The 47,652-nt window shown below is 69.1% G+C and carries 38 protein-coding genes and 1 tRNA gene; 15 read left to right on the top strand and 24 right to left on the bottom strand.

Annotated elements, in window-relative coordinates:
- Positions 1-563: 563 nt before the first annotated feature.
- The 5 genes from P7A99_RS23775 to P7A99_RS23755 all read right to left on the bottom strand — a co-directional run bounded on the left by P7A99_RS23775 (position 564) and on the right by P7A99_RS23755 (position 10,796).
- Entirely contained in the window at positions 564-2,813 is a 2,250-nt protein-coding gene (locus P7A99_RS23775) for a TonB-dependent receptor (protein WP_277796189.1), read from the bottom strand.
- Between the two features lie 295 nt (positions 2,814-3,108).
- Positions 3,109-6,087, bottom strand: coding sequence for a TonB-dependent receptor (locus tag P7A99_RS23770; RefSeq protein WP_277796188.1), 2,979 nt, complete (start codon positions 6,085-6,087; stop codon positions 3,109-3,111).
- A 69-nt stretch (positions 6,088-6,156) separates the two neighbouring features.
- A complete protein-coding gene (locus tag P7A99_RS23765) occupies positions 6,157-7,152 on the bottom strand; it encodes a FecR family protein (protein WP_277796187.1) in 996 nt (331 codons plus the stop codon).
- Between the two features lie 87 nt (positions 7,153-7,239).
- Positions 7,240-7,743 carry an RNA polymerase sigma factor gene (locus tag P7A99_RS23760; protein ID WP_277796186.1) on the bottom strand — a complete coding sequence of 168 codons (504 nt, stop codon included), beginning with the start codon at positions 7,741-7,743 and terminating at the stop codon, positions 7,240-7,242.
- A gap of 266 nt (positions 7,744-8,009) precedes the next feature.
- The gene (locus P7A99_RS23755) at positions 8,010-10,796 is read right to left on the bottom strand and encodes a TonB-dependent receptor (protein WP_277796185.1); all 2,787 of its coding nucleotides are present in this window, start codon (positions 10,794-10,796) and stop codon (positions 8,010-8,012) included.
- A gap of 234 nt (positions 10,797-11,030) precedes the next feature.
- On the opposite strand from P7A99_RS23755, the gene P7A99_RS23750 reads away from it, so the two are divergent.
- From P7A99_RS23750 to P7A99_RS23735, 4 genes are all read left to right on the top strand, one after another.
- A complete protein-coding gene (locus tag P7A99_RS23750; RefSeq protein ID WP_277796184.1) occupies positions 11,031-12,287 on the top strand; it encodes a TetR family transcriptional regulator in 1,257 nt (418 codons plus the stop codon).
- A 275-nt stretch (positions 12,288-12,562) separates the two neighbouring features.
- Positions 12,563-14,776: a TonB-dependent receptor gene (locus P7A99_RS23745; RefSeq protein WP_277796183.1), complete on the top strand. Its 2,214-nt coding sequence runs from the start codon at positions 12,563-12,565 to the stop codon at positions 14,774-14,776.
- Between the two features lie 73 nt (positions 14,777-14,849).
- A complete protein-coding gene (locus tag P7A99_RS23740; RefSeq protein ID WP_277796182.1) occupies positions 14,850-16,424 on the top strand; it encodes an alkaline phosphatase D family protein in 1,575 nt (524 codons plus the stop codon).
- A 20-nt stretch (positions 16,425-16,444) separates the two neighbouring features.
- The gene (locus tag P7A99_RS23735) at positions 16,445-17,221 is read left to right on the top strand and encodes an acid phosphatase (protein ID WP_277796181.1); all 777 of its coding nucleotides are present in this window, start codon (positions 16,445-16,447) and stop codon (positions 17,219-17,221) included.
- Positions 17,222-17,244: 23 nt separating this feature from the next.
- Here the strand turns inward: P7A99_RS23735 and P7A99_RS23730 are convergent.
- The 3 genes from P7A99_RS23730 to P7A99_RS23720 form a co-directional block, all read right to left on the bottom strand.
- Positions 17,245-17,319, bottom strand: a tRNA-Thr gene (locus P7A99_RS23730).
- Between the two features lie 72 nt (positions 17,320-17,391).
- On the bottom strand, positions 17,392-18,171 hold the full coding sequence (locus tag P7A99_RS23725) for an acyl-CoA thioesterase (protein ID WP_347276707.1): 780 nt from the start codon (positions 18,169-18,171) through the stop codon (positions 17,392-17,394).
- A 65-nt stretch (positions 18,172-18,236) separates the two neighbouring features.
- Positions 18,237-18,641: a VOC family protein gene (locus tag P7A99_RS23720; protein ID WP_277796180.1), complete on the bottom strand. Its 405-nt coding sequence runs from the start codon at positions 18,639-18,641 to the stop codon at positions 18,237-18,239.
- 97 nt (positions 18,642-18,738) lie between these two features.
- Here P7A99_RS23720 and pcaF point away from each other — a divergent pair, with 97 nt between their 5' ends.
- A complete protein-coding gene (pcaF, locus tag P7A99_RS23715) occupies positions 18,739-19,935 on the top strand; it encodes a 3-oxoadipyl-CoA thiolase (RefSeq protein ID WP_277796179.1) in 1,197 nt (398 codons plus the stop codon).
- Positions 19,936-20,108: 173 nt separating this feature from the next.
- Here pcaF and P7A99_RS23710 read toward each other — a convergent pair whose 3' ends face one another.
- From P7A99_RS23710 to fliL, 5 genes are read right to left on the bottom strand one after another with little or no spacing between them, the layout of a single operon-like run.
- Entirely contained in the window at positions 20,109-22,976 is a 2,868-nt protein-coding gene (locus tag P7A99_RS23710; protein ID WP_277796178.1) for an endoglucanase, read from the bottom strand.
- 19 nt (positions 22,977-22,995) lie between these two features.
- On the bottom strand, positions 22,996-23,790 hold the full coding sequence (locus P7A99_RS23705) for a MotE family protein (RefSeq protein ID WP_277796177.1): 795 nt from the start codon (positions 23,788-23,790) through the stop codon (positions 22,996-22,998).
- A complete protein-coding gene (locus P7A99_RS23700; RefSeq protein WP_277796176.1) occupies positions 23,787-24,401 on the bottom strand; it encodes a DUF6468 domain-containing protein in 615 nt (204 codons plus the stop codon). The genes P7A99_RS23705 and P7A99_RS23700 overlap by 4 nt, the downstream gene beginning before the upstream one ends.
- Positions 24,398-25,552: a flagellar motor switch protein FliM gene (fliM, locus tag P7A99_RS23695; RefSeq protein WP_101712692.1), complete on the bottom strand. Its 1,155-nt coding sequence runs from the start codon at positions 25,550-25,552 to the stop codon at positions 24,398-24,400. The genes P7A99_RS23700 and fliM overlap by 4 nt, the downstream gene beginning before the upstream one ends.
- A gap of 27 nt (positions 25,553-25,579) precedes the next feature.
- Positions 25,580-26,191 carry a flagellar basal body-associated protein FliL gene (fliL, locus tag P7A99_RS23690; RefSeq protein ID WP_277796175.1) on the bottom strand — a complete coding sequence of 204 codons (612 nt, stop codon included), beginning with the start codon at positions 26,189-26,191 and terminating at the stop codon, positions 25,580-25,582.
- Between the two features lie 222 nt (positions 26,192-26,413).
- Between fliL and flgF the strand changes: the two genes are divergently transcribed.
- The 5 genes from flgF (at position 26,414) to P7A99_RS23665 (ending at position 30,089) form a co-directional block, all read left to right on the top strand.
- Positions 26,414-27,151: a flagellar basal-body rod protein FlgF gene (flgF, locus tag P7A99_RS23685; protein WP_277796174.1), complete on the top strand. Its 738-nt coding sequence runs from the start codon at positions 26,414-26,416 to the stop codon at positions 27,149-27,151.
- 13 nt (positions 27,152-27,164) lie between these two features.
- On the top strand, positions 27,165-27,953 hold the full coding sequence (gene flgG, locus P7A99_RS23680; protein WP_101712695.1) for a flagellar basal-body rod protein FlgG: 789 nt from the start codon (positions 27,165-27,167) through the stop codon (positions 27,951-27,953).
- Between the two features lie 4 nt (positions 27,954-27,957).
- Positions 27,958-28,719, top strand: coding sequence for a flagellar basal body P-ring formation chaperone FlgA (gene flgA, locus P7A99_RS23675; RefSeq protein ID WP_277796173.1), 762 nt, complete (start codon positions 27,958-27,960; stop codon positions 28,717-28,719).
- A gap of 15 nt (positions 28,720-28,734) precedes the next feature.
- Positions 28,735-29,466, top strand: a complete 732-nt coding sequence (gene flgH, locus P7A99_RS23670) for a flagellar basal body L-ring protein FlgH (RefSeq protein ID WP_116567427.1) — start codon at positions 28,735-28,737, stop codon at positions 29,464-29,466.
- Positions 29,467-29,615: 149 nt separating this feature from the next.
- The gene (locus tag P7A99_RS23665; RefSeq protein WP_277796172.1) at positions 29,616-30,089 is read left to right on the top strand and encodes a hypothetical protein; all 474 of its coding nucleotides are present in this window, start codon (positions 29,616-29,618) and stop codon (positions 30,087-30,089) included.
- 145 nt (positions 30,090-30,234) lie between these two features.
- On the opposite strand, the gene dxs is transcribed toward P7A99_RS23665, so the two are convergent.
- The 11 genes from dxs to P7A99_RS23610 form a co-directional block, all read right to left on the bottom strand.
- Positions 30,235-32,154, bottom strand: coding sequence for a 1-deoxy-D-xylulose-5-phosphate synthase (gene dxs / locus P7A99_RS23660; RefSeq protein WP_277796171.1), 1,920 nt, complete (start codon positions 32,152-32,154; stop codon positions 30,235-30,237).
- A gap of 17 nt (positions 32,155-32,171) precedes the next feature.
- Positions 32,172-33,053 carry a polyprenyl synthetase family protein gene (locus tag P7A99_RS23655; protein WP_058349198.1) on the bottom strand — a complete coding sequence of 294 codons (882 nt, stop codon included), beginning with the start codon at positions 33,051-33,053 and terminating at the stop codon, positions 32,172-32,174.
- Positions 33,050-33,412, bottom strand: coding sequence for a tRNA-binding protein (locus P7A99_RS23650; RefSeq protein WP_101716140.1), 363 nt, complete (start codon positions 33,410-33,412; stop codon positions 33,050-33,052). The genes P7A99_RS23655 and P7A99_RS23650 overlap by 4 nt, the downstream gene beginning before the upstream one ends.
- Positions 33,412-33,666, bottom strand: coding sequence for an exodeoxyribonuclease VII small subunit (locus P7A99_RS23645; RefSeq protein WP_058349196.1), 255 nt, complete (start codon positions 33,664-33,666; stop codon positions 33,412-33,414). The genes P7A99_RS23650 and P7A99_RS23645 overlap by 1 nt, the downstream gene beginning before the upstream one ends.
- Before the next feature lie 65 nt (positions 33,667-33,731).
- The gene (locus P7A99_RS23640) at positions 33,732-34,352 is read right to left on the bottom strand and encodes a phosphoglycerate mutase family protein (RefSeq protein ID WP_277796170.1); all 621 of its coding nucleotides are present in this window, start codon (positions 34,350-34,352) and stop codon (positions 33,732-33,734) included.
- 41 nt (positions 34,353-34,393) lie between these two features.
- Positions 34,394-35,314: a histone deacetylase family protein gene (locus P7A99_RS23635; protein ID WP_277796169.1), complete on the bottom strand. Its 921-nt coding sequence runs from the start codon at positions 35,312-35,314 to the stop codon at positions 34,394-34,396.
- 72 nt (positions 35,315-35,386) lie between these two features.
- On the bottom strand, positions 35,387-36,004 hold the full coding sequence (locus tag P7A99_RS23630; protein WP_277796168.1) for a glutathione S-transferase family protein: 618 nt from the start codon (positions 36,002-36,004) through the stop codon (positions 35,387-35,389).
- A gap of 75 nt (positions 36,005-36,079) precedes the next feature.
- A complete protein-coding gene (locus P7A99_RS23625; protein WP_277796167.1) occupies positions 36,080-36,451 on the bottom strand; it encodes an endonuclease domain-containing protein in 372 nt (123 codons plus the stop codon).
- Positions 36,452-36,518: 67 nt separating this feature from the next.
- A complete protein-coding gene (locus tag P7A99_RS23620; RefSeq protein ID WP_101711322.1) occupies positions 36,519-37,802 on the bottom strand; it encodes a NupC/NupG family nucleoside CNT transporter in 1,284 nt (427 codons plus the stop codon).
- A gap of 286 nt (positions 37,803-38,088) precedes the next feature.
- Positions 38,089-38,997, bottom strand: coding sequence for an EF-hand domain-containing protein (locus P7A99_RS23615; RefSeq protein ID WP_277796166.1), 909 nt, complete (start codon positions 38,995-38,997; stop codon positions 38,089-38,091).
- Between the two features lie 317 nt (positions 38,998-39,314).
- Positions 39,315-41,384 carry a S46 family peptidase gene (locus P7A99_RS23610; RefSeq protein ID WP_277796165.1) on the bottom strand — a complete coding sequence of 690 codons (2,070 nt, stop codon included), beginning with the start codon at positions 41,382-41,384 and terminating at the stop codon, positions 39,315-39,317.
- A gap of 223 nt (positions 41,385-41,607) precedes the next feature.
- Between P7A99_RS23610 and P7A99_RS23605 the strand changes: the two genes are divergently transcribed.
- The 5 genes from P7A99_RS23605 (at position 41,608) to P7A99_RS23585 (ending at position 47,311) form a co-directional block, all read left to right on the top strand.
- On the top strand, positions 41,608-42,750 hold the full coding sequence (locus tag P7A99_RS23605; protein ID WP_277796164.1) for an ABC transporter permease: 1,143 nt from the start codon (positions 41,608-41,610) through the stop codon (positions 42,748-42,750).
- Positions 42,747-43,511 (top strand): ABC transporter ATP-binding protein, encoded by a 765-nt coding sequence (locus P7A99_RS23600; protein ID WP_277796163.1) that lies wholly within the window; start codon positions 42,747-42,749, stop codon positions 43,509-43,511. Before P7A99_RS23605 ends, P7A99_RS23600 begins: the two co-directional genes overlap by 4 nt.
- Before the next feature lies 1 nt (position 43,512).
- Positions 43,513-44,505 carry an HlyD family secretion protein gene (locus tag P7A99_RS23595; protein WP_277796162.1) on the top strand — a complete coding sequence of 331 codons (993 nt, stop codon included), beginning with the start codon at positions 43,513-43,515 and terminating at the stop codon, positions 44,503-44,505.
- Between the two features lie 288 nt (positions 44,506-44,793).
- Entirely contained in the window at positions 44,794-45,702 is a 909-nt protein-coding gene (locus P7A99_RS23590) for an SDR family NAD(P)-dependent oxidoreductase (RefSeq protein WP_165262113.1), read from the top strand.
- 319 nt (positions 45,703-46,021) lie between these two features.
- A complete protein-coding gene (locus P7A99_RS23585) occupies positions 46,022-47,311 on the top strand; it encodes an outer membrane protein transport protein (RefSeq protein WP_277796161.1) in 1,290 nt (429 codons plus the stop codon).
- The last annotated feature ends 341 nt before the right edge of the window (positions 47,312-47,652 follow it).

The raw sequence follows: 47,652 nt of genomic DNA, 5'->3' as shown, positions 1-47,652 counted from the left end.
AGCCGAAGCTCCGAGCCGCCTCCGTAACCGGGGAGCGGCCCCACCGTTTAGCGCCCGGTGTCGGCGGAGGCGGCTATTTAAACCAGCGCCTCATTTTGTCAAACTCTATTTTCAACTTTCTTTTCCAGACCGTTCCGCCTCGGAAGGAGGCCGAACCACTCCTTGGCGCCGAAAGGACTTCAGCGCCTCGGAAAGAGAAGAAAGCTTCGAATGAGCCCCCGAAGCGGCGGGCCGCGTCGGGAGGGCGGTGTTTATGCGGGAGCCCTTTTTGAGTCAAGCGCACCGAAACGCACTTTGACGATTTTCTTCGCGAACCGCCCGAAAAGCCCGCCGCATATGGACGGAAGCGGACGGAATAAGCCCCCTCCCCTCGCCCGCGAACGGGCGTCGGGCGGGAAAACCGTCGAACAGGAGATGGAAAATCGAGTCATCCGCCGGCTTCGGCGGGAATCGGCCGTCGAAACGACGCCGCTTCGGCGCTGATCACGCGCCGGAAATCGCAGATCGGGACGAATCCCGGATCACCGGCGGCGCTTCGAAAAGCGCCGCCGGGGCCGTCAGTCTTAGAATCGCTTCGTCACCTGCACGCCGTAGGTGCGCGGTTCGTTGACGAAGGCCGTCAGGTTGTTGAAGTCGATCGCGCCGATGACGTTGGCTTCATCGGTCAGGTTACGGACATAGACCGCCGCTTCCAGACCCTTGACCGGATCACGCCAGCCGGCGCGGGCGCCGCCCTCGAAGCTGGTGTCCTGCATGAACTCGACCGACTCGTAGAGGAACAGGTTGAAGTCCTTCTGGAGGACCCAGTCCGTCGAGGCGAACAGCTCGGTGCCGTTACCCAGGCCATGCACGTAGTTCAGCGTGATGTTGGCCGTGTACTTCGGGGCCTGCGGGAACGGGTTGCCGTCGATATTGGCGCGGCGCGTCGTGCCCACGGTCACGATCGGATCGGTCACGGTGCAGTTGGCGCCGCAGAAGGCGACCAGCAGGTCCTTGTCCTTGATCTCGGTGTGATTGTAGGCGAACCCGCCGGCCAGGCTGAAGCCGGCGCCGAGATAGACGTCGCCGTCCAGCTCGAAGCCGTAGCCCACGCCCTTGTCGGCGTTGATCAGCTGGTTGAAGTTGCCCTCGCCGCCGATGGCCGTGAACTGCGGGTCGGAGACCTCGTAGTAGTAGGCCGTGGCGTTCAGGCGCGCGCGCCCTTCCCACAGGCGCGACTTCAGGCCGGCCTCGTAAGACATCACGGTTTCCGAGTTGGCGGCCGTGATCAGGTCCGACGAGGTGATGCGGCCCTGGAGCGACGGACCGCGATAGCCCTTGGCGACGCGGGCGAAGACGTTCAGGTCGCCGTTGACCTCATAGAGGGCGCTCAGGTCCCAGCTGACCTGCTCGTCGCCGACCGAACGACGCACGTCGAACAGCGGACGGGCCGTGCTGGTGCTGCCGACCGGGATGATCCGGTCGCCCGAGAAGTCGCGGCTGTCTTCGGTGTAGCGCAGGCCGCCGGTGATCTTCAGGGCGTCGGTGACCTTGTAGTTGGCCTGGCCGAACACCGACCAGGATTCCGAACGCTGGACGATGTCGCCGATCACGGTCGGGGCCAGGCCGCCGGTGCCGTTGAAGGTGCCCGAGACGAGGTTGAAGCGCTCGTCCCAGAAGAACGCGCCGACCTGCCAGCCGAAACGGCCGTCGCCGTTCGAGGCCAGGCGCACTTCGATGGTCTTCTGGTCGAGATCGCTCGACAGGGTGCCGGTCTCGGAATTGAACGGCGTCTTGTAGGGCGCGGTCGCCGCGGCCGAGGCCACGCCGCCGTCGATATCGCCGTCACCCGACGAGCGGCCCTGATAGGCGCTGACCACGCCGGTCAGGGTGACCGGGCCGAAGTCGTAGGCCGCCTGCAGGCTCTGCGAGGTGGTGTGCTGCTTCTGCGGGTTATTGCGGCCGCCGTCGTAATAGACCGTGTCGCGGTCGAAATTGCTGTTCAGCTCGTTGGAGCCCTTGGTCAGCACGTTGGCGCGGTTCAGCGTGCCGGTGCCGATGTAGTCGCGGGCTTGCAGGGTCAGCAGGGTCGACAGGCGATCGGTCGGCTTGAAGGCCACGTGCACGCGGGCGGCGACGTCGTCGAAGCCGCCCAGGTCGTCGCCGTCGCCGGCGAACGAGGGATTGTAGGCGTTGTTGACCCAGTCGTCGCGATGGTTCCACAGGCCGGCCACGCGCACCGACAGGGTGTCGCTCACCGGAATGGTCACGCCGGTCTCGGCGCGCACCGCGCCCAGGTTGCCATAGGCCAGCGAGCCGAAGCCGCCGAAGCTGTCGGTCGGCTTGACGCTGTCGATCTTGACCACGCCGGCCGGGGTGTTGCGGCCGAACAGCGTGCCCTGCGGGCCGCGCAGCACTTCCACCTGCTGGACGTCGAACAGCGGGAAGCCCTTCAGGAAGACGTTCTCGAGCACCACGTCGTCGAGCACGACCGAGACCGGCTGCGAGGCGTTGAAGTCGAAGTCCACGTTGCCGAGGCCGCGGATGTAGAAGCGCGGCGCATAGCGGCCGTTCGAGCTTTCGATCTGCAGGCTGGGCACGCGGGCCGAGAGCGACAGCACGTCGCCGCCGCCGGCGGAGACGGCGCTCAGGGTCTTGTCGCCCAGGGCGGTGACCGCGAACGGAACGTCGCGGATGTTCTCGCTGCGACGCTGGGCGGTGACGACGATCTCTTCGGTGATCGTGGCGTCGGAGGCTTGGGCCAGGGCCGGCGCCGAGGCCAGCAGCGCAAGGCCGCTTACCGACAGAGCAAGCCAGGTGTGGCGATGGTTCATAGGTCTATCCCCTGTATTTATAGGGGCGCTGCCTACGCCGCGATGTAACGGGAAGGCCACAAAAAACCCGCGCTATTGCTTGAATTTTTCACGACGACTGGCGTTACGCCAAGATGAAGCGCGACTTAGGCGCTGCATTTACTGAAGAAATCGATTTTCCGATAACGGCAATATACTGGCGTTCAACGGTCGAAAATCGCACCCATTCCGGGCGAGCACGCACTAAGTAAGTCAGACCTTACCCAAATAATCATCAGTAAACGAACAATAGATCCATTGATGTGGCGCCCAGGCCTCACCAGCGGCGGTTCACCCGGACCGAAAACCACCGCCCCGACGAGCCGATCTGCAAGAGCCGCGCCCTGGATCCCTCATAGGCCAGGTCGTGCGTATTGGTCAGGTTGGAGGCGGCGATCACCAACTGGGTCGTCTCGCTCAGGTCGTAGCTGGCCTGGGCGTCGAGATAGCCCGCCGCGCCGATGGTGAAGTTCGAGACGCCCCCGCCCTGCATGTCGGCCTCCGAGCGGAAGGCCGAGCGCCATGACCACGACAGGTTCACCGCCAGCGGGCCGCGCTCGAGATAGGGACTGACCGACCAGGCCCAGTCGGACACCCCCGTCAGCCGCGCCCCGCCCACCCGGCTGTGGGTCCAGGTCAGGTTGGCCCAGACGCCGAAGCTGTCGGTCAGGCGGCGATGCAGGCCAAGCTCCACCCCGTCGACGCGGGCGCTGCCGAGGTTGCGGGGGCGCGACATCAGCACCTGGGCCTGGATCGGCGGACCGGCCTGGGTCTCGAAAGTGAGGGTCTCGGGGGCCTCGACCGTCTGGACGAAGTCGCGGATCGTCTTGTGGAACACCGCGATACTGTAGCCGGTGCGCCGGCGGGTGACTTCGTAGGACAGGTCCAGATTGTCGGAGACATAGGGCGTCAGGGCGGGATTGCCGCCCACGCCGCTGAAGATGACGCCCGGCTCGGGATTGTCGATGGCCGCCTGCCCCCGAATGTAGATCGACGACACCAGCACGCTGGCCGGCACGGTCGAGGCGCGCAGGTCGGCCAGGGATGGCCGGGTGATGCTGCGCGAGGCGGCCATGCGCAGCACGGCGTCGCCGGAAGTTTCGAACGCCAGGTTCAGGCTGGGCAGCAGCACGTCGTGCGTTCCCTCGAACGTCACGGGCTTCACCACCCCCGCCCCTTGGACGAAGGCCAGCTTGGCGCCGTCCACCTGAGTGCGCGTGCGCACCTGGCGAAGGCCGGCGTTGCCCGAAAACGGCCAAGCGCCCGCCAGGCCGTCGAAGTCCAGGCGCGCATAGACCGCCGCCACCTGTTCGCCCACGCGGTAGGAGTTCTGGAGGTCGGCGCCGGTGGGCGCCAGGTCGTCAGGGGTGACGATGACGCCGTCGCGCTCGCCCGGCAGGAAGAAGCCGGCGCGCAGGCGATCCTGGTCGGCGACGATCCAGGGCGTGGAGCGGCTCCGCACCAGGTCGGCGAAAACGTCGTCCGGCGTCGCGCCGCGATAGAGGTCGGCCAGGCTTCCGCCGTTCGCCCGGGGCGTCGCACGGCGGTCGCGGCGCTGGTAGTCGCGCCCACGGTCGCTGAACTGACCGCCCAGCTTCAGGCCCGACAGGTGCAGCGGCCCCAGGGCGCGGTCCAGCCTCCGGCGCGCGCCGAAAAAGGCGGTGACGTCGTCGTCGCGCGACTCCACCGCCCGCAGATTCAGCTGGGCCAGGGTCAGGCGCGACGGATCCAGCAGGTCGAAATCCGTGGTCAGCCGCCCGGCCCGGCGATCCGACACCCCGCTCTCCAGGTCGAAGTCGTAGGCGACGCCCTCCGGCGACTGGGCCGAAAGCCGCAGCAGCGGCGTGTCGAGCACCGAGCGGGCGGTCGAGACGCTGATGCGCGGAGTCAGGACCCACGCCCCTGTCTTGAGCTCACCGCCCAACGATACCGCCAGGTTCAGGTGCGACTGGTCGGAGAACTCGGTGTTGTTGTCGATCCGGCCGCTTGCGACCCGCCCGGCGACGACGACGCCGTCCTTGATCCGTATGTTGCTGCCCTGCCCCGTCAGGCGCGGGCCCAGGCTGTAGACCAGCCGATCCTCGCGGATGGCGTTGTCGAAGGTCGAGACCAGGCCGTCGAAGTCGAGCCGCAGGCTTTCCGACACCCGCCAGTCGGCGCCGACAAAGGCGCTGCGACGGCGGCGGTCCTCGCTTTCGACGGTGGTGCGCAGATCGTTTGGCGCGGCGAGCTTGGCGGCTCCCGCCTCGATCTGTCCGAACCGCATGATCTGGAAGCGGTCGTAACGGACGGCGCGATCCTCCTGCGAGGCGCCGGCGACCAGGCCCATGCTCCCATCCGCGAAAACCATCCGTCCGACCACGGATAGATCGGGGCGGAAGTCACGCGTCCGCGCCTCGACCACCCCGCCGACGCGGACCGAGGCGAACGGATCGCCGTCCAGGCCGCCCGCCGTCTCGATGTCGATATTGGCCCCGATGCCGCCGTCGATCATGTCGGCCGTCGCGGTCTTGGCCAGGCGCGCGCCCGCCAGAAGGTCCACCGACAGCGCCCGGAAGCGAAACTGCCGGCCGCTCTGGGTGGAGTTGCGGATGTTCTCGTTGAAGGCCACCGGCGCGCCGTTCAGCGTCACCGACTGGAACAGCGGCCCAAGGCCCCGCACGCTGACGAACTGGCCCTCGCCGACCTCGTGCTCGATGGCGACGCCGGGCACGCGCTGAAGGGCCTCGGCCAGGTTGGCGGCGGGCAGCCCGCCGATCTGCTCGACCGACACCCCGTCGGAGATCACGTCGGCGGCGCGCTTGCGGCGCAGGGTCTCGGCGATCTGGCTGGAGGCGCGGCCGATCACCTCCACCCCCTCGACCTCGACCGTCTCGGACGGAACCGGCGGCGGGGGCGGCGCGGGCCGCGACAGCGCAGGCTCGGCCCAGATCCGCACGCCCCGCGCGCCGACGAAGCGGTAGCGCAGTCCCGTGCCCTCCAGCATCCGCGCCAGGGCTTCGCGCCAGTCCATCTCGCCGCGCACCGCCCGGGTGCGCGCCTGCTGCCCCGGACGCTGCACGAAGGACAGCTCGCAATCGGCCTGCAGACACAGCTGGACGAGGCCCGAAGAGGCCTCCTGCGAGGGGATGTCGAAGCGCAGAACCCTGGGCTCGGCTCGCGCCGGCTGCGCGACCGCCAGCGCCAGGGCCAGGGCCGCGACGCCGAACAGGCCGCGTCGCGCGCCGGCAGGCAGCGATGCAGCAAGCGGTTCCAACAATGACGACCCCGACGAGACGATCCCCGCCCCTTAGCGCGCGTGCATGACAGCTCTGCGATGCGCGTCCTATTCGGCGCGGATCAGCACCCGGCCGTCGGCCGCCCGCTCGGCGCGAACCGGCAGCAGCGCCGCCATGCGGTCGACCAGCGCCCCCTCGCCTTCCAGCGGCAGGACGGCGGTGACCCGCACGCTCGACAGGCGCGGATCGGCGGCCACCAGCGGCGCATCCGAATAGCGCGAGGCGGCGGCGACCACCTCCGACAGCGGCGCGTCCTGGAACACCAGCCGCCGGCGGCGCCAGGCCGTGGCGCTCTCGACGTCGATCAACGCCTTGTCGATGCCCGGCCGTCCGGGGCGGAAGCTCGCCCGCTCGCCGGGAACCAGCGCCAGGGCGCCATCCAGCGCCGCCTTGTCGGCGGCGTCGCGGCGGCTGACGGAAACCCGACCTTGCAGCAGCGACACCTGCGCGCCGTCGCCGGTCAGGGTGGTGGCGAAGCGCGTGCCGGTGACGATCACCCGTCGATCGCCCACCGCCACCTGGAACGGGTGGGCCTTGTCGTGCGCCACATCGAAGAAGGCCCCGCCGCGCTCCAGCGTCACGCGGCGCACGTCGCCGGAGAAGGCCACGCGCACCGCGGAGTCGGCGTCCAGCGTCAGCCGCGAGCCGTCTTCCAGCGCCACGTCGACGATGCGGCCCGGCGCGCTCTCGTAAAGCAGGCCTTCAGGCGTGGGACGCAGCGACGGCCCCACGACCACCACCGCCACGGCGGCCGCCGTTGCGGCCAGGCCGCCGGCCAGCACCATCCGGCGTCCGGCGTTGGCGGACGGCTCGCGGCGGCGCAGGCGGGCGATGTCCAGGGCGAAAGCGCCGCGCGCGCCTTCCAGCGCCGCCAGGTCGGCCTTGGCCTGCTCGTATTGGCGCAGATGGTCGTGGTCGGCTTCCAGCCAGTCCAGGAACGCGGCCTGGTCGCGCGCGCTCACGCCCGGCCGGCCCATGCGGGCCAGCCAGTCCTCGGCCGTGATCGGCCGGGTGGCGAAGATTGCGGTCAGGCGGCCGATCATGGGCGGCGGAAGTCCCTTGTTTTCCGACCGGTTCGCGCGAAGGCGCGGAAGGTCTCACAGACCACAACGATCCAGGCGCGCGACACCTCAGTCATGACGCGAGCCCTTCAGCTGGCGCAGCGCCTCGGCGATGTGCTTTTCGACCATGCTGACCGACACGCCCAGGCGGTCGGCGATCTGGCGATAGGTCTTGGCCTCGAAGCGATGCAGCAGGAAAGCGTCGCGGGTCTTGGGCGGCAGGGCCCGGATCACCGCAGCGGCCGCGGCCAGATCCTGGCGGCCGATCAGCCGCTGGTCGGCCGACGGCGCTTCGCAGGAAATCGCCCGCGGCCCCTCGTCCAGGTCGTGGATGTCGTCGGCGTCGCGGCGCGCCCGCTCGCGGCCAGCCGACTTCCAGCCGTCGAGCTGCAGGTTGCGGGCGATGACGAACAATAGCGGCCGCGCATCGGGCGCGGCCAGGTCGTGACCGGCGCGATGGAAGCGCGCGAAGGCCTCCTGCACCACGTCCTCCACCTCGCCGGCCCGGTCGCGGCGCTGGAGATAGGCGATGAGGTCGCGCCGCAACGCCGCCGCGGCGGCGTCAGTCCGCACGGCCGCCCGTCCCCGCTCCGAACGCGTAAAGACGCCCCCTCCGGCGAAGGGGGCGTCCGCGTAGCCGCCCTCGGCGACCGTCAGCACGTCCTGGGCGGAAGATGTGGGCGCCGTCCATAGTCTCGGACCTGGCACGAAGTGTCCTCTCGGCCTTGATGAGCCGCAGCCATCGCCAAAAAGTGTGACACTTTTTCACGACGCGCCGCGGCCGGTCGCAGGAATGGGGCGGCCGGCCTGCGCCGACCGTCCCGCAACCTTGCCTCGGATCAGAAGTTCATCCGCAGGCCGAGCGCGAAGCGGCGCCCCGAACGCTCGTCCATGGTCGGGAACGACGGATCCATGGTGTAGCCCTTGGTGGCCTCGTCGGTGACGTTGATCCCCTCCAGGCTCAGCTGGATGCGTTCGTTGAGGTTGTAGCTGACCGAGATGTCGGTCTGGCCGTAACCGTCGCGCCAGATCGGGTACATTTCGTAGCCGATGCCTTCGACGTACTTGTCCTTGTAGTTGTACGAGACGCGGGCCTGGAAGGCGTCGTTCTCGTAGAACAGGGTGACGTTGTAGGCCTTGTCGGCCAGGCCCACCGGCGGGGTCGGCACGCCGATGATCGACTGGCCCGTCAGCGAGCTGTCGAGGATCGTGTAGTTGGCGTTGATCCCGAAGCCCTTCAGCGGTTCGTAGAACAGGCCGAACGGCACGATGGCCACCAGTTCCACGCCGCTGACCTTGTAGGAGCCGTCGGCGTTGATCGGCTGGTAGACGTCGAAGTCGTAGACGCCGTCGATCGAGCCGTTGGCGTTGTACTTGGTGACGTTCTTGACCGTGCCGGTCAGGGCCTGGCGGACGACGCCCTCGATCTCCTTGCTGAAGTACGAGGCCGCCAGCAGGCCGCCTTCCGGCAGGTACTTCTCGACGCCCACTTCCCACTGCTTGGCGAAGGTCGGCTTGAGGTTCGGGTTGCCGTCGGTGAAGCGGAACGAGTTCCAGCTGGCCGTGCGCTTGTAGGCCAGGTCCGTCAGGGCCGGACGCATCAGGGTCTCCGACGCCGCGGCGCGCAGCATGATGCTGTCGGTCAGCTCGGCGGTGAAGTTCACGCTGGGCAGGATCTTGTCGTAGCCGCCCTCGCTCGACACCGGCGCGGGGGTGTAGCCCGTCGAGCCGTTCGGGTTCTGGATCTGGTGATAGCCCGACGAGGTGATCGAGGTGTCGACGTAGCGCGCGCCGCCGTTGATGGCGACCGGCACCGGGCCAACGTCGAAGCCGAAGTCGGCCATGGCGTAGAGGCTGGTGACCTGCTCGGACACCTCATAGTAGTCGCCCGGCGTAAACGGCGTGGTGAAGCCGGCGTAGCGGAAGGTGCGGCGGGCGTAGTCGTTGGAGATCTGGCTCCAGGTGATGTCGCGGATGCTGTAGGCGCCGCCCGGCACCAGCTGGTCGATCGGGGTCAGTTGGCTGTCGGCCAGGGTGCGGGTGTTGAGCCAGGCGGTGCTGCCCTTGCTGGGCCCCTGGATGTTGAGGGCGCCGTACTGACGCTCCTTCGACTTGTCGGTGTAGCGGGCGCCGACCTGGATCGACTTCAGCGCCGGGAAGGCGTCGAAGGCGAAGTCCTTGGTGAAGTCCAGCTGGGCCGCGTACTTGTCGTCCTTGATCTTCTCCAGCGTCGTCTCATAGGCCTCGAACAGATACTTGCTGGGCGAGTTGTACATGTCGATCGAGGCCGGGTTGGCGCTCTTGATCGTCTCGCCGCCATTGGCGGTCCAGCGGGTGCGCGACGGGGCGTAGGCCACGTGCTTCAGGTTCGAGAAGTCGATGGTCTTCTTGGCGCCCGAATAGCCGGCCAGGCCGTGCAGCTTCCAGTCGTCGCCGCGCCAGTTGAACTCGGTCCCGAACTGGGCGTAGTCGGTCTCGCTGATCCGCTCCTTGCTCAGCATCTCGTGTTGGGTGGCGGTGTAGGAGACGTCGCGCAGCACGACCATGCCGTACTTCGACAGCGTGTCCTTGTCGTAGCTGTGGATGGTCTCGAGCGTGCTGCGGCTCGAGGCCGAATAGGCCGCCGCGTCATACTCGTCCTCAGTGCCGTCGAAGCCGCCGACCATGGCGTCGAACGCCACGTCGAAATTGGCCGAGGGCTTGTACTGCAGCGACAGCGTGCCGCCCCACTGGTCCTGGGTGTTCAGATAGGCGCGGTCGCCGACCTTGTCCTGGAAGATGATCCGGCCGGTCTGGTCACGGTTGGTGTTGCTCTTGACGATGACGCCGGCGTCGCGCGCCAGCACGGCGGCGGCCTGCGAGGCGCGCGTGCCGCCCGCCTCCAGGAAGCGGAACATCGGGCGGAAGTTGATGCCCGAGTTGGAGTCGGTGCGGTTGGTGCGGCGGGCGGTCGAGAACGACACCAGCGCGCCGAAGTCGCCCCAGGTGTCGCTGGCCAGGAACGAGACCTTCGGGTCGCTCTTCTCGGAGATCGAGTTGTAGGCGCCCTCGGCCGAGGCCACCAGCTTGCGGCCGCTGTAGTCGAACGGACGGGCCGTCGAGATGGTCACGGCGCCGGCGATGCCGCCTTCCTCGTCCGAGGCGCGCGGCGACTTCTGGACGGTGACCTGCTGGATCACTTCCGAGGCGAAGATGTCGAACTCGACGTCACGGCCGCCGCTGCCCGAGGCCGTGGCCAGGTTGTTGATGGTGACGAAGGTGAACTCGCTGGGCAGGCCGCGAACGCTGACCCGGCCGCCCAGGCCCTTGTTGCGCTCGATGGTCACGCCGGGAATGCGCTGCAGCGCCTCGGCCAGGTTCTGCTCGGGGAAGTTGGCGACGTCGGTGGCGACGATCGAGTCCGAGAAGCCGATGGTGTTGCGCTTGATATCGACGGCCTCTTCGAGGCTGCGGCGATAGCTGCCGGTGACGACGATTTCCTCGACCGCGTTCTGTTCGGCGGCCGCCGGGACCGGCGCGGTCTGGGCGGCGGCGCCAGACGCGGCGAACAGGCCGATGGCCGCGCAGCTGCTCATCAGCCAGGCGGTGTGGCGCGCGCGGCGGCCGGTGTTGTTCAGTTCGATCACGTGCTGATCTCCGCAGGTCGTTTGTTGCGACGGCGGGAAGCCGGACGCCTTCGCCCGACCCATGCCCCCTGACGCCCTCAACGACACCGCCCAGCGACGCCTCAGCGCGGAACTGCTGATTTCATCAAAACTTCACGGCCGGGCCGCGCGCGGCCACGGGGCCGGATCGTCCGGGTCCGGCGCGCCTCCAGGTTGGGCCTCGACATCCAACCTGGGGTGGGTCAACAGGTCTGCATGGCGCCCCGCTCCGAAACCGCTCCCTCGTCCCGGTCCGTCGATCCCGAGCGGGTCCTCGACGCCGCCGCCGCCATCGTCGCCGAGGTCGGCCTTCGGGGCCTGACCTTGCGCGACCTGGCCCAGGCGCTGGGCAAGAGCACCACCGTCATCGTCAACCTGTTCGGGTCCCGCGCCGGCCTGACCGCAGCCCTCGCCGCCGCCGCCCTCGAGCAGGACCGGGACTTCCACCATCGCTTCTTCGCCGACCTGGGCGAACTGGAGCCCAGCCGCGACGCCCTGCTGGCGGTGCTGGGCCGCTACCTTCGCCGCCGCGCCCTGCCCTGCGCGACCTTCGTGCGCATCTGGGAAGAACTGGTGGTAGGCGGCGAGCCGGAGACGGCGCCCACCCTGCGAGCCTGGGAGGCCATGCGGCTGGACGCCTGGAAAAGCTTCCTCTCCCGCGATCCGAAGCTCGCGCCCATGGCCGAGGTGGTGACCACCTACCTCGTCATCGAGCAGTTCTACGCCGGCGCCCTGGCCGACCGGGCCGATTACGAGGCGATCGCCGCCGAGGGCCTGGGGGGGCTGGTCGACCGCGCCTTCGGGCTGGAGGACGCGCCGGCGACCACCACCGAGGCCTATGTGGCCCGGATGACCATCCCCGAGGCTCCGGCCGGCGACGGCCCCAACGGCGCCATCCGGCTCAAGCTGCTCGACGTGGCCGCCGACCAGATCCTTGCAGGCGGCCTGCCGGCGATGACCAACCGCTCGGTCTGCCAGGCGGCCGGCGTGTCGACCTCGACCATCGCCTATCACTGGAACGACATGCGCCGCTTCCAGGTCGACGCCATCTGGCGCTGCGTGTTCCGCGACATGCCCCAGCAGCTCGACTACCGCCGCCCCGCTCCGTCGGCATCGCCGACTCTGGAAAGCTGGAGCGCACTGATGGCGACCACCGCGCGCAGCGGCGACTCGCCAGGCGAGGGCTTCTACGTTCGCTACGCCCGCCTGATCGCCCACATCTGCCTGGAGGCTCGCCGCGATCCGCAGTTGCAGGCCCTGGCCATGATCCTGCGCGGCCCCGAGGGCGGCGGCACCTACACGGGCCGCGCCGAGGTTTGGCCGCCGAGGTTCGACCTCAGCCGCCGGGCAGCCACGCGTTTCGCCTTGTGGATCAAGGGCCGCGCCCTGATCGGCGCTGCCCTAGGGGAAGCCCCGACCCCGGTCCAGATGATCGAAAGCGCCGAACAACTGGTCCAACGCCGACTTCCTTGAGTCGAACAACCGTTATTTCGAATAACGAAGATCGCTCTCAGACATTGAAAAATATGGGCTAATTCCGTCACGAAACCATCACGACGACACATTAGACGGGCCATCGTTGTCGAGCGGTTGTTATTTTGACGACAGCAGGCAGCCACCGGAGCAATCCCCCGGCTCACGGCGGCGCCTGCATTCTTCGTCCTCTCGATCGCTCGACGACGCCCGTCTTGAACCCCAGTCGGCGCCCGCGGGAGGGGCTCGCGCGCACCGGCCCGATGGATCGACCCATGCAACGTCTCCTCGTCGGCGCCTCCAGCGCCATACTGGCCTTCGCCATCGCCCAGACGGCTGCGGCCGAAACGCCCGTCGCGGCCGACACCACCGTGCTCGAAGACATCGTCGTCACCGCCCAGCGCCGCGCGCAGTCCAGCCAGGACGTCGGCGTCGCGCTCAGCGTGATCGGCGGCGAGGCGCTGCAGGAAAAGGGCGTCAACGTCGTCAACGACATCGAGAATGTCGTGCCCAACATGGAAGTCGACAGTCAGTTCGGCAGCGGCCAGCCGCAGTTCCGCATCCGCGGCATCGGCGCCCGCGAGTACTCGAGCAACAACGCCTCGACGGTCGGCATCTATGTCGACGAAGTGGCCCACCCCTACACGATCACCACCCAGGGCGCGATGTTCGACGTCTCGCGCATCGAGGTGCTGCGCGGCCCGCAGGGCACGCTGTACGGCCGCAACACCACCGGCGGCGCGGTGAACATCATCACCAACGCCCCCACGGCCGAGCGCCACGCGGGCTTCAGCGCCGAATACGGCTCCTACGACCGCCACCGCCTGGAAGGCTACGTCTCGGGCGAGATCAACCCGGTCCTGCTGGGGCGCCTCGCTGCCGTCACCGAGCAGGGCGGCGCCTGGCAATACCACCGCGACACCGGCCAGAGCCTGGGCGACGCCGACAAGACCGCCATCCGTGGCCGCCTGACCTGGCTGGCCACGCCCGACGTGACCGTCGACCTGTCGGCCACCTACATGCGCGACAAGTCCGACGGCCTGGGCATGCGTCTGCGCGGTCCCTACACCTCGTTCGACGGCAGGGTGACCTATCCCACCGACACCTCGCGCCGGATCACCGGCTGGCAGCTGTCGCCGCAGATGGCCGCCGTCTCGGGCCGCTCGCTCGGCTCCAAACCGGGCCGCGACAACGACGGCTTCGACCTCAATGTCCGCGTCCAGGCCGACCTCGGCTGGGCGCAGCTGAACTCGATCACCGCCCACCAGACCTTCAGCCGCTCGGAATACAACGACTGGGACGGCACCCGCTTCCACGAGTCCGACGTCTATTTCTACAACGACCTGAAGGTGTTCTCGCAGGAGCTGCGCCTGTCGTCGAAGGACGAGGGCCGGCTGAACTGGATGGTCGGCGGCCACTATGCCGACGAAAGCCTCGACGGCGGTTTCTACACCGAGTTCCGCGGCGCCAACACCAACCTGATCAACACCCCCTACGACCAGAACGTCGAGGCCGTCGGCGTCTTCACGCACAACAGCTTCGAGCTGACCGACAAGTTCAGCCTGATCGCCGGCCTGCGCTACGAGCACGAGGACCGCAGCCTGACCACCTCGGGCACCCGCCGCCTCAACGTGCCGGAAGGCCCGTCGGTCACCTACGAGACCAGCCTGTCGGAAGTCAGCGGCCGCTTCGGCGCCGAGTATCGCCTCAACCCCGACGCCCTGCTCTACGCCAGCGTCGCTCGCGGCGTGAAGTCGGGCGGCTTCACCACCTACAACGGCACCTCGGCCACGCCCTTCAAGCCCGAGATCGTCATCTCCTACGAGGCCGGCTTCAAGAGCGATCTGTTCGACCGCCGCCTGCGCCTGAACGGCGCGGTGTTCTTCTACGACTACCAGGACCAGCAGATCCAAGGCCTCGAGTACGACCGCGAGAGCGGCCGTCGCGGCAAGATCACCAACGTCCCCAAGTCCGAGATCTACGGCGGCGAGCTGGAGATGACCTGGACGCCGTTCTCCGGCCTGACCATCAGCCAGAACGTCGGCTACAAGAAGGGCAAGTACACCGAGTACTTCGCCATCGACGGCGCGGCGACCGACGCCGCAAACCCCGTCGACGGCCCCTGGGACATCATCATCGCCAACGACCGCTCGGGCGAGCCCCTGCAGTTCCCCGAGCTGAACTACGGCGGTTCGGTCAGCTACGACTGGCGGATCGGCGGCTACGCCTTCCGCGCCGAGACCAACTACAACTACCGCGACGCGATCTACAACGCCTCGTCGGATTCGGTGCTGCCCAGCTACTGGCTGGTCAACGCCAACCTCAGCATGGGCCCGGCCGACAGCGACTGGCGCGTGGGCCTGTGGGCCCGCAACCTGCTCGACAAGGACTACGAGGAGACCCGCAACGGCTTCAACGGTTCGGCCCGCCCGACCGCCTCGCCGAGCATCGGACGCACCGTCGGCGTGCGCCTGACCGCGGAGTTCTGATCCCCGCGCCACCCGCCCGGGCCGGCCGCGCCGGCCCGGGCGTCATTGTCTCCAAGCTGCCCGGAAGTTCCCGATGTCACGTTCCAACGCCGGCCTGATCGGCCGCCGCGCCCTGCTGGGCGGCCTGGTCGCCGCCCCCGTCGTCCTGCAGTTCGGCCTCGCCAGGGCGGCGGACGCCTATCTCTTCCCGCTCGGCGTCGCCAGCGGCGATCCCGCGCCCGACGGCTTCGTGATCTGGACGCGCCTAGCGGCGGATCCCTTCGCCGCCGACGGCCTGGGCGGACTGTCGGGAACCATCGAGACGCGCTGGGAGGTCGCCGCGGACGAGGGCTTCCGGCGCATCGTCGCGGCCGGCCAGGTCCAGGCCGATCCCCGCGCCGCCCACGCGGTGCATGTCGAGGTCACGGGCCTCGCGCCCGGCCGCCCCTATTGGTACCGCTTCACCGCCGGCGGCCAGCAGAGCCCCGCAGGCCTGTCGCGCACCACCCCGGCCCCGGGCGCCCATGTCGACCGCCTGCGCCTGGCCGTCGCCTCCTGCTCCAACTGGGAGGCCGGCTACTTCAGCGCCTACGGCCACATGGCCGACGAGACGCCCGACCTGACCCTGTTCCTGGGCGACTACATCTACGAGTACTCGGCCAGCGGCGAGCGCGCGGCCAAGGCCGTCCGGCGCTACGGCCTGGAGGAAGCCACCACCCTGGCCGGCTACCGCAACCGCTACGCCCTGCACCGCACCGACGCCGACCTCCAGCGCCTGCACGCGGCCGCCCCGTGCCTGGCCGTCTGGGACGACCACGAGGTGCTCAATAACTATTCGGGCGTCTGGCCCGACAAGGGCGGCGATCCGCGTCCGTTCCTGCAACGCCGCGCCGCCGGCTACCAGGCTTTCTACGAGGCCATGCCGATCCGCCGCACCAGCCTCGACGCCCGGATGCAGATGCAGATCCACAAGCACATCCGGTACGGCCGCCTGGCCGAGTTCCACATGCTCGACGGCCGCCAGTACCGCTCGCGCGGCGCCTGCGTCGACGAAGGCGGCGCGCGCGGCCAGATCGTCACCGACGCCGCCTGCGCCGATCGCCTGGATCCGGCGCGCACCTTCCTCGGCTTCGAGCAGGAGCGCTGGCTGTATGAGGGCCTGGCCCGCTCCGACGCGGCCTGGAACATCCTTGGCCAGGATCTCGTCATGGCCGGCCTGCGGTTCGAGAACCGGGGCGAGGACATCCGCTACTGGACCGACACCTGGGACGGCTATCCCGCCGCCCGCGACCGCATGACCGAGGCCCTGGCCACGCTGAAGCCGCGCAACCCCGTGGTGCTCAGCGGCGACTACCACTCGTTCTGGACCAACGACGTCAAGCGCGACAGCCGCGACGAGCGCTCGGCGACCGTGGCCACGGAGTTCGTCGGCACCTCGATCACCTCGGGCGGACCGCCCTACGAGGGGCTGATGTCGGCCATGCCGGCCAACCCGCACATCAAGTTCTTCGACAGCCGGGTGCGCGGCTACATGTCGATCGACGTCACACCCAAGCGGATGATCACTCGCTACCAGACGATCAGCGGCGTGCGCGACCCCAAGGCTACGCTCGCCACGCTCAACACCTGGGCCGTCGAGGACGGCCGTCCCGGCGCCCTCGCCGCCTGATCCGCCGAAGAGTCCCGACCTTGACCAGCCAACCGACCGCGCGCGGCCTCGCCGCCGCGCTGATCGCTCTCGCCTCCGCCGGCTGCGCCACCGCCGCCGACGTCGCTCCCTCCCATCGGTGGACGGGCTTCGCCGACCATCCCCACGGCTATCTCTCGGCCGAGGAAGCGCCGAACGCGGCGCTGTTCCTGCCGCCGCCGCCCACCCCGGGCTCGCTGCGCGACCAGGACGACGTCGCCGTCTATCGCCAGACCCGCGCCCTGCAGGGCACGCCCCGCTGGGCGATGGCACGGGCCGACAACGAGATCGAGACGCCGGTCGCGCCACGCGCCTTCGACGAGGCCCTCGGCATGGCCTTCGATCCGGAAAGAACGCCGACGCTGGCCCTGCTGCTGGGCCGAATGCTGGGCGACCTGGAGACGATCCAGACCCCGGCCAAGAAGCGCTTCTCGCGTCCTCGCCCATTCGTCGCCGAGCCGTCGGTCACCTGTATCGACCCCGCGCCGGCCCTCGCCGCCAGCGGCTCCTATCCGTCGGGACACGCGGCCCTCGGCTGGGCCTGGGCCCTGGTGCTGGCCGAGATGGCGCCCGACCGCGCCGACGCCCTGCTGGCGCGCGGCGTAGCCTACGGGGAAAGCCGGGTCGTCTGCGGCCTGCACTATCCCAGCGACGTAGAGGCCGGACGGCTGGTGGGCGCGGCGCTGGTCTCGCGCCTCAAGGCCGATCCGGTGTTCCAGGCCGACTTCGCCCGCGGAGCCGAGGAACTGGCCCGGGCCCGTAAGGCCCAAGGCGACTAGGGCTCGCCGTGGCCGGAGAAGGATGGTGCCGGTTGAGGGGATTGAACCCCCGACCTTCGGTTTACAAAACCGCTGCTCTACCGCTGAGCTAAACCGGCCCGCCGACGCGTGTTCGCGAACGGGCGTTCTCCTTAGCCGCAGTCGACGCAGCGAGGCAATGCCCCGCCTTGCTAGAGGAACACCGCCACGGTCTGGCGGGCGGCGATCAGCGGCGTCCCGTCCCGGCTCCACAGGGTCATGGACTGGGCCGAGTAGCCGTCGCGGATGGTTTCGGCCCGGCTGCTCATCAGTCGCCAGCCGTCGTCGTCCGGCGCCTCGCCCAGCACGTCCATCGACCAGGTCATCGTCGAGATCGGCGCGAACTGGTCGAACACCGACAGGGCCGGCGGCGGCAGGGCGTCGGCCAGGGCGACCATGGCCGCCAGCGAGCGGGCGGCCGGATCGCGGTGGCGGATCCACACCAGGAAGTCCGGCGGTCCGCCGCTCAGCGGCCGACCGCCGGCCACGTAGCGGAACTCGAACTGGCGGGCGAAGGCGGGTCCCGCCCCCTCGGGGATGAACAGCTCGCAGGCCTCGGGCGCAGGCGTTTCGGGCGCAGGCAGGTCGACATGCGAAAGCTTGGAGGCGCGCCCCGCGCCGAAGGTCAGCACGCCCCGCGTAGCCAGCCCGCCCTCGCCGCTCAGGTCGACACTGGCGAACAGCGCCGACTTGCCCTGGCGCAGCACCTCCACCTTGGCCGACAGTTCACCGGCCGCCGGCCCGACGAAGGCGAACTGGGCCGAGCGCAGCGGCGGCGCATCCGGCAGCCGGCGGGCGGCCGCCTCCAGGCACAGGGCCGCCGACAGGCCGCCATAGGTGGTGCGCCCCTGCTTCCAGTCGTCGCTCACGGTCGTGAGCATCGCCTCGCCGTCGATCCGCAGGGCGTCGATCAGTTCGCTGTAGCTGGGCACGATGCTTGAACTCTCCCGCGCCTGGAGCGGCGCGCGATCGACATAGTCCTAATTCGAAACTGAGGTCAATCTTCCCCTACCGTCAGCTGCCAGGAGACCCCGAAGCGGTCCGACACCCAGGCGAACCACGGGCTGAACCCGTAGTTTCCCGGCGGCATCAGCACCCCGCCGCCCTCGCCCAGCACCCCGGCCAGGCGATCGACCTCGGCCGCCGAGGCGCAGGTGACGAAGAACGAAAACGACGGCGTGAAGGTGAAAGCGTGCTTGATGAAGCTGTCGCTGCACATCACGCTCTGGCCGCTGATCGTGAAGCGCGCGGTCTTGATCGTGCCCTGCGGCCCGGGGCCGGCGGGGCCGTACAGCTCGACCTCCTCGACCACGCTGCCCGGAAAGACCGAGACGTAGAAATCCAGGGCGTCGGGACCGACGCCGTCCTGGAACATTAGGAAGGGCTGCACGGTGGGGCTCATGCCGCCAGCCTAGCCCCCTGCCCGCCCATCGCAAGCGCATTGCGCTGATCGCAAACGTTCGTTTGAATGCAGACACACTATCGCCTCGAGATCCGCCATGACCGCCTATATCTGCGACGCCATCCGCACCCCGTTCGGCCGCTATGGCGGCGGCCTGGCCAAGGTGCGCGCCGACGACCTGGCGGCGATCCCGCTGAAAGCGCTGATGGCCCGCAACCCCAGCCTCGACTGGAGCGCGGTCGACGAGGTGGTCTACGGCAGCGCCAACCAGGCCGGCGAGGACAACCGCAACGTCGCCCGCATGGCCCTGCTGCTGGCCGGCCTGCCGCAGACCGTCCCCGGCGTCACCGTCAACCGGCTGTGCGCCTCGGGCCTGGAAGCCGTCGGCTACGCCGCCCGCGCCATCCTTGCGGGCCAGGCCGACCTCGTCATCGCCGGCGGGGTCGAGAGCATGAGCCGCGCGCCCTTCGTCATGGGCAAGGCCGACAGCGCCTTTTCCCGCAACGCCGAGATCTTCGACACCACGATCGGCTGGCGGTTCGTCAATCCGGCCATGCGCGCGGCCTATGGCGTCGACGCCATGCCCGAGACCGCCGAGAACGTCGCCGACGACTACGGGATAAGCCGCGCCGACCAGGACGCCTTCGCCCTGCGCAGCCAGCAGCGCGCGGCGGCCGCCATCGAGGCCGGCTTCTTCGATGGCGAGATCACGCCGGTCGAGATCCCCGGCAAGGCCGGCCCCACCATCGTCGACCGCGACGAGCATCCGCGCGAGACCACGCTGGAGGCCCTGGCCAAGCTGAAGCCGATCGTCCGTCCGGACGGCACGGTCACCGCCGGCAACGCCTCGGGCGTCAACGACGGGGCGGCGGCGATCATCCTGGCCTCGGAAGAGGCCGTTAGGCGCCACGGCCTGACGCCGCGCGCCCAGGTGCTGGGCTACGCCACGGCCGGCGTCGCGCCGCGCGTCATGGGCATCGGCCCCGTCCCCGCCACCCAGCGCCTGCTGGCGCGCACCGGCCTTTCGATCGGCGACTTCGACGTGGTGGAGCTGAACGAGGCCTTCGCCGCCCAGGGCCTGGCGGTGCTGCGCCAGCTCGGCCTGCCCGACGACGGCGCCCACGTGAACCCCAATGGCGGGGCGATCGCCCTGGGCCACCCGCTGGGCGCCTCGGGCGCGCGCCTGGCGCTGACGGCCCTGCGCCAGCTGGAGGCGACCGGCGGCAAGCGGGCGCTGGCGACGCTGTGCATCGGCGTTGGGCAAGGCGCGGCGCTGGCGATCGAGACCGTCTGATCCCTCTCCCCTTGTGGGAGAGGGTGGCCTCCGAAGGAGGTCGGGTGAGGGGTCGATAGGCCGGCCAGCTGCGACCGGGGCCTAGGCTGGGAGAAGTGGTCGAAGTCTGAGAGACCCCTCATCCGTCGGCTTTCGCCGACACCTTCTCCCGCAAGGGGAGAAGGAAACCTGGATCAGCCCTTCGGCGTCGCGGCCGCGCGGAAGCGGTCCTTCATCTTCGCCACCCAGCCGTTGAACACCTCGTTCTCGGCGGTCACCCGACCGAAGTCGCTGCTGGAGGCCACGCCGTCGACGCCGGCCAGGGCCACGCGCAGGCCGTCGGGATTGCGGGCCGTGCCGATCAGGTTGGCGTAGCGCGTGCGCAGGCGGCCCAAGGAGGCGTCGTCGTCCGACAGGCTGTAGGACACAGCCGCGCGCATCAGCTTGGCCTCGTCCGAGGGCGTCAGGCCGGCGGCGTTCTTGAAGCGGTCGCCCAGGGCGGCCTCATACAGCTTGCCGGCCTGGGCCCAGTTGCGCTGCTTCCAGGCGATGTCGCCGCGGATGTCCTGGGCGTCCTTGCCCTTGTCGCCCTCGATCACCTCGAGCGCGTCGTCGTAGCGGCCCAGGGTCATCAGCGAGCGAGCGGTGGCCAGGCGACGCTCGGCGTTGAGGGCCGGCGGCAGGATGGTGGTGCGCGTGCCGTTGATCGCCGCCAGGGCGTCCTCGGGCTTGCGGTCCATCAGGTAGATCCAGGCCAGGTCCGTGGCCACCTGGGCCTTGGGCACGCCGTTCAGGCGGTTGTCGACCTGGTACTTCAAGAGCTTTGCGGCCTCGTCCAGCAGGTCGACGTCGACCAGCCGGCGCACGAGGTTGCGAACCATCTGGTCGCCGTCGGCGCCGATGGGCGTCAGGTCCTGGTAGTCGTAGAACAGGCCCACGGCCTGGATCGGCTGCATGCCGTCGGCCAAGCCGTCGAGGAACAGCGTGCGGAAGGCGCCGTAGAGGTCGTTCTGCAGGGCCACCGCCTGCGGCAGGTCGGGCAGCACCTTGTTGGCCGAGCGCAGCACTTCCAGCGCCTCGCGATAGCGGCCCTGGTCGATGTAGAGCTTGCCCAGCGCCCGCACGACCTCCAGCTCGACGCCGTCGCCGCGCCAGCGGAAGCGCAGCTGGTCCAGCGTCCGGGCCGCCTCGGCCGGCGAGATCTTGTTCTTCTCCAGCTTGATCTGCACCGCGTGCAGGGCGGCCGGGGTGGTGATGCGGTCGACCGTGGCCTTGGAGATGGCCTCGAACATCTTCAGGGCCTTGTCCTTGCGCCCTTGCAGCTCGAAGGCCTTGGCCTGGATCAGCCGCAGTTCCAGCTGGTCGACGATCGGCACCTTGGGCAGCTTCAGCGCCTGGTTCACCAGCCGCTCGGCCCCGACCCCGTCGCCGGTGGCCGTGGCGGAGTCGGCCTGGGCGGCCAGGAAGCGCGCCTGCCAGACGGCCGGGAACAGGTTCATCGCCTGGGCGCCGCCGGCGAACTTGTTGCGGGCGTCCACCCACTGGCCCTGCTTGTAGGCCACATAGCCGCGCCACAGGGCGCTGGACGGGTCGTCCGACAGCACCGGCGAGGAGAAGTCGGCCTCGGCCTCGGCCCAGCGGCCGGCCAGGGCCTTGGCCGCGCCGCGCAGGCCCCGGAACTCGGCGTCGCCCAGCAGCGACTGCTGCTTGCGGGCCGCGGCGTTGAGCACGCCGATGGCCTCGAACGACAGGCCAGAGCCCACCAGGAAGCGGGCCAGCGCCATGCGGGCGGCGATGTCGCCCTGGCGGTCGGCCGGATCGACGTCGGCGACGGCGGCCTGCAAGGCGTTGTAGCGGGCCAGGAAGCCGCCCGAACCGGTCTTGGGCCAGTTCTCCAGGTCGATGACCGCCGGCATGGCCGCCGGCTGCGGCGCGCCGGTGACCACCTCGGCGGCGGCCCCGCCGGCCCCGGCCGGCGACAGCACGAGGCCCTTGGGACGGCCGATGCGGACGATGTCGCCCTCGGTCAGGATCTGAACGTCGCTGGCGAAGGCCTCGACCGCCAGGCCTTGCGCCGACGGCAGCAGGGCCATTTCCACGTACTCGCGGCGCGAGGCCAGGCCCTTGGACGGCGCCAGGGCCGTCACCACGCCGATGCGGTCGCCGACGGCGGGGTCGCTGACCCAGACCGGGCGCGCGGCGCCGGCCAGGTTGGCCGACAGGCTGGCGGGGGTGGCGGTCTCGTCGCGCGCCACCTTCACCGGATCGGGCTCGCGCTGAAGGCCCGCGCCCAGGGCGACGGTCCAGTTGTTGCCCTGCCCCTCGGCATAGACCGGCACGCCGGGCTTGGCGACGATGCGCAGGGCCGAATAGTCCGCGCCCCGGAACGCCTGGACCTTGGTGTGATGTGCGCCCTGCTGCGGCAGGCGGGCGATGTCCAGGCGCACGGGGGCGTCGAACACCACCCACACCGCCTCGCCGCGCTTGAAGACCGCGGCGGCGGCCGGCGCGGCCCAGGTCGTCACGAACTGGGTCTGGCCCTCGGTCTTGTTCAGGCTGACGGCCACCACGCCGCTGGCCGGCGCGGGATTGGGCCGGCGCGGATCGCGCGGAACCTCGGCCGGCGTCGGTGCGGCGGGCGCCCCGGCCTGCGGCGGCTTGGCGAAGACATTGACGAAATCGACGCCGTCGGCGCGGCCCACCCGCAGGTCGGCGTCGTCGGTCAGGGTCAGGACCAGTTCCAGCGCGCCGCCGACGTGGCGGGCCTCGACCGTCTTGACCCAGCGCGGCGGGGCGATGCGCAGGCTGGACAGATTGGGATTGGCGTCGCGGCCGAAGCGCAGGATCGCCTGCTGGCCCTCGCGGCGCATCTTCATCACCGGAACGCGGCCGCTCCAGCGGAACTCCAGGCGCGAGAAGTCGGGGGCCTGGGCCACGCGGACGACGAGGTCGCCCTGGGCGGCCTGGGCGGCGGCGGGGGCGGCGGCCAGGACGGTGGGCGCGACGACGCCGGCGATGCAGATCGCCGCAACGCTCGCCTTAAGCGCCCCCCGGAAAGTCATGAGCCCCCAGCTTCCCCGTTTAGCCTGCTTTTTTCGGCGCGCCGGCGCCCGCCAGCGGCGGAGCGGCGGCCTGCTGGCCGCCGGCGGCGGCGGGAGCAGCGGCGTTCTCGGCCACGGCGGCCTTGCCCTTGGCGATGGCGTCGCCCGAGAAGCGGCTGGCCAGGCGCTCGGTCAGCACCTTGGCGTCGCCCGGCGCCATGTTGGCCAGGATCATGGCCAGGGTGCGTTCCTTCATCTTGGCCGCGATCGGCAGGCGCACGCTGTCTTCCAGCACCGTCAGGCGGACGGCGGCGTCCTTGGGCTTCATGGCCGAGAACACGGTGACCATGCGGTCGACCTCGGCGGCCTTCTGGCTGTCGGCCTGGCCCAGCAGGCCCTGGATCTCGCCCTTCATGCCGTTGAGGGTCTTCATCTTGGCGTCGAGCTTGGCCTCGGCGGCGGCCAGAAGCTGCAGCTGGACGTCGATGTCCTGCTCGCGCTGGTCCAGCTGGCCGCGGCGCGCGCCCAGGCTCTGCAGAACGCGCAGCTCGGCCGGCGACAGGCCGGCTTCCTTGGCCAGATCGGTGGCCGACGGCGCGCAGATGCGCGGCGGGGCGGCGCCCGAAGCCTTGGCGGCGGCGTCGGTCGACGCGCCCTCGGCCGAGGCGGCTTCCTCGCCCTTGGCGTCCTTCTTGTCGGCCTTGGCGCCCTCGGCGAAGGCCTTCGCCCCGCTCAGCAGGTCGGGAACCGACTTGGCGCCGGCCAGGGCGTTGACCGCCAGGACGCCGACCACGGCGACGCCGACGATCGGCAGGATGCGAGGAACGTTCTTCATCGACGGTCTCTGAATGGCGATCCGGGCCGCGACGCGGGGTCGGGGCCGTCGAACAGGTCATCATCCACCCGTGCGCGTGAACGGGGCGTTTCACGCGCGGGCGTAGGCGACGAAATAGGGGAAGAATTCGAAGGCGTCGCGGGACGCGAGGTCGCAGGGCCGGCGCCGCGAGCGCGGGCTTCGCGCTCCAGCATCGCTTCGAAATCCTGCGCGCTCAGGCGACGACCGCCGGCCGCAGGGGCCTCGGGCGTCGGCGGCGCGGCGAAATCACGCGGCTCGCGGGCCGGACGCGGCGCCGGCTCGGGACGGGTCTCGCTGCGCGGCGCGGCGGCGGCCCGGATCATGCGCTCGTCCAGCTGGGCCGCCAGGGCCTTGGCCTTCTCGATGCGGTCGGCCAGGTAGTCGGAAGCCTCGTCGGTCGCCGCGCGCAGGTCGGCCAGGCCCTGTTCGGCGCGCTGGGCGGCGTTGTCCAGGTCGGCCACGGCCTTGGCGAAACCGCTCTGGGCGTCGCGCAGCGCCTTCAGCTTGCGCTCCAGACGCCAGCCGAAGACCAGCGCCACCATCAGCAGCACCGCCAGAAAGACCTGCAAGGCGACCGAGATCAGGCTCATTTCAGCTTCTGAACCGCCTTCTTCGCCGCGGGCGTCAGCGGGGCGTCGGCCCGGATGGCGATGGAATGGTTACGGCGGCCCATCCGGCCGCGGGTAAGCGGAATCGATCCCGCCCGCAACTCCACCAGACTGTCGGGCGTGGCGTTCAGCATCAACGTGTCGCCGACCTGCAGGTTCAGCACCTTGGAAAGCGGCAGCTGCTGCTCGTCGAGCACGGCCCGCACCTCCATCTGGGTGGTCCACAGCTCGGTGGCCAAGTGGCCTTCCCAGATGTTGTCGCGGCCGAACTTCTCACCCATGAACTGCTGCAGCAGCATCTTCCGGATGGGTTCCAGCGTGGCGTAGGGCAGCAGCAGCTCGATGCGGCCGCCGCGGTCTTCCATGTCGATGCGCAGCTTGACCAGGATCGCGGCGTTGGCCGGGCGGGCGATGGCCGCGAAGCGCGGGTTGGTCTCCAGCCGGTCCAGGCTGAACGACACCGGATGCAGCGGCTCGAAGGCGGCCTTGGCGTCGTTCAGCACCACCTCGACCATCCGCTGCACCAGCACGCGTTCGATGGTGGTGTAGGGACGGCCCTCGATGCGCATGGCCGCGGTGCCGCGACGACCGCCCAGCAGTACGTCGACGATCGAGTAGATCAGGTTGGAGTCGACCGTCAGCAGGCCGTAGTTGTCCAGCTCCTCGGCCCGGAACACCGCCAGGATGGCCGGCAGCGGGATCGAGTTCAGATAGTCGCCGAAACGGATCGAGCTGATGTTGTCGAGGCTGACCTCGACGTTGTCGGAGGTGAAGTTGCGCAGAGACGTCGTCATCAACCGCACCAGGCGGTCGAAGACGATTTCCAGCATCGGCAGGCGTTCGTACGAAACCAGCGCCGAGTTGATGATGGCGCGGATACCCGTGCGGTCGTCGCCGCCGTCGCCCGACAGGTCGAAGCCCAGCAGGCTGTCGATCTCGTCCTGGTTCAGGATCCGCTCGGATCCCATGCCGTCGCCGCCGCCGTCGTCCCAGCCGGCCATGCCGGCCATGCCGCCGCTGAAGTCGCCGAAGCTGTTGTTCAGCTCGCCGCCGCCCGAGGCGTCGAAGGTCCCCGGGGGGTTCTCCGCGGCCCACTGGGCCATCGCGGCCTGATCGTCGATCTCGTCTGCCATGATGGTTCGCCTCAGCCGGCCCGAAGGCTAGTTGATCAGCATCTCCTCGATCAGGACGGCGTTAACTTTCGAAGGAGCCGCCACCAGGTTAACACGGCGCAGCAGTTCGGCGCGCAGCTGGTAGCTGCCCTGGCTGCCGGCGAGGTCCTCGGGACGCAGCTCGCGCAGGAAGGTCTGGAACATGTCGGTCAGGCGCGGCAGGTTCGGCGTCAGCGCGTCGGCCGTCTCCTCGTCGGGCAGCTCGAAGGTCAGCTTCAGCTTCAGGAAGGTCGACTTGCCGTCGGCCGACTGCATGTTCACCACGAGGTCCGGGAGGGTGTAGAACACCACGCCGTCGGGGCCTTCCTTGATGACCGGCGCGCCGGCGCCGCCCTCGGCGGGCTTGGCGCCCTCGCCCTCTTCCTTCTTCTTTTCCTTTTTCTTTTCCTTCTTCTCCTCGCCGTGGCCGGCTTCGCCCTCGGCGGCCGGCTTGGGCTTCATCATGAAGAAGGCCGCGGCCCCGCCGCCGCCCAGAACGAGCACGCCGGCGGCCGCCGCGATCAGGACGATCGGCGGCTTCTTCTTGGCGGGAGCTTCACCCTCGGCCGCGCCCTCTTCGCCTTCCGGGGCGGGAGCTTCCTTGGGGGGTTTCTTGGCCACGCGCAGGTTCCTTGAAATCTATGGTCCTTACTCATGCGCGAGCATGGTTAACGATCTCTTTTGAAGGCCATTTGGTCGCAGGTCGAATCTGCCCGGCGGGGCCTGCCAAAGCGTCGCCATTAACCACCCTCCCCGCTGATTTCATTGCGCTTTTAGAGTTGGCACGCGGCTTGCTTGCAGGGTTGCGGCGCATTTGTCGCGCCAAACTGCGAGTTAATCGTCATGGACAACGCGCTGTATGTGGGCCTTTCGCGGCAGATGACGCTCCGTCGTGAGCTGGACATCGTCGCGAACAACATCGCCAACGCGAACACCACCGGCTTCAAGGTCGAGGACCTGATGGTCCGCACCGAACCGGCCAAGCCCGCGCGCACCGCGGGCGGCCCGGCGCCGATCAAGTTCGTGCTGGACGACGGCGTGGTCCGCGACTTCACGCCCGGCGCCCTGAACCAGACGGGCGGGACCTTCGACCTGGCCATCGAGAACCAGGGGTTCTTCAAGGTCTCGACCGGCGAAGGCGAGCGCTACACCCGCGACGGCCGCTTCACCACCAACCCAGAAGGCGTCCTGACCACCCAGGAAGGCGCTCCGGTGCTGGACGACGGCGGCGGCCAGATCACCGTCGACCCCGAACTGGGCCCTGTCAGCATCGGCCGTGACGGCATCGTCACCCAGGGCCAGGTGCGGGTGGGCAAGATCGGCGTCGCCCGCTTCTCCGACCTCGCCTCGCTGCGCAAGGACGGCGACAACCTCTATCGCAACGTCGGCAACGAGACGCCCCAGACCGCCACCGACGCGATCATCCACCAGGGGATGCTGGAGGGGTCGAACGTCCAGCCCATCCAGCAGATCACCAAGCTCATCGAGGTCAGCCGCGCCTACGAGAGCATCGCCAAGATGATGGACCAGACCGCCGAACTCTCGCGCTCCGCCGTCGAGCGCATGGGCAAGGTCCAGTAAGGGATAACGAACAATGCAAGCTCTGCGCACCGCCGCGACCGGCATGTCGGCCCAACAGCTGAACGTCGAAGTCATCTCGAACAACATCGCCAACATGAACACCGTTGGCTTCAAGCGCCAACGGGCCGAGTTCCAGGACCTGCTGTACCAGACGATCGAGCGCGCCGGCGCCCAGTCGTCGAGCGACGGCAACGTGGTCCCGACCGGCGTTCAGGTCGGCGGCGGCGTCAAGGCCGGCTCGGTGTACCGCATCACCGAGCAGGGCACGCCGACCATGACCAACAACCCGCTGGACGTGGCCATCCAGGGCAAGGGCTACCTGCAGATCCTGCTGCCCTCGGGCGAGACCGCCTACACCCGCGCCGGCAACTTCTCGACCAACGACCAGGGCCAGATCGTCACCGAGGACGGCTACCTAGTCCAGCCGGGCATCACCATCCCCGAGAACGCCACCGGCATCACCATCGGCAAGACCGGCCTGGTGCAGGTCAATCTCGACGGCCAGACCGACGCCCAGACCGTTGGCCAGATCGAACTGGCCAACTTCATGAACGAAGGCGGCCTCGAGGCCATCGGCGACAACCTCTATCTCGAGACCGGCGCGTCCGGCGCGGCCAACATCGCCGCCCCCGGCCAGCCCGGCTTCGGCACCCTGCTGCAGAACTACACCGAAGCCTCGAACGTCGACGCCGTCAGCGAAATCACCTCGCTGATCGTCGCCCAGCGCGCCTACGAGATGAACTCCAAGGTCATCACCACGGCCGACCAGATGCTCCAGGCCACCTCGAACCTGCGGTCGTAAGCTCATGAAAACCCTGCTTCTCACCGCCGCCGCCCTGCTGATCGCCGCCCCCGCCGCCTTCGCCGGCCAGCCCGTCAGCCTGCGCCAGGACACCACCGACGCCGACGGCGTCATCACGCTTGGCGAACTCTTCGACGGCGCCGGCTCGGCCGGTTCGGTCGTGATCGCCCGCCGCGTGGGCCCCAGCGTCGTGCTCGACGCCGCCCAGCTGCAGATGACCGCCCGCCGCGCCGGGCTCGACTGGGCCAATCCGCAGGGCCTGCGCCGCGTCATCGTCCGCCAGGGCGCCGAAGGCGGCGGCCAGCTGGCCGGCGCTTCGGCCGCCGCCCCGCGCGGCAACGTGGAGGTTCTTGCCTACGCCCGCAGCCTGGCCGCCGGCGAGACCGTGCAGCCGCAGGACCTGGTGTGGATCAAGGTCGCCTCGGCGCCCTTCGACGCCCCGTCCGACGCCGACGCCATGATCGGCATGACCACCAAGCGCCCGCTGCGCGAGGGTTCGGCCGCCTCGATGCGCGACGTCGCCGCTGCCCAGGTCATCGCCAAGGGCGATGTTGTCGCAGTCACCTACGACTACGCCGGCGTGGCCCTCACCTTGCAAGGCAAGGCCATGAGCGCCGCCGCCGTCGGAGAAGCCGTCAGCGTGCAGAACACCGCCAGCAAGAAGATCATCGAAGCGGTGGCCACCGGCCCCGGTTCGGCCGCCGTCGGCCCCGAGGCGCAAGCCCTCAAGGCCCGTTCCAACTCCGTGCGCTACGCCGCCCGCTAAGAGAGCCAGACACCCATGCGCCCCGCCGCCTTCGTCGCCCTCGCCCTGCTCGCCCCGATCGCCGCCTGCTCGACCGTCACCGAAGCGGTGAAGGGCCCCGAACTGGCCCCCGTCGGCTATCCCGCCTCGCTCGCTCCCATGGCCCCGACCTATGTCTCGGCCCGCGAACCGGCCCCGCAGGCCGCCTCGGCCAACTCGCTGTGGCGCGTCGGCGCCCGCGCCTTCTTCAACGACCAGCGCGCCAGCCGCGTCGGCGACATCGTCACCGTGCTGATCGAGATCGACGACAGCGTCAGCACCTCCAACACCAGCAAGTCCTCGCGCACCTCGACGGGCAACGCCGGGGTCAGCAACTTCTTCGGCCTGGAATCCAGCCTCGGCAAGGTTCTGCCGGGCGGTTTCGACCCGGCCAACGCCGTGGGCACCAACTCGGCCTTCTCCAATTCGGGCGCCGGCAGCGTCAGCCGCTCGGAAAAGATCAACCTGACGGTCGCCGCGATCGTCGCCCAGGTCATGCCCAACGGCAACATGGTCATCCAGGGCACCCAGGAAGTGAAGACCAACAACGAACTGCGCCAGCTGACCGTGGCCGGCATCGTTCGCCCGGAAGACATCTCCTCGGCCAACACGATCAAGCACACCCAGATCGCCGAAGCCCGCATCAACTACGGCGGCCGCGGCGACATCAGCCGCGTGCAGAAGACCCCGGCAGGCCAGTCGCTGGTCGAGAAGTTCTCGCCGTTCTGATGACCTAGGGGTGGTTCGAGACAGGTTCGGACCGCCCTGCACAATCTTCCCGCCGCCAGCGCGCCCAGGGTCTTCTCGGGAGCGCGCGGGTCGGTCGGCAGAAACCGCCGGGCGTGGCGAGGCGTTCTCCTGACAAGGAGATCCGAGCCGTGCCCAGCATCCGCTTCCCCGTCCGCACCGCCGCCGCAGCCGCCCTGGCGCTGCTCGCATCGGCCTGCGCGCACGAGCAGGCGGCAAATCCCGCCTATGCCTGGGCCTATCTCAACGAGCCCGGCGAAGGCCCGAAACTGGCCTACGGCCGCCCCTCCAGCGACGAGGTGCTGCTGATGCTGGTCTGCCCCGCGCCGGGCGGGCCGGTCGAGGTCTCGGCCAGCGGGCTGGAAGGCGCAACCATAGGGCTGGCCAGCCGCGACCGGACGTCGCACCTGGCCGCCAGAACCGTCGATGGCGGTGGAACCGGGAGCCTTCTGCTGGCCTCGGCGACCACGCGCGACCCCGCACTAGGCAATTTTCGCCGCACGGGCGATCTGGCAATCGTTAACGGCGACAAGCGCCACAGCATCGCCGCCAAGGCCGACGAGCGCCGCCGCGTGAAGGCGTTCTTCGAGGCGTGCGGGGCGTGACAAAGACCCTCCCCCTGAAGGGGGAGGTGGCCCGAAGGGGCGGAGGGGGAAGTTTCTGCTGAATTCGAGCGCGCCGCCGACGGGGGATTACATCCCCCTCCGTCGGCTACGCCGACACCTCCCCCTTCAGGGGGAGGGTCTTGAACTAAGCCCGCCGCCCAGCCGCGCTGACATTGTCCATGCCGAGCGCCGACAGCGCCCCGCGCAGGATGCCTTCGGCGTCGAGGCCGGCCTCGGCGTACATCAGGTCGGGCTTGTCCTGGTCCTGGAACACGTCCGGAAGACCCAGCGTGCGGATCTTCAGGCCGCGATCCAGGGCGCCGTGCTGGGCCAGGGCCTGCAGCACGAAGGCGCCGAAGCCGCCCATGGCGCCCTCCTCCACCGTGACGATGGCCTCGTGCTCGCGCGCCAGGCGCAGCAGCAGGTCAAGGTCCAGCGGCTTGGCGAAACGGGCGTCGCAGACCGTGGCCGACAGGCCGCGCGCGGCCAGCAGGTCGGCGGCCTTCAGGCTTTCGGTCAGGCGCGTGCCGAACGACACGATGGCGACGCTGGTGCCTTCGCGGACGATGCGGCCCTTGCCGATCTCCAGCGGGTCGGCAGGTCCCGTCGGCAGCTCGACGCCCACGCCCTCGCCGCGCGGATAGCGGAAGGCGCTGGGGCGGTCGTCGATCTCGACGGCGGTGGCGACCATGCGGGCCAGTTCCAGTTCGTCGGCGGCGGCCATCAGCACCATGCCGGGCAGAGCGCCCATGAAGCCGATGTCGAAGCTGCCGGCGTGCGTCGGACCGTCGGCGCCGACCAGGCCGGCGCGGTCCATGGCGAAGCGCACCGGCAGGCGCTGGATCGCCACGTCGTGGACCACCTGGTCGTAGCCGCGCTGCAGGAAGGTCGAATAGATCGCCGCGAACGGCTTCATGCCGTCGGCGGCCAGGCCCGCGGCGAAGGTCACCGCGTGCTGCTCGGCGATGCCGACGTCGAAGGTGCGGGTCGGATAGGCCTTCTCGAAGATGTCGAGACCCGTGCCCGAGGGCATGGCGGCCGTGATGGCGACGATCTTGTCGTCCTTGGCCGCCTGCTTGACCAGTTCCTGGGCGAACACCTTGGTGTAGCTGGGCGGGCCGGCGGCCGCCTTCTGCTGCTGGCCGGTGACCACGTCGAACTTGGCCACGGCGTGCAGCTTGTCGGCCGCGCCCTCGGCCGGGGCGTAGCCCTTGCCCTTCTGGGTGACGACGTGGACGAGGACCGGCTTTTCCTTGAATTCCCGGGCGTTCTTCAGCACCGAGACCAAGGCGTCCATGTCATGGCCGTCGATCGGGCCCACATAGTGGAAGCCCAGCTCCTCGAAGAAGGTGCCGCCGGTGACCATGCCGCGGGCGTATTCCTCGGCCTTGCGAGCCGCGTCGCGGATCGGGGTCGGCAGCTTCTCGACCACCGTCTTGCCCAGCTTGCGCGCCTTGCGATAGGCGCCGCCCGAGACGAGGTTGGCCAGATAGGCGCTCATCCCGCCCACCGGCGGGGCGATCGACATGTCGTTGTCGTTGAGGATGACGGTCAGCTGGCGCGTGGCGTCGGTGGCGGCGTTCATCGCCTCGTAGGCCATGCCCGCGCCCAGCGAGCCGTCGCCGATCACGGCCACGACGGCGTTGTCCTCGCCTTTCGCGTCGCGCGCGGCGCAGAAGCCCAGCGCGGCCGAGATCGAGGTGGCCGCGTGGGCTGCGCCGAACGGGTCGAATTCGCTCTCGGCGCGCTTGGTGAAGCCCGACAGGCCCCCGCCCTGGCGCAGCGTCTTGATGCGGTCGCGACGGCCGGTGAGGATCTTGTGCGGATAGGCCTGGTGGCCGACGTCCCAGATCAGGATGTCTTTCGGCGTCTCGTAGACGTGGTGCAGGGCCACGGTCAGTTCGACCACGCCCAGGCCCGCGCCCAGGTGGCCGCCGGTGACGGAAACCGCGTCGATGGTCTCGGCGCGCACCTCTTCGGCGAGCTGCTTGAGCTCGGCGATCGACAGCCCGCGCGTGTCGGCGGGCGAGGAGACGGTGTCTAGGAGAGGCGTGTGCGTCGGCATGTCTGTAGAAAGCGCGGTCAGTTGCGGCGGTCCAGCACGAAATCAACGCTTTCGCGCAGATGGTCGGCCCGATCCCCAAAGATATCCAGATGCGCCTTGGTCTGCGCTGCGAGAAGCTCCACCCGTTCCTTGGCCGCATCAAGGCCAAGAAGGGTGACGTAGTTGGCCTTGCCCTTGGCGGCGTCCTTGCCGGCGGCCTTGCCCAGCAGGGCCGCGTCGCCCTCGGCGTCGAGGATGTCGTCGACGATCTGGTAGGCCAGCCCCAGGTCCTGGGCGAAGCCCATCAGTGCGGCGCGCTCGGCTTCCTTGGCCCGGCCGATGATCAGCGGGATCTCGAAGGCGAAGGCGATCAGGGCGCCGGTCTTCAGGCGCTGCATGCGCGCCACCGCGCCCAGGTCGTCGCGAACGCCCAGGAGGTCGATCATCTGGCCGCCGCACATGCCGCGCGCGCCGGACGCGATCGCCAGCTTGCGCACGAGTTCCGAGCGGACGTGACCGTCGTCGTGGGTGTCGGGGTGGGCCATGATCTCGAAGGCCGCCGTCTGCAGCGAGTCGCCGGCCAGGATGGCGGTGGCCTCGTCGTACTGCACGTGCACGGTCGGACGGCCGCGACGCATGTCGTCGTCGTCCATGGCCGGCAGGTCGTCGTGCACCAGGCTGTAGGCGTGGATGCATTCCAGCGCGCAGGCCGCGCGCAGCACCGGCCGCTCGGGCAGGTCGAACATCTTGCCGGTTTCCAGCGCGAAGAACGGCCGCAGGCGCTTGCCGGGGCCCAGCGCCGCATAGCGCATGGCCTCGGTCAGGCGGCTTTCCGGCCCATCAGCGCGCGGCAGCAGCTCGTCGAGCGCCACGGTGACGATGTCGGCCGCCTGGGCGATGCGCTTGCCAAGGTCGCTCAAAACAGCTTTCCCCCGTTGGGCGCCGCGCGATCCACCGTCACGAGGACGACTTCGCCCTCGTCGTCCGGAAAGCCCAGGCACAGGACTTCCGACATGAAGGGGCCGATCTGACGCGGCTTGAAGTTCACCACCGCCGCCACCCGACGCCCGACCAGTTGGTCGGTCGTGTAGTGGCGGGTAACCTGGGCCGACGAACGCTTTACGCCGAACGCCGGTCCGAAATCGATCGCCAGCTTGTAGGCCGGCTTGCGGGCTTCGGGAAAGGCCTCGGCCGAAACGATCGTGCCGACTCGGATATCCACGCGCTCGAACTCCTCGAACGCGATCGTCGGCGACAGTTTCGGCGAGGCCTGGCCCATCAGGAGAACTCGGCCGGCTCGACGCCCGCGGCGCCGCCCTGGCCCAGGACGATCTTCTCGACCTTCAGGCGCGCGGCCTCGAGCTTCTTTTCGCAGTGCGCCTTCAGGGCCGCCCCGCGCTCGTAGATGTCGATGGAGCGTTCCAGCGGCGCCTGGCCCGATTCCAGTTCGGACACGATCTTCTCGAGCTCGGCCAGGGCCTGTTCGAAGCTCAGGGCCGAGAGGTCGTGCACGGGAGAAGCGGCGTCGGTCATTTCTACTCCAAGGAGAAGCTGGCACCCTAGTTGGCGTGGGGCCGGCGGGCAACGGCTGTGAAAGGTCAGGCGCGCTCGAAGCGCTTGACGCACCAGTACTGGAAGCCCTGGTCGAGCGTCTTCTTCAGGCCCCGCGCCTGCAGGGCGTTGCCGATCATCACGTTGAAGAAGCCATGGGCCACCAGCAGCACGTCGCGGCCGTCCTGCGACAGGGCGATCAGCGCGTCGGCGGCCGCTTCGGCGCGGGCCTCGGCCTGCTTGCGGCTTTCCTGGCCCATGTGATGGTCGAAGAACCACCACCAGAAGCGGGCGAAGAAGCCCCACTTCTTGGGCGACAACTTGATCCAGCTGGGCCATGGCGGCGGCGGCAGCGGCGCCTCGATGAACATCGGATCGCGCGGGAAATCGCGGCCGCCGGCCACGGCCTGGGCGGTCTCGATCGAGCGCCGGCGAGTCGAGGAGACGATCACCTCCGACCGCTTGGCGATCTCCAGCAGGCAGTCGGGCGGGGTCTGGCCGGCCAGCAGGCCGCCTTCCTCGTAGCGCCCCCACCAATCGCCATAGGTCCTGGCGTCGAAACGCACCTTGCGCGACAGGGCGGGTTCGCCATGGCGGGCCAGGACGATGGCCCCGGGCGGGCGGACCACGCTCGAGGCGGTCTGGTCGGCGGTCGGTGCGTCGGCCATTTTCCTCGACGACCCGGCGGCCGCTGACGCGGAACCGGGTCTCATCCTTCCTGAAGCGCTCTGACATGCGCCTTCGCCGAACGGCCGAGCGCTTCGAGGTCGTACCCGCCCTCGAGCGAGGAGACAATACGCCCTCTGGCCCGATGGTCGGCCACCGACACGATCGCCCGTGTGGCCCAGGCGAAGTCTTCGCCGCGAAGGCTTTGCGAGGCCAGCGGATCGCGCTCGTGGGCGTCGAATCCGGCCGAGACGAGGATCAGGTCGGGCGCGAAGCCGTCGACTCGCTCCATCAGCCCCTCGAACGCCCGCCGCCAGGATTCGCGCGGCGCGCCCGGCGCCAGGGTGGCGTTGACGATGTTGCCCACGCCCCGTTCCGACGGATCGCCGGTGCCGGGATAGAGCGGCGACTGGTGGATCGAGGCCACCATCACCGTCGGGTCGTGCTCGAACGCGGCTTGGCTGCCGTTGCCGTGATGGACGTCGAAATCGACGATGGCGACGCGGGAAAGGCCGCTGGCCTGGGCGACCCTGGCCGCCACAGCCACGTTGGAGAACACGCAGAAGCCCATGGCGACCGCCGGCTCGGCGTGGTGCCCCGGCGGCCGCACCGCGCAGAAGGCCCGCCTGCCCTCTCCCGCCGCCACCTGCCGCACGGCCGCGCTGACCGCTCCGGCGGCGCGGCGCGCGGCGACCAGGCTGCCGGTCGACAGCACCGTGTCCGGATCCAGCGCGTGAATCCCCGCATGCGGCGCGGCGGCGAAAATCGAATCGACGAAGGCGCCCGGATGCACGCGGGCCAGATCCGCCGGATCGACCAGCGGCGCCTCGAAGGGTTCCAGGTCCAGGCCCGCCTCGTCCTCCAGCGCGTCGATCACCGCCTGCAGCCGCGCGGGGCTCTCCACGTGACCGGGACCCGGCCGGTGGTCGAGCATGTCGGCATGGGTGAACAGCGAGACGGCCATGGAACGAGGTTATGCCGGATGTTTCCCCCCTCAAACCCTCTCTCTCAGAGAGAGGGATCGATTTTCGCCCCCCTACACCCCCGCCTTCGCCGCCGGCCGGGCGTTCATCTCCTCCAGCCAGCGCTTGACGTTCACCAGCTCCGGATCCGGCCGGAACCGCGCCATCCGCGCGAAATCGATCCCCGTCACCGCCAGGATGTCGGCGATGGTCACCCGGTCGCCGGCGATGAACGGGGTTTCCCCCAGACGTCGGTCCAGCACCTTGATCCCCTTCTCGGCGGCGGCGCGGTTGCTGGCGGCCACCTCGGGGATCTGGGTCTCGATCGCCGCCAGGGCCGGATGGCTGTGGCGCACGGTCAGCATCAGGGGCGTGGCCACCAGCATCTCGGCGCGCCTGGCCCACATCTCGATGATGGCTACCTCACGCGGATCGACGCCGAACAGGTTCGGCTCGGGATAGACGCTTTCCAGATAACGGCAGATGGCCACCGACTCGGTGATCGTCGTGCCGTCGTCCATCTCCAGGGCGGGCACGTTGGGCAGGCCGGCCCGGGCCATGTAGTCGGGCGTGCGGTGCTGGCCGGCGAAGATGTCGACCTCGACGATCTCGACGTCCTCGATCCCCTTCTCGGCCATGAACCACCGCACCCGCCGGGGATTGGGCGCACGCCGGCTGTCATAGAGCTTCATTCTTGTCGTCCTCCCGCCGCCATAAGAGCCCTTCCCCCTTGATGGGGGAAGGGTTGGGATGGGGGTGACGCAGCGTCAGACGACAAACCGCCGTATCTCGGCCGCCACCCGCTCGGCGACCTCGTCGGGATTTCCGAACGCCTCCACATCGCGCACCCTCAGCACGCGATAGCCCTGGCTCGCCAGCCAGCCGTCACGGTCGGCATCGTAAAGTTGCTGCTCGGGCAGATCATGCCCGCCGCCATCGACCTCGATCACGAGGCGAGATCCGTGGTGGACGAAGTCGGCCACGTAGCGGCCGATCGGCGCCTGGCGCCGGATGTGGAGGTCGAGCGCTCGAAGCGCCTTCCAGAGGTTCCGCTCGCTGGCGGTCATGTCCCGCCGAAGGCGGCGGGCTCGGCCGACGGCGCCGGGGGCGTGCGTCGGCTTTGGTGTTTTTTCGGACACGCCGCAGTCACCCCCATCCCCGGCCCTTCCCCCATCAAGGGGGAAGGGAGGGACGGAAGCAACCGTATCAGAGCCCGAACAGCACCCGCGGCATCAGGCCGATCAGCGAGCCGGTCAGGCAGGTGGCCAGGAAGCCGGCCATCATCGCCTTCCACACCAGGCTCAGCACTTCCTGGCGGCGTTGCGGCACCAGCACCGAGAAGCCGGCGACGTTCATGCCCACCGAGCCGATGTTGGCGAAGCCGCACAGGGCATAGGTCATGATCATCCGCGAGCGCTCGTCGAGGCTGGCCGCGCCGGTCTTGGCCATCTGGATGAAGGCGGTGAACTCGGTGAGGATCAGCTTGGTGCCCAGGAGGCCGCCGGCGCTGCCGGCTTCCTTCCAGGGGATGCCCATCGACCAGGCCAGGGGCGAGAAGATCACGCCCAGGCCGCGCGTCAGGCTCAGCGGCTGGCCGCCGATGGCCGGCAGCATGGCCAGGAACTTGTCGAGCATGGTGGCCAGGGCCACGAACACGATCAGGGTCGCGCCGACGTTCAGCGCGATCTGCAGGCCGTCGGTGGTGCCCTTCATCACGGCGTCGATCGAGCTGCCGTAGGTCTTGTCCTCGGCGGCCAGGTCCAGGTCGCCGCCCTTTTCCAGCGGATCCGACGGCACCACGATGCGGGCCAGCAGCACGCCGGCCGGGGCCGAGATGATCGAGGCGGTCAGCACGTGGGCGGCGGCGTTGGGCAGCACGTCGGCCAGGATGGTGGCGTAGGCCACCATGGTCGAACCGGACACGCAGGCCATGCCGACCGTGATCAGCATGAAGAGTTCCGAGCGCGACAGCTTGTCGAGATAGGCGCGGATGAAGATCGGGCCTTCGATCTGGCCCATGAAGATGGTGGCGGCGGTGGCCAGGGCCGGCGGGCCGCGCAGGCCCAAGGTCTTCTGGAACACGAAGCCGAAGCCTTGGGCGGCCCACTTCAGGATCTTCCAGTGCCACAGCAGCGCCGAAAGCGCGCAGACCACCAGGATCACCGGCATCACGCGGAAGGCGAAGATGAAGCCCGCGCCCGGATTGCTGACCGGATAGGGCTGGTCGCCGCCGGCCAGGAAGCCGAACACGAAGGCCGTGCCGGCCTGGGTGGAGGCGCCGAGGCCCTCGACCGCGCCGTTGACGCCGCGCAGCATCTGCTGGGCCTGCGGCAGGCCGAACAGCAGAACCACCAGGCCGACCTGGATGATCAGGGCGCCGATGGCCAGCACCCACGGGAAGCGCTTGCGGTTTTCGGAGACGAGCCAGCAAAGGCCCAGGGTGAGCGCCAGACCCGCCAGGGCCTGAACGTTCTCGGGACGGAAGAGCAAGAGCGGAACCTTGAATTGTGAAGCGACGCCCCCGCGACGCCGACCAAGGGGCCAGTTTGTCCAACACAAGCGCGCCCGGCGCAAGCGGCTTGCTTGACCTTCGGCGTCGCGGGGGGCGGCGCCTGCTCGGCGAGCGCTGTGCGTCGAGATCTGATCAGATCTCCCTTCCCCCTTTGATGGGGGAAGGGTCGGGGATGGGGGTGAAACGGCGCCGGCCAGATCAACCGGCCAAGGCCCAAGTCACCCCCACCCACCCCTCCCCCATCGAGGGGGAGGGCTTAAGCGACTAAGCCGCGATGCTCACCGACGAGGCCGAGCTGACGCCCTCCCCGCTGGCGACGCTGCTGGTGGCCGCATCAGCCAGCTGTTGCAGCAGCTTCTGCATCATGTCCGAGGCCAGGGACGAGCTCGACAGCGTGCTGGCCAAGGTCGAGGTGGCGCCGGTGCCATTCGAAGCCTGTTTCAGCAGGTCGCCGAACTCCTGGCCCGACAGGCTGCCGTCGCCGTCCGCATCCGCCGCCGAGATCAGGTCCGAGGCGGCGGTGGCCGCATCGGCGCTGTCGGTGTTGGCCGCGGCCAGCTCGGCGGCCGAGACCGTGCCGTCCTGGTTGGTGTCGAGGCTGTCGAACACCTGGCTGACGCCGCCGCCTCCGCCTGCGCCACCTGCCCCTTCACCACCGCCCGACGGCGGAGGTCCGGGCGGCGGACCACCGGGTCCGCCAGACGCCTGGGCCAGGGCCGCGAACTCGCCGCCGGTCAGCACGCCGTCGCCATCGCTGTCGCCGTCGGAGATCAGGCTGTTCACGGCCGAGGAGATGTCGCCCCCCTCGCCCAGCGCATTGGTCAGGGCCGTGGTCAGTTCGTCGGTCGAAAGCGCGCCGTCGGCGTCGGTGTCGAGGCTCTCGAAGATCCCCTGACCGCCGCCCATGCCGCCCATCTGGCCCATGCCGCCTTCCTGCATGGAAAGCAGCGAGCCCAGGGTTTCAGAGCTGAAATTCTCGCCGCTGGAGCCCTGCGAGCTCATCGGCGGCGGAGGCGGCGGCGGCGGCTCGCCGCTGCCGACCTGCATTTGTTGCCCAGCGGACGCGCCGCTGGAGGACGAGGCGGCGCTGGCCGCCGACGTCGTCGAAGAGCCGCGCATCGACTGCAGCAACTGCTGCATGATCGAGGTGCTGCTCAGGCTGGAAACGCTCAAGGCGATGTCTCCTGGAACCGGTGATGCGCATCAAGGCGCGGGCGTTACGCGCGCCCTTGCCCTGGGCGCGCTCCGGTTCGAGCGAAAAACATTCCACATTTCGGGAGGTTACAGCGCTGAAATGCGCATCCCTCCAGTCCTTCTCCCCTTGCGGGAGAAGGTGGCGGCCGAAGGCCGACGGATGAGGGGTCTCACGAACGAAAAACGCCGCGGCAGCTGGTCGGCTGTCGCGGCGTCTTGCTTTTGAGAGACCCCTCACCCGACCTCCCTTCGGGAGGCCACCCTCTCCCGCAAGGGGAGAGGGACGAGTGAAAGGATCACTTCCCGGCCAGTTCCTTCACCAGCGCGTCGCGGCCGTAGACCTTGGTCAGGGCCTCGGTGATGGCCGCGGTCGAGACCACGACGGTGCGGTTGATCGAACCGTCATAGCCGAAGGCGCCGCCCAGCGAGTGGATGTTGCCGTCGAAGGCAGCCCCGATCACCCGGCCCTTGGCGTCGATCACCGGCGAGCCGGAATTGCCGCCGATGATGTCGTTGGTGGTGACGTAGTCGTAGACCGTCTTGAGGTTCAGCTTGTCCTTGGCGGTGATCCAGCGCGGGGCGGCCTCGAAGGGCTCGGCGCCGGTGACGCGGTCGTAGAAGCCGGCGAAGTCGGTGAACGGGGTGATCGTGCGGCCGCGATGGGTCCAGCCGGCGACCTTGCCGTACGACAGGCGCAAGGAGAACGTGGCGTCCGGATAGACGGTGTCGCCCAGCACCGCGAAGCGGGCCTTGGCGATGCGCTCGGCGGCGGCGTCGGTCGGGGCGGTGACGCTGGCTTCATAGGCTTTGCGCACTTCGCGGCCCGCGCCTTCGGTCTTCAGCACGAACTGGATCATCGGATCGTCCGAGGCCTGGATGGCCGCCAGGCCGCCGTCCCACAGCGCCTTGCGCACGGCCGGATCGGCCAGCTTGCTGCCGGCCACTAGGCGGGCCGACAGGCCCTCGGGGCTTTCCTTGCCCAGAAGCAGCTTCACGGCCGGCGCGTCGGCGGTCAGGTACTCGCGGGTCTTCAGCAGCCAGTGCTCGAGATAGATGCGCTCCAGCGGCGCATCGACCGGACGCACGTCCAGCAGGCGCTTCTCCACCAGCGGCAGGCGGGTGTCGGCGTATTCGGGCAGGCGCTCGGCCGCCGGCTTGGCGCGCTCCTGGGCGCCCCGCACCAGGGTGCGGGCGTAGCCGTAGAGGTCCGAGCCGCCGCCGGCCGAGGTTTCCAGCTGGCGCATCGGCACGAACTGGTCGGCCAGGGCGGTCTGCGCCTTGTCGATCTCGCCCCACGGGTCGCCGATCTGCGCGGCCAGCTTCGGATCGGCGGCCACCTTGGCCTTCAGGTCGGTCTCGGCGGCGCGCTTGGCGTCCATGAACTTCTTGTCGTTCAGCACGAACTGCTGGCCGAAGAACACCTTGTAGCTGTTCTCGATACCCGCCAGCGGCTGGTTGGCGATGCGCTTGTTCTCTTCAGACTGCTCGCCGAACTGGATCAGGCGGCCGCGCATCTCCGAGCGCTGCAGTTGGCCGACCGGGATGATCAGGTCGCGGTTGGTCTCCAGCTGCGAGACCGTCAGCTGGCGCTGGGTGGTGCCCGGATTGCCGGCCACGAAGGTCGGCTCGCCCTCGACCGGAGCGCTCGCGCGCCAGGTCAGGTGGTTCGGGGTCACGGCTGGCTTGCCGTCCTCGTACAGGCGCAGGAAGGCGCTATCGAGGTTGAAGCGCGGGAAGTTGAAGTTGTCCGGGTCGCCGCCGAAGAAGGCCGTGGCGTATTCCGGCGCGAACACCAGGCGCACGTCGGCGTAGCGGCGGTACTTGTACACCTTGTACTGGCCGCCGCGGTAGAAGCTGATGGTCTGGCAGCGCAGGGTCTTGTCCTGGCCGCAGGCGGCCAGCTCGGCGGTGGCGAAGGCGCCGTCACGCGCTTTCACGAAATCCTGTCCGGTCTTGCCCGCGCCAGCGGCCGTCACCTGGTCGGTGACGTCGGTGATCGACAGCAGAACCTCGGCCTGCATGCCCGCGCACTTCAGTTCCTCTTCACGCGCTCCGGTCAGGAAGCCGTCCTTGACGTAGTCCTTGCCCTCGCTCGACAGCGCCTGGGTGCAGTCGGCCACGCAGTGGTTGTTGGTCAACACCAGGCCCTGCTTGGAGACCACCGAGGCCGAGCAGCCCGTCGTCAGGCGCACGGCCGAGGCGCGCACAGTGTCCAGCCACTTCTGGTCGATGTCGACGCCGTAGGCCTGCTTGACCTTGGCCGAGGGGAAGTTGTCGAAGGTCCACATGCCCTCGTCGGCCTGGGCCGCCCCGGCGGCGGCGAACGAGAGAACCAGGGCCGAGGCGGCCAGCGTCAGAGTCTTCATGAGTCGTCCTTGCACGGCGCAGCGCCGTCGTGGCGTACAATGTAACAGCCATAGCCAAGCCAGGGCGGCAGAGCCACCCCTGTTTCCTCAGTCGGCTTTCCGACGCAAGAAACATGCGCCTCGATCACATTCCGTCGAAGAGCTGTGTCTTACCCCGATTTAACTTGGCCTCAGCGGTTCCGCGCTGTTCTTGTGCAACCGTTGATTGGGGGAGCGTGTCGGCATGTCGCTGGCGTTGGCCACACTGTTGTACGAATGGCGGCGATACCTGGCGGCGATCATCGCCCTGGCGTTCTCCGGCCTGCTGGTGCTGGCCCAGGTCGGCATGTTCACCGGCATCGGCAAGGCCTTCACCGCCACCATCGACCGCTCGCCGGCCGACATCATGGTGCTGGGCCCCAAGGCCGAGAGCCTGATGAACGGCGGCAACGGCCTGCCCCGCCGGGTCATGGCCCAGATGTACATGCACCCCGAGGTGGTCGAGGTCGCCGATCTCGACGGCGGCGGCGGCATGTGGAGCAACGACCCGCCCCCCGGCAAGAAGCGCGTGCGCGAGTGGATCCAGACCTCGGCGGTCGACACCCGCAGCGACGCGGTGACCTGGCCGCGCGACTACAACGAAAACATCCGCGTGGCGCTTCTCGAGCCCTATTCGGTCGCCATCGACCGCACGGGCATGGCCAAGCTGGGCATCCAGAAGCTGGGCGACCGCGCCACCATCAACGGCAAGACCGTCTATATCCGCTACATCCTCGACGGCTATCCGAACATGATGCAGCCGACCGTCGTGGTGTCGCGCGACACCCTTCGCCTCTTGGGCCAGGCCTCGACCGGCAGCCGCGTCGGGCCGCTGATGGTCCGCATCAAGGATCCGGCCCGCGCCGAGATCGTCCGCGACCAGCTCAACGCCACCTCCGACAAGGCCTACCGCGCCTGGACCCGCGCCGAGCTGTCGGAAGCCAATGACGGCGCGATGATGAAGGAGAGCTTCATCGGCATCATGCTGGGCTTCTCGGTGTTCCTGGGCCTCCTGATCGGCGTGGGCATCACCTCCCAGACCCTGCGCGGCGCGATCCTGGCCAACATCAAGGAGTTCGCCTCCCTGCGCGCCCTGGGCGTCTCCATGGGCTCGCTGCGGATGATCGTCATCGAGCTGGGCTTCTGGACCGGCGTCGCGGGCCTGTTCGCCACTGCCGTGCTGGTCGGCCTCGTGTCGCAGCTGGCCAAGATGAACGGCCTGCCGATGAGCTTCCCCATCCCGCTGGTGATCGCCTCGGCCGGCTTCCTGATGCTGATCGCCGTCGTCTCGGGCCTGCTGGCCCTGGGCATCCTGAAAAAGAGCCAACCGGCGGATCTGCTGCGATGAGCCAATCCCCCTCCCCCCTCGTGCCGGGCAAGACGGCGATCGTCGCCAAGGGCCTGCAGAAGCGCTTCAAGACCGGCCGCACCTATATCGAGGTGCTGAAATCGGTCGACTTCGACGCCCTGCACGGCGACGTGACCATGGTCATGGGCCCGTCGGGCTCGGGCAAGTCGACCCTGGTGGCCTGCCTGTCGGGCCTGCTGCGTCCCGACGAAGGCCGGGTCAAGGCCATGGACCAGGACCTGTGGTCGCTGCCGTCTGGCCGGATCGACAAGTTCCGCCTCGACAACTGCGGCTTCATCTTCCAGGGCTTCAACCTGTTCCCCGCCCTCACCGCCCTCCAGCAGGTCACCACCGTGCTGAAGTACCAGGGCTACGATGTCGCGCAGGCCAGGCGCATGGCCATGACGGCGCTCGACGAGGTGGGCCTTGGCCACCGCGTCAACCAGCGCCCGTCCGAGCTGTCGGGCGGCGAGAAGCAGCGCGTGGCCATCGCCCGCGCCCTGGCCAAGCAGCCCCGCCTGCTGTTCGCCGACGAGCCGACCTCGGCCCTCGACGGCGAGAACGGCCAGATCGTCACCCGCCTGCTGCAACGGGCGGCCAAGGAGCACGGCGCGGCCGTGATCTGCGTGACCCACGACCACCGCATGGAATCCTTCGCCGACCGCGTCATCCACATCGAGGACGGCCGCATCCTCGACGACCGCCGCGTCACCGCCCAGCCCGCGCCCGCCGCGGCCGACCGCCCTCTCATCGGAGCCTGAGATGCCCGCCCTGTTCCGCCGTCGCCGCTTCTGGCTGATCTCCGTCGGCGCCCTCGCCATCCTCGGCGGAGGCCTCTGGATGCAAGCCCGGGCCACAGCCAAGAAGGTCGAGGCCGTCAGGACGGCCGCCGCCACGTCCGTCACTCCCTACGGCGCCGTCGCCGACGGCAAGGCCGACGTCGAGGGCGGGGTGATCTCGGTCGCCGCCCGCCGCCAGGGCATCGTCAGCGAGGTCTACGTCCAGGAGGGCGACATGGTCCACAAGGGCCAGCCGCTCGCCAAGCAGGAGGACGACGACGTCCGCCTGGCCGCCGAGACCGCCGCCGCCAGCCTCGCCCAGGCCAAGGCCCAGATCCGCGTGCTCGAGGTCCGCAAGACCACGGCCCAGCGTGAATACGCCCGCCTGCAAGGCCTGACCGCCTCGAACTTCGTGGCCGGCCAGCGCCTCGACCAGGCCCGCGACGCCATCGCCGGCGCCGACGCCGAGCTCGACGCCCAGCGCGCCCTGGTCGCCACCTTCGCGGCCCAGCTGAACCAGGCCCGCTACAACCAGGAACTGACGGTCATCCGCGCCCCGGCCGACGGCCGCATCGCCCGACGCTACGCCAACCCCGGCTCAGGCGCCTCGACCCTGAACGTCACCCCGATGTTCGACCTCGAGCCGTCCACGGCCCGCATCGTCCGCGCCGAGATCAGCGAGTCGGCCATCCCGTTCGTGACCGTCGGCCAGTCGGTCGAGATCATCCCCGAGGCCGACCAGAAGAAGACCTTCACCGGCAAGGTCCTGCGCCGCGCCGCCGTGTTCGGGGCCCGCAAGCTGCAATCGGACGATCCGTCCGAGCGCACCGACGCCCGCGTGGTCGAGGTGGTGGTCAGCGCCGACAACACGCCCTTCCTGATCGGCCAGCGCGTGCTGGTGAAGTTCATGAAGCCGGGCCAGACCGCCGGCGCCAAGCGCACCGGCCCGCAAGCCGCCGATCCGCCCAAGAGCTGATCACGGCAAGACCTGATCGCTTCTATAAACCGCCTCCCTCGCCCTTGTGGCGAGGGCCCATGGCGGCGGTTGCTCAGATAGCGGCCATGCTTGAGAGGTCTGAGCAGGCTGAGGCATGGATCCTGGGCACAAGGCCCAGGAAGGCGAGTGAGAAGTCGCTGGGTCTAACAAGAAGAACAAGAAGGTCGCTGAAGCGCCTGATCACGGGTCTCCCCGCCCTTGACGCCCCCTCCTCGCGGTCGCACAAACGCGACAAACCAAACGCGCGTTTGAGGGAGATTTACGGGCATGGCGGACGACATTCGCTTCGACGGTCAGGTGGCCATCGTCACGGGCGCGGGCGGCGGGCTTGGCCGCCAGCACGCCCTGGAACTGGCCCGTCGCGGCGCCAAGGTGGTGGTCAACGACCTGGGCGGCAGCGTCGACGGTTCGGGCGGCTCGTCCGACGCCGCCAAGGCCGTGGTGGCCGAGATCGAGGCCTTCGGCGGTCAAGCGATCGCCCACGGCGCCTCGGTGACCGACGACGCCGGCGTCGCCGACCTGGTCAAGACGACTATCGACACGTGGGGCCGCATCGACATCCTCGTCGCCAACGCCGGCATCCTGCGCGACAAGACCCTGAGCAAGATGGAGCTGGCCGACTTCGAGGCGGTCATGCAGGTCCACGTCTTCGGCACCTTCAAGCCGATCAAGGCCGTGTGGGACATCATGAAGGCCCAGAACTACGGCCGCATCGTCGTCACCACCTCGTCCTCGGGCATGTACGGCAACTTCGGCCAGTCCAACTACGGCGCGGCCAAGATGGCGGTGCTGGGCCTGATGAACACGCTGAAGCTCGAAGGCGCCAAGAACAACGTCAAGATCAACGCCATCAGCCCGGTCGCGGCCACCCGCATGACCGAGGGCCTGATGCCGCCCGAGATCCTGGCCAAGCTAAACCCCGAATACGTCACCCCCGGCGTCGTCTACCTGGTGTCGGAGGACGCCCCCACCGGCGCGATCCTGACCGCCGGGGCCGGCGTCTTCGCCCTCGCCCGCATCTTCGAGACCGAGGGCGTCTATCTGGGCGAAGGCGGCCTATCGGCCGAGGAAGTCCGCGACAGCTGGGAAGCGATCACCGCCGAGCCGGGCCAGCAGGCCTACTTCAACGGCGGCGAGCAGGGCCAGAAGTTCTTCCGCAAGCTTGCCGGCGGCTGACCCTCGTCAGTGCACAAAGATCGCGGGCGCTGGAACATCGGCGCCCGCGATCGCCACATTTGACGTAAATTACAAAAATCTCGACCTGCGAGAATTGCGGCGAATACAAGTCTTTACCTAAGGGAAGGCACTTGTTTTGACATAACGGCGAATGAATAGAGGCCCAAAAGGCGCGCTTTCTTTGACGCCGAGAACAAAATTCACCGTTACGCGAATAAATAGCAACGGTTTTTGAAAAAGTGCGTTAGAGCCGGCGGCAACCTCCAGCATCGCAAGGTGTTGGTTGGACCTAACCTCCCCAAGAAGGTCTGTCAGTCACATGGCTCTCTCGCGTAAAGTCCTCGCCGCCGGCGCGGCCCTCGCCGCTCTCGCCGCCGCCTCGCAAGCCTCTGCTTCGGGCTTCTACCTCCAGGAACAATCGGCCCGCGGCGCTGGCCGCGCCTATTCGGGCGAAGTCGCCGACAGCGGCGCCGCCAGCCTGTGGTGGAACCCCGCCGCCATCGCCGGCGTCGAGCACGCCGAAGTCTACGGCGGCCTGCACGCCGTGCTGGTGAACTCCAAGGTCACCAACAACGGCTCGACCATCACCCGTCCGGTTCCGGTCACCACCCCGGTGGGCGGCACGGGCACGGCCACCGACGTCATCAACGACGGCGTGGTGCCCAACTTCGCCGGCGCCTGGCGCCTGAACGACAAGATCGTTCTGGGCGTCTCGATGGCCGCCCCCTACAACTTCACCACCGAGTACGAAGCCAACAGCTGGGCTCGCTATGACGCCATCAAGTCGCGCCTGACCACGGCCGACCTGCAGGCCACCCTGGCCTACCGCGTCAACGACAAGCTCGACCTGGGCGTGGGCATCAGCGGCGTCTACGCCGACGCCGAACTGTCGAACGCCCTGCCGAACGCCTCGCCGCTGCAGGCCGACGGCCGCCAGGAACTGACCGGCGACGGCTGGGGCTACGGCTGGACCGTGGGCGCCCAGTTCCACGCCACCCCGGCCCTGACCTTCGGCGCCAGCTACCGTTCGAAGACCGAGCACACCCTGAAGGGCGACGTGGCGGTCTCGGGCATCCTGGCCCCGCTGCCGACGGCGTCCAACCGCACCATCGCGGGTGAAGCCACCATCACCACCCCGTGGATGGCCAGCGTCGGCGCCCGCTGGGCCGTGACCCCCAAGACCACCCTGAACGCCCAGGTCAGCCGCGTCGGCTGGAGCGAGTTCGACGCCATCCGCGTCACCTTCGCCGGCGGCGGCTCGGTCAGCGAGCAGGACTACAAGGACATCACCACCGTGGCCCTGGGCGTGGATCACCAGCTGACCCCGCGCCTGACCCTGCGTGGCGGCGTCCAGAAGGACCCGACCCCGACCCCGGACGAAGGCCGCACCGCCCGCGTTCCGGACGGCGACCGCATGCTCTACGCCGTCGGCGCCACCTGGGCCGCCAAGCCGAACCTGAACCTCGACATCGCCGCGACCTACATCTCGTTCGACGATTCCGAGATCCACCGCACCGACACCACGGCCACCGGCTCGTCGGTGACCCTGAACGGCCTGGCCACCGGCCACGCCACGGTCCTGTCGACCGGCGTCCGCTGGACGTTCTGAGCCTTCTAGGTTCCTGAATACGGAAAGGCCGCCTGGATCGCTCCAGGCGGCCTTTTTGTTTGTCTTCTGGAGCCCTTCCCCCTTGATGGGGGAAGGGTTGGGATGGGGGTGGTGCCGCGGTTCAACCCGCACCGCCGTTTCAAGCCTGATCGCCGCGGTCACCCCCAACCCCGGCCCTTCCCCCATCAAGGGGGAAGGGAGATAGGGAGCTGGACGGGGATAGAGCCCGCTCAATCCTCGGCGCTTCCCAAAAAGAGTCCCACGAACTCAACCGCTTGCAACTTTCTCACGCGCCTGGATCAGACGCGCTGAATCCCGCCGCATAATCACAGCTGTCCCGT

The sequence above is a fragment of the Caulobacter endophyticus genome (assembly GCF_029543245.1).
In the GTDB taxonomy this organism is placed as follows: domain Bacteria; phylum Pseudomonadota; class Alphaproteobacteria; order Caulobacterales; family Caulobacteraceae; genus Caulobacter; species Caulobacter endophyticus_A.
Note: the sequence above shows the minus strand (reverse complement) of the source record. Positions and strands in the feature narration are given on the sequence as shown.

Excerpts from the sequence above, each read along its gene's own strand:
- flgA (WP_277796173.1), top strand. The coding sequence starts at position 27,958 with ATGAAAACCCTGCTTCTCACCGCCGCCGCCCTGCTGATCGCCGCCCCC.
- P7A99_RS23605 (WP_277796164.1), top strand. The coding sequence starts at position 41,608 with ATGTCGCTGGCGTTGGCCACACTGTTGTACGAATGGCGGCGATACCTG.
- dxs (WP_277796171.1), bottom strand. The coding sequence starts at position 32,154 with ATGCCGACGCACACGCCTCTCCTAGACACCGTCTCCTCGCCCGCCGAC.
- flgG (WP_101712695.1), top strand. The coding sequence starts at position 27,165 with ATGCAAGCTCTGCGCACCGCCGCGACCGGCATGTCGGCCCAACAGCTG.
- flgH (WP_116567427.1), top strand. The coding sequence starts at position 28,735 with ATGCGCCCCGCCGCCTTCGTCGCCCTCGCCCTGCTCGCCCCGATCGCC.
- P7A99_RS23750 (WP_277796184.1), top strand. The coding sequence starts at position 11,031 with ATGGCGCCCCGCTCCGAAACCGCTCCCTCGTCCCGGTCCGTCGATCCC.
- P7A99_RS23640 (WP_277796170.1), bottom strand. The coding sequence starts at position 34,352 with ATGGCCGACGCACCGACCGCCGACCAGACCGCCTCGAGCGTGGTCCGC.
- P7A99_RS23700 (WP_277796176.1), bottom strand. The coding sequence starts at position 24,401 with ATGAGCCTGATCTCGGTCGCCTTGCAGGTCTTTCTGGCGGTGCTGCTG.
- P7A99_RS23585 (WP_277796161.1), top strand. The coding sequence starts at position 46,022 with ATGGCTCTCTCGCGTAAAGTCCTCGCCGCCGGCGCGGCCCTCGCCGCT.
- P7A99_RS23740 (WP_277796182.1), top strand. The coding sequence starts at position 14,850 with ATGTCACGTTCCAACGCCGGCCTGATCGGCCGCCGCGCCCTGCTGGGC.
- P7A99_RS23645 (WP_058349196.1), bottom strand. The coding sequence starts at position 33,666 with ATGACCGACGCCGCTTCTCCCGTGCACGACCTCTCGGCCCTGAGCTTC.
- P7A99_RS23595 (WP_277796162.1), top strand. The coding sequence starts at position 43,513 with ATGCCCGCCCTGTTCCGCCGTCGCCGCTTCTGGCTGATCTCCGTCGGC.
- pcaF (WP_277796179.1), top strand. The coding sequence starts at position 18,739 with ATGACCGCCTATATCTGCGACGCCATCCGCACCCCGTTCGGCCGCTAT.
- P7A99_RS23710 (WP_277796178.1), bottom strand. The coding sequence starts at position 22,976 with ATGACTTTCCGGGGGGCGCTTAAGGCGAGCGTTGCGGCGATCTGCATC.
- P7A99_RS23775 (WP_277796189.1), bottom strand. The coding sequence starts at position 2,813 with ATGAACCATCGCCACACCTGGCTTGCTCTGTCGGTAAGCGGCCTTGCG.
- P7A99_RS23745 (WP_277796183.1), top strand. The coding sequence starts at position 12,563 with ATGCAACGTCTCCTCGTCGGCGCCTCCAGCGCCATACTGGCCTTCGCC.
- P7A99_RS23765 (WP_277796187.1), bottom strand. The coding sequence starts at position 7,152 with ATGATCGGCCGCCTGACCGCAATCTTCGCCACCCGGCCGATCACGGCC.
- P7A99_RS23720 (WP_277796180.1), bottom strand. The coding sequence starts at position 18,641 with ATGAGCCCCACCGTGCAGCCCTTCCTAATGTTCCAGGACGGCGTCGGT.
- P7A99_RS23590 (WP_165262113.1), top strand. The coding sequence starts at position 44,794 with ATGGCGGACGACATTCGCTTCGACGGTCAGGTGGCCATCGTCACGGGC.
- P7A99_RS23630 (WP_277796168.1), bottom strand. The coding sequence starts at position 36,004 with ATGAAGCTCTATGACAGCCGGCGTGCGCCCAATCCCCGGCGGGTGCGG.
- P7A99_RS23705 (WP_277796177.1), bottom strand. The coding sequence starts at position 23,790 with ATGAAGAACGTTCCTCGCATCCTGCCGATCGTCGGCGTCGCCGTGGTC.
- P7A99_RS23610 (WP_277796165.1), bottom strand. The coding sequence starts at position 41,384 with ATGAAGACTCTGACGCTGGCCGCCTCGGCCCTGGTTCTCTCGTTCGCC.
- P7A99_RS23635 (WP_277796169.1), bottom strand. The coding sequence starts at position 35,314 with ATGGCCGTCTCGCTGTTCACCCATGCCGACATGCTCGACCACCGGCCG.
- P7A99_RS23650 (WP_101716140.1), bottom strand. The coding sequence starts at position 33,412 with ATGGGCCAGGCCTCGCCGAAACTGTCGCCGACGATCGCGTTCGAGGAG.
- fliM (WP_101712692.1), bottom strand. The coding sequence starts at position 25,552 with ATGGCAGACGAGATCGACGATCAGGCCGCGATGGCCCAGTGGGCCGCG.
- flgF (WP_277796174.1), top strand. The coding sequence starts at position 26,414 with ATGGACAACGCGCTGTATGTGGGCCTTTCGCGGCAGATGACGCTCCGT.
- P7A99_RS23600 (WP_277796163.1), top strand. The coding sequence starts at position 42,747 with ATGAGCCAATCCCCCTCCCCCCTCGTGCCGGGCAAGACGGCGATCGTC.